A 57,671-nucleotide genomic window follows, 5' to 3' on the forward strand; every position below is an offset into this window, starting at 1 on the left:
TAGTATCATAAAGATATTTATTTCTACCATTGAGCCTCCTTAAAGCCTTTAAAAGACAATAAAAACTGCTTAAAACACATTAGAATTTTATCATTTAACTTTTAAGATTACTTTAAAAATAAAATATGATTTATTTTTTATATTTTTTGTCAATGTAAAAAGCTAAGTTGCCAAATAGTCTAAGAATTTATTCTTATCGCAAGATTTTTTGTGTTTTTTTAAGGTAGAATTGACATATTATGAGAAATTTATTAGAATAATAACTGCAAGACATAAAATAAAAATAATAAAAATAAAACTTTAATGGGGGAGATTTATGGAGGGTTGCTATGGAATTAAAAAACTTTTTAAATCGTGGTGTGTTAGAGCTTGAAAATTTTTTAAACCATACAGAAAAAGAGGGCGATGCTATTAAGTATGAAGTTATCTTAATGCAAGAAGATTTAAAAAAAGAAAATGTGGAAATACAAGCAAAAAGAGTTTATGTGTGTTATTTTGCGTTTTCTTATCTATAGAAGAGATAATGAAAAGATAGCCTTTAACTTTTCAGATATTTTAGCCCTTATGAGTATGAATGCACTTGTAAAAACTGCTATTAAATACAAATTCCAAGTAGAAAAAGATGGAGCAATAGAACAATATGTAAGATATATTGCAAAAATCCTTAATGTAAATTATGAAGAGTTTGTTAAGGCAGATATTAGAAATATAGAATGGTTAAATGAGATTTTAAAGAAAAGTGAAACCCATACACAAAATGTCAATGAAGTTTTAATGTGTATTAAAGCGTGGAAAAACACTCTATCTAATATGCCAAGCTTAGCAGAGCATAGAAGAGAACAAAGAATGGCAAAGAGCGTTTAAAATGCTAAATGAAATGAAATTTAAATATGTGCCTCCCACTGAATTTCAATCCAAAGAGAGCTTAAAGGAATTTGTAGCACATCTTTTTAATTTAGATAAGCATTTTAATAAAGATACAGAGCATAACCAATACTATTCTTTTAATCAAAAAAGCTATTGCAATTTAAAGTCTAGCTATTTGGGTGAGAATTTATGCTTTAATGATGAGAATTTTAGAAAGATTGAAGCTAAATTCACTTTAGAGTTTTTAAACCACTATACACATAAACAAGTTAAAAGTGATACGCTTTATTTTGCATTTCCTCACGATTTTTATGATGAAAATTGCTTTATTAAAATTGTGCAATATTTAGAACAAAAAAAGACTTTCAAAGACAAGATTTTTTCTTATGTTGTGGTACATTTGAATGCAGGTGCTTTTCATTTGCATAGATTGTTTGTGGAAAGAAAATATGGCTAGTTTTTTCAATTTGTCATTTAAAGAAAATGGGCTATGTGTTTGGTAATGTTTAAAAATGTAAATGCTGTTTTTATGGATTTAAGAAAGCATAAGTGATGTTAAAAATTTTTAGTAAGATAAGGATAATTTTATCTTTAAGGTAAAGTAGTGAAAAAAGAAGATAAAATCTAGCATTAGAATTTATAAAAAGGTGTGTTTAGAGTGATAAAGTGGAGCAATACTTTTAGTGTGCATAATGAGAAGGTGGATGCACAGCATAAAATGCTATTTGCAATTGCAAATCGTGTTTTTCTACTAGCAAATCGTCAAGCAACAGCCAATGAAATCAAGGAGGTTTTAAAAAGGTTTTTTGATTATATGGCTGTGCATTTTAAAGAAGAAGAAAAATATATGGAAAAAATTGGCTACCCCAAGCTAGAAGAGCATAAATCCATTCATAATGCTATTACTAAGCAAATGTTTTCTATTGTCAAAGAAGCCACAAGTCTTAATGAGGTTAAAGAAAAACTTAATGTGGTTGCTAGAAAATGGCTTTTAGAGCATATTTTAAAAGAAGATATGAAAGTAGAAAAATATAGAAGAGATGCTATTGTAGCAAATTCTGAAGTTTGCGATTTGGTGCCAGAGCTTTTAAACAATATTGATAATCTTGATGAATATGATATTGTAGAAGAGGGGGAAGAAATAGATGGGTTTTATTATACATGTGCATGTCCTAATAAGATACATGATGTTCCAGATGATATCCACTATAGAATTGCAAAGGGGGCTTCTTTTAGATGTAAGGCATGTCAAAAGGCATTAGTGTATAAGACAAATTGAAAATGTATTTATGAATGATTTAAGAAAAATAAGTAGAATTTTAAAACTTTATATTATTTAAGGGAGATAAATGAAGACTTTAGCAGTTATTGGACTTGGATATGTTGGATTGCCTCTAGCAGTAGAGTTTGGAAAAAAGTATGAAGTAATAGGATTTGATATTTATGAGGCAAGAATTAAAGAATTAAAAGAGGGCTATGATAGAACATTAGAGGTAGAAAAAGAGGAGCTATTAAGTGCAAAAAAGCTAAGCTATACGACAAATTTAGAGGATTTAAAAAAAGCACAAATTTTTATAGTAACTGTGCCAACTCCTATTGATAATTTCAATAAACCAGATTTAACACCATTAAAAAAGGCTTCCCAAAGCGTAGGTAAAGTGCTTAAAAAAGGAGATATAGTAATTTATGAAAGCACTGTTTATCCAGGTTGCACAGAGGAAGATTGTGTTCCTATTTTAGAGGAGATGAGTGGATTAAAGTTTAATATAGATTTCTTTTGTGGATATTCTCCAGAGAGAATCAATCCAGGAGATAAAGAGCATAGATTGCCAAGTATTAAAAAAGTAACAAGCGGTTCTACACCAGAAATTGCAGAGGAAGTCAATAACCTTTATGCAAGTATCATCACTGCAGGAACACACAAAGCCTCAAGTATAAAAGTAGCAGAAGCTGCAAAAGTTATAGAAAACTCACAAAGGGACATTAATATCGCTTTTGTAAATGAGCTATCGCTTATCTTTGATAAAATGGGAATAGATACGCTAGATGTGCTAGAAGCAGCAGGGACAAAGTGGAATTTCTTACCATTCCGTCCGGGGCTTGTTGGGGGACATTGTATAAGTGTTGATCCATATTACCTAACTCACAAGGCCGAATCTTTAGGCTACCACTCACAAGTAATCCTAGCAGGGCGACATATTAATGATAACATGGGGATTGTTGTTGCTAATAAAGTTATTAAGTTAATGATTAAAAAATCACACCAAATTGTAGGATCTAAGGTGGCGATTTTGGGTATTACATTTAAAGAAAATTGCCCTGATATTAGAAATTCAAGAGTGGTAGATATTATTAAAGAATTGCAAGAGTTTGATTGTTGTGTGGATATTTTTGACCCATGGGCAGATAGCAAAGAAGTAGAGCATGAGTATAAGCTTAGCTTGCAAGATATGGATAAATTTAAACTCCAAGACTATAAAGCGGTTATTGTTGCTGTATCACATAATGAATTTAAAAAATATGACTTTAGCAATAAGGGGAATACTATAGTTTATGATTTAAAGGGAATCTTGCCAAAAGAGCAAGTAGATGGGAGACTATAGCCAGAAACAAAGTGAATGTAAAGTATCTTTATAGATACACATTAAATACATTAAGACCTATAGAAGCAATGGAATATTTTCCATTGCTTAATGGTGTAGAAGTTTCTATTTTTAAACAAGTAAAATTTTCTAGCACTGCTATTTCTTGCTTCCTCCCATTATGATTTTGCCATCCTTATATATACTTCTAAAAAAATATCAAGCTAAGCAAAAATATCTGCAAAAAGAATTGAAAACGGGAATTTGCAAAATTTGAGCCTACCTTTTTAATTCAATGATTTTATACATAAGATAGGGCAATCTGCTAGTAAATTATAAATCAAAAGCATAAAATATTTATTGCAATATTTTTAAGATAAAAGCTAAAATGTGTGGTTATATAGATATTTTGGCTGGGTGTGTATTTATTGAAGTTAATTTAAAAGGAAGAGGGTATATTCTAAATCCAATGTGATTGATATTATTGCAAATCCTTATTGTGAGAGAAAGGTGGTTTATTTTGTTTTAGCAAGTTGTATGTAGATAAAATAAATACATTTTTATAAAAAGTGTAACAGATTGTAATTATCACACAACTTTCAAATATGATAGAGAATATTTTGTGTTTATAGGGTTTTATCCCTAATTGCAAATGCTTATGCTACGCCTATTTTACATAAGTGATAAAAATGAGTTTGCTTGATAATAAACAATAAAATACAAGATATGCTTTGGTTGCAAATATAGCGGAATTCTAAGCTCTACTGCTACTTTTTGAAACTTATGAGGATTTATAAGGGTTTATTTTTTATTTATTTGAGTATTTTTTACACATTTTATTCTTTTATATTTATGGGTTATTTTTACACAAAGAAAAAGAATTTTTTACTAAATGCCTTTGCAAAGTAGTTTTTAAGCACCTCTTTTTTAGAATTTAAGTGTAAAAATTAATCATTTAGGAGGCGTCATGCTTGAAATTAGATGGCATAGCCGTGCAGGACAAGGTGCAGTAACAGGTGCTAAAGGCTTAGCAGATGTAATTGCAGGAACTGGTAAAGAGGTGCAAGCATTTGCTTTTTATGGTTCTGCAAAAAGAGGTGCTGCGATGACGGCTTATAATAGAATTGATGAAAATCCGATATTAAATCACGAAAAATTTATGAATCCAGATTATATTTTGGTGATTGATCCAGGTTTGACTTATATTGCTGATATTTGTGCGAATGAAAAACCTACTACAAAATATATCATTACAACACATCTAAGTAAAGAAGAGTTTTTAGAAAGTAAGCCAGAGCTTAAAAATAAAGAAGTTTATATATTAGATTGCATTAAATTATCTATGGAAGCATTTGGAAAGTCAATCCCTAATGCACCTATGCTTGGAGCTTTTTTGAAAGTTTCGCAAAGCTTAGATTTAGAGTTTTTCTTGGAGTCTTTTAAGAAAGTTTTAGGTAAAAAACTGCCTCAAAAAATTATTGATGCAAATATGGAAGTTATTAGAAAAGCTTATAATGAAGTAAAATAGGAGCGTAAGTATGGAATATAAAGGCTGGAATGAATTTGAAGCGGGTTCAGTATTGTTTCCTTTTGAAAAAGAAGGTGGGGAAATGGTTCAAAAACACGCAGATGTAAGAGAATATCGCGAAGATAGTTCTTATAAGGCAAGTGTGGCACATTGGAGAGTGGAAAAACCAGTTTTTAACCACGATCATTGCATTAATTGTTATTTTTGTTGGGTTTATTGCCCTGATTCTTCAATTTTGGTAAGAGATGAGAAGATGAGTGGTGTAGATTATGTGCATTGCAAGGGCTGTGGTGTATGTGTAGAGGTATGTCCTACAAATCCAAAATCACTTTTAATGTTTAATGATTATGAAAGCAACCAAGAGGCTCTAAGTAAATGGCCTGCAAAAGAAGCAAAGAAAAAGGATAACTAATGGCAGATGTATATGAATTACAAGAAATTGAAGTTTGGGATGGGAATATGGCAGCAAGCCATGCGTTGCGTCAAGCTCAAATTGATGTAGTTTCTGCTTATCCTATTACTCCATCGACCCCTATTGTGCAAAATTATGCAACTTTTTTGGCAAATGGTTATATTGATGGCGAATTTGTAATGGTAGAATCAGAACATGCAGCAATGAGTGGCTGTGTAGGTGCTGCAGCTGCAGGTGGGCGTGTGGCAACTGCTACAAGTTCTCAAGGTTTTGCACTTATGGTTGAAGTGCTTTATCAAGCATCAGGTATGCGATTACCTATTGTTTTAAATGTGGTTAATCGTGCTCTTGCAAGCCCTTTAAATGTAAATGGAGATCATTCAGATATGTATCTTGGACGCGATGCAGGGTGGGTGAATCTATGCACCTATAATCCACAAGAGGCTTATGATTTTAACCTTATGGCATTTAAAATTGCAGAAGACTATGATGTAAGACTTCCTGTGATGGTGCATCAAGATGGTTTTATCTGTTCACATACTGCACAAAGTGTGCGTCCTTTAAAAGATGATGTTGCATATAAATTTATCGGTGATTATAAGCCTAAAAATGCAATGCTAGATTTTAGCAAACCTGCTACTTATGGTTCTCAAACAGAGGAAGATTGGCATTTTGAACATAAAGCACAGCTTCATCATGCAATTATGAATTCTATGCCTGTGATTGAACGCACTTTTAAAGAGTTTGAAGCACTAAGTGGTAGAAAATATAATGTAGTGGAGCAATATGATACGCAAGATGCAGAAGTGATTATTGTAGCACTTGGAACTACTGTAGAATCTGCACGCATTGCTGCTAAAAAAGCTAGAGAAAATGGTATTAAAGCAGGTGTTGTAAGTATTAGAGTATTGCGTCCTTTCCCTTATGAGAGATTAGGAGAGGCTTTAAAAAATGCTAAAGCAGTGGCATTTTTAGATAGAAGCTTACCAGCAGGAGCTATGGGAATGCTTTATAATGAAGGAGTTGCGGCTCTTTATGCACAGGGTTCTAAAGCAGTAGTGAGTAATTATATTTATGGGCTTGGTGGAAGAGATTTAACACAAAATCACCTAGAAGAGATTTATAAGGAGTTAGATGCAAATGCAAAAGCAGGAAAACTAACCCATAAAACACAACAATTTATTGGACTTAGAGGTCCAAAACTTGGCTTTAATTAAGGAGTATCAAGTGAGTGAAATTAAAAATTTAAAACAATATTCTAAAGCAAGTGAGAGATTTGAAGGTGCGAATTTATTGTGTCCAGGATGTGCTCATGGGATTATCGTAAGAGAGGTTTTGAATGCAACAGATCATCCACTGCTTGTAGCAGCCTCTACAGGTTGTTTGGAGGTTTCTACTGCTGTGTATCCTTATACATCTTGGGATGTGCCTTGGATTCATATCGGATTTGAAAATAGTTCTACTGCTATTGCAGGTGCAGAAGCAATGTATAAGGCTCTTAAAAGAAAAGGCAAATTATATAGTGATAAAGAGCCAAAATTTGTGGCATTTGGCGGAGATGGTTCTACTTATGATATTGGTTTCCAATTTATTAGTGGCTGTTTTGAAAGAGGACATGATTTTACTTATGTGTGCTTGGATAATGAAGTGTATGCAAACACAGGAGGACAAAGAAGCGGATCTACTCCAATAGGGGCTTCTACGACTACAACTCCAGCAGGACGCGTAAGTTATGGTAAGAAAGATAAAAAGAAAGATTTGCTTTTTATTATGGCAGCTCATGGATCGCCTTATGTAGCTCAAGTAGCTCCTAATAAATGGAAAGATATGAGTAAAAAAATTAAAACTGCTATTGAAACAGAAGGGCCAACCTTTATTAATGCAATGAGCGCTTGCACAACTGAATGGAGATTCCCTGCTAACCATACTATTGAAATGAGTGATTTAGCAACAGATTCTCTTGTATTCCCACTTTTTGAAATCATTAATGGCAGGGAGTTAAGAATTACTTACCGTCCTAAAAATATAATTCCAGTAAGAGATTATCTAGGAGCTCAAGCAAGATTTAAACATTTATTTAAACCAGAAAATGAATATTTAATCAAAGAATGGCAAAAAAATGTTGATGAATATTGGGAGTATCTCCAAAGAAGAGAAGAAGCTAAAGTGTAACTTTGGCTTCTATAATCCATTTAATTTTTTATGTAAATATTCTATAAATTCTCCAAATTAAGTCTATTGAAATTTCTCCAAACTTGCTTTATGTTTTTAAAGTCTAGATAATCCAATTAACAATCTAATAAGAAATTATTATAGTTTGAGCCACACTAAATGATAGCTTTAACAAAGAAGTAAAAGCTGAAAGTTATGCACAGAAAGGGCAAAAAGTTTTTGTAAGATTTAAAAATTTTAGAGAGTAGAAATTACTTTGATATTGCTATTTTTTCTTTAATTTGGGTTATTTCTATAAATATCCCTTGTTTGTTTAAATGGCGGAATGTCTTTTAATAAATCATTGAGATAAGAAAGTCTAAAAAGGGCAATAATATTGTAAGATTTTTATATAGCATTAGTGGTTAATACTATTTAACAAAATTCATATAGCTTTGGATATTTATTTATAATAAAATATGAATTTAAGAGTTTTGTAAAAAATAATCTTAAGATAGTTTATCTGTTAAAATGCCTCTTATAAATTCTATTTTTAAGGTTTAAGGCTTTAAAGGGTTTGTTATAAAAGAGTTGGTTTAATAAAAACTATTTTTAGAGAGTGTTATCAAAGGTAACTTTTAACAATTAAACTCCGTTACAATATGTTCTATGGTAAAAAATATCTAATATCGCAAATCTATAAAAACTTAAAAATATTTAATATTTATAGTATAATAGGGTTGGTTAATGCAAAAGTTTCTCCCAATGTGGTTTAAAATTCTTTGTAAAAATAAGGAAATTGTATTTAAACTGCATGGCTAAAATAAAAACTTTAAAATATTATTTTAGAGTTTTTATTGTTTAAGCTTTTTTAGCATTAAGAAATAGTTGCTTTAATTTGTGCTATAATTAGTCATATTTTTTATTTAGGCTTAGAAAAGTTTTATATTTCAATTAAGGAGTCCGTGTTGAAAATGGTTGTTGTAGATGATAGTTCAACGATGAGGAGAATTATAAAAAATACACTAGCAAGATTAGGGTATAATGATATTTTAGAAGGTGAAAATGGTGTAGAGGGATGGGATAGAATGAATGCCAACCCTGATGTAAAGGTTTTAATTACAGATTGGAATATGCCAGAAATGAATGGACTTGATTTGGTAAAAAAAGTTAGAGCCGATGAGAGATTTAAAGATATTCCTATTATTATGGTAACTACTGAAGGTGGAAAAGCAGAAGTAATTACAGCATTAAAAGCAGGTGTGAATAATTACATAGTAAAACCTTTTACACCTCAAGTTTTAAAAGAGAAATTAGAAGTAGTTTTAGGTGTGAATGACTAAAAAGATGGATACTTATTATAATTGTCTTATTGTGCATTCTAGCGATTTTATTGAAATGCTAGAGGATAAAGCAATGGAATTATCTAATGAGGCTATCGAGCAAATAGATAAGGGCTTTATTTTAAGAACACAAAATGATACAGCTAAAATTAAAGAAAATTTGATTTTTTATGCAAATAATTTAAAAGAACTTGTGGGTAAAGATTTTGAATATAGCCTAGAAGAAAAAAGAGAAAAAAATCAAGATTGGATTAATGAGTATTGCAAGTCCATTACTCCTATTGAATGTGGAAAGCTCTACATACATCCATCATGGTATGAAGCCAAGCAAGATAGGATTAATATCGTGATTGATCCTGCACTTGCTTTTGGAAGTGGTCATCATGAAAGCACATATAATTGTCTGCAGATTTTGCAAGAGCTTAATTTACAAGATAAAAAGTTATTAGATGTTGGTTGTGGCAGTGGAATATTATCCATTGCAGCTTGTAAATGCGGTGCAAAGGTGTGGGGTTGTGATACAGATGAAATGGCAGTAGTATCTACCAAAGAGAATGCAAGTAAAAACCAAGTAAAGCTTGAAGAGATTTGGGAAGGTTCTTTAGAAAAGATTTCTGCTTTGCAAGGTAGCTTTGATATAGTGGTAGCAAATCTTTTAGCAGATATTATTGTGGCATTACCTTTGCAATTATATGTTAAACAAGAAGGTATTTTGGTATTATCAGGAATTTTAAATGTGTATGCAAAAAAAGTTCTTGATAAATTTAAGGATTTTGCCATTTTAAAGCAGATTGAAAATGGCGATTGGACAACTTTTGCTCTAAAAAAACAATAAGGAAAATCAATGCAAAAAAGACAAAATAACGAACCTAATCAGCAAGATAAAAAACCTAATAACTTTTTTAATCAAAATCCCATTTTAGTTTTTATCGTGTTTGCAATTCTTGCCATTGTTGCGTTTAGATTTATTTCTCCTAGTGGGGATGTTGGCAATAGATTGGGTGGTGCTAGCACGAATAAGAGCGTGAATTATTATGAATTAAAAAAGATGATTGAAAATAAAGAAGTAGATTTTGTTGCTATTGGGCAGACAATGATTAAAGCTACTTCTAATATGGGTGGGAATAAAGTGGTTTATACCGCTCAAAGAGTAAGCCCTGATAATTCTTTAATTCCGCTTTTAGAAGAAAAGCAAGTAGAATATTCTGGTTATAATGAGAGCAATTGGCTTAGCGATATGCTTTTTGGTTGGGTATTGCCTGTGTTTATTTTCTTTGCAATTTGGATGTTTTTAGCTTCAAGAATGCAAAAAAATATGGGGAATGGAATTTTAGGAATTGGAAGTTCTAAAAAACTTGTGAATGCAGAGAAGCCTAATGTAAAGTTTGATGATATGGCAGGCAATGTAGAAGCTAAAGATGAAGTAGTGGAAATTGTAGATTTCTTGAAAAATCCAGATAGATATGCAGCACTTGGTGCTAAGATACCAAAAGGTGTATTGCTTGTAGGACCTCCTGGAACAGGTAAAACACTTTTGGCAAAAGCCGTTGCAGGCGAAGCTAATGTTCCTTTTTTCTCTGTAAGTGGAAGTAGTTTCATTGAAATGTTTGTGGGTGTAGGTGCAAGTAGGGTAAGAGATTTATTTGAGAATGCCAAAAAAGAAGCGCCAAGTATTATTTTTATTGATGAGATTGATGCGATTGGTAAAAGTAGAGCAGCAGGTGGAATGATTAGTGGTAATGATGAAAGAGAGCAAACTCTAAACCAGCTTTTAGCAGAAATGGATGGATTTAGCTCTGATTCTTCTCCTGTAATTGTTTTGGCTGCTACTAATCGTCCAGAAGTTCTTGATCCTGCATTGCTTAGACCGGGTAGATTTGATAGGCAAGTTTTAGTGGATAAGCCAGATTTTGAAGGAAGAGTTGAGATTTTAAAAGTGCATATTAAAAATATCAAACTTTCTAAAAATGTAGATTTATTTGAAGTGGCAAAGCTTACTGCAGGACTTGCAGGAGCAGATTTGGCAAATATTGTCAATGAAGCTGCATTATTGGCAGGTAGAAATAATAAAAGAGAAGTGGAGCAAAGCGACTTTTTAGAAGCAGTAGAAAGAGGGATTGCAGGATTAGAGAAAAAATCGCGTAGAATTTCTCCAAAAGAAAAAAAGATTGTTGCCTACCATGAAAGCGGACATGCTTTAATTGCAGAGATTACAAAAGGCGCTAAGAAGGTTACTAAGGTTTCTATTATTCCTAGAGGTTTAGCAGCACTTGGTTATACTCTAAATGCACCTGAAGAAAATAAATATCTTATGCAAAAACATGAGCTTTTAGCAGAAGTAGATGTTCTTTTGGGCGGTAGAGCAGCAGAAGCTGTATTTTTAGGAGAGATTTCAACGGGTGCTAGCAACGATTTAGAAAGAGCAACAGATATTATAAAAGCAATGGTGAGCTATTATGGAATGACAGATGTAGCAGGGCTTATGGTATTGGAGAAACAACGCAATGCCTTTTTAAATGGTGGTTTAAGCAGTTCTAGGGAATACAGTGAAGAGATGGCACAAAAAATGGATGCTTATATTAAAGAGATTTTAAATGAGAGATTTGAAGCAGTTAAAGATTCTCTAACTACCTATAAAGAAGCTATTGAAAATATCGTAAAAGAACTTTTTGAAAAAGAAAATATAGATGGAGAGAAAGTAAGAGAGATTATCTCTACTTTTGAAGAAGAAAATAATATGCCTACGCGTCTTGTAAAAGAAGAAGAGGAAGCATAAAATTTAAATATAAGGAAACAAAGTGAGAACAACAACGCAGATTATCGCAAAAGAGGGTTGGAAGATATTAAGCATAGTAGGCGTTATTTTTCTCCTTTGTTGGCTATTTTCTTGGAATATACTCGCATTTATTAGTTTTTTGGCTTTTATTTGTTTAGTGTATTTTTACTACAATCCAGAAAGAATTCCAGAAGAGTATTCAGAAGATGCTATTTTAGCTCCACTTGATGCTAAGATTAAAAAAATAGAAACCAAGCAAGATGGTATTTATATAGAGCTTGCTAAACCTATTTGTTTTAGAGGGCTTTTGAGAATGCCTTTTAGTGGGTATGCTAGAAAAGATAAAGAGGTTTTTGGTCTTTTAAATGCTAAAGAAAATACAGGAGAATATACTAAAATTAAATTTTGCAAAAATGAGGAGTTTGGTTCTAGTGATTTAGAATTAAAGCTTTTCCCTACAATTTATTCCTATAAATTGAGTTTATATCCTAAGCAATTAGAAAAATTAGGGCAGAGAATTGGATTTTTTCTAAGTGGTAAAGCATTTATAAAGCTATCTTTAAAAACAGAATTAAAGGTGTATGAGGGAGATAGAATTTATGCAGGAAAAACATTGATAGGATATGTAAGAGCATGAAAATAGATCCTTTGTATATTTTACCTAATTTTTTTACTGGTGCTAGTATTTATCTTGGTGTTTTATCTATGGCTTATGCATACTCTGGGCGTTTTGAACTTGCTTGTTGGTTGGTATTGCTTAGTCTTATTTTTGATGGTTTGGATGGACGCATTGCAAGACTTACAGGCACTACGAGTAAATTTGGTGTAGAGTTTGATTCTTTGGCAGATGTTGTAGCTTTTGGTGTAGCACCTGCTATGATTTTATTTTTTTATGTAGGACATTATTATGGTAAGTTTGGTGCTGTAGTTTCAGGGCTTTATGTAGTGTTTGGAGCCATTAGACTTGCAAGATTTAATGTAACCACTACGCAAAATGAACCTAATGTTTTTATTGGACTTCCTATACCTTCTGCTGCTGTGTTTATTGTAAGTTGGCTGCTTTTTGAAATGAGTATTGCACAAGATTATTCTAAATATTCTTCTATGCTTTTAATGGTATTGTTGATTAGTAGTTTGGTTGTAGGTTTATTAATGGTTAGTAATATCCGCTATCCAAGTTTTAAAAAAATGAGTTTTGAGCGAGTAAGCTTTGGAAAAGTGATTGTTTTATTAATGCTTGTGCTTGCTGTTTTGTTTATGTATCCTACTTATACAATTGTGGTTTTAATGAGTGCCTATGTTCTTTTTGGGCCTATTCGGGCTTTTTATTATCTTATTTGTAAAAAAAGGTGCTAAGATGAGAATACGCTTTTTAAAATACATTAGCACATTTTTGAAAAATTTTCTTACATTTTCTTTTCTTCTGCCTCTGCTCCCTTAGGGGATGCAAATGTTTTTACTTTTTAATCATATTTTAATATTACGCAATAAAAATTAATTTACCAAAGGAAATAATTATGGAAATGATAAAAATTTTTGACACAACTTTAAGAGATGGCGAACAAAGCCCTGGTGCTTCTATGAATACAGAAGAAAAAGTTAGACTTGCTTTGCAATTAGAAAAGCTTGGCGTAGATGTAATTGAAGCAGGATTTGCAGCGGCAAGTCCAGGTGATTTTGAAGCAATTAGCAGAATAGGAGAGGTGGTGAAAAATAGCACCATTTGTTCTTTGTCGCGCGCACTTACTAAAGATATTGAGATTGCAGCAAATGCATTGCGCAATGCCAAACATAAAAGAATTCACACTTTTATTGCGACAAGTAAAATTCATATGGAATATAAGCTTAAAATGAAAGAAGATGAGGTATTAAAAAGGGCGTGTGAGGCAGTAAAACTTGCAAGAAGCTTGTGTGAAGATGTAGAGTTTAGTTGTGAGGATGCTTGTAGAAGTGATGTGGGATTTCTAAAAGAAATTGCACTAGCTGTGATTGAAGCGGGTGCTAGCACGCTAAATTTGCCAGATACTGTGGGATATAGAATCCCAAGTGAGCTTGGAAGCTTGATTAAAGAAATGAAGGAATGCGTTGGGGATAGAGCAATTTTGTCAGTGCATTGCCATAATGATTTAGGTTTAGCAGTAGCAAATTCGCTAGAGGGGATTAAAAATGGAGCTAGACAGCTTGAATGCACAATTAATGGGCTAGGAGAGAGGGCAGGAAATACTGCTTTAGAAGAGATTGTAATGATTTTAAAAACAAGGCAAGATATTTTTAAAGGCCTAGATACGAGAATTAACACAAAAGAAATCTATGCAAGCTCTAAGCTAGTTTCAGATATCACAGGTATCCGCCCACAGCCTAATAAAGCGATTGTTGGGAAAAATGCCTTTTCGCATGAGAGTGGAATCCATCAAGATGGTATGCTAAAAAATCGCGAAACTTATGAGATTATGAAGGCTAGTGATATAGGAATTATAGAGAGTGATGGATTAGTTTTAGGCAAACATAGTGGTAGGGCTGCTTTTAGAGATAAACTTGCAAGTTTGGGTTTTGTGGATATTTCACAAGAAGCTTTGGATAAGGCATTTGCAGAATTTAAGATTTTGTGTGATAAGAAAAAAGAAGTATATGATGAAGATTTGCGATCTATTATGAGTGCGGAGAGTATAAGCATTCCGCAAGTATTTGAGCTTGTATCATTGCAAATTGGAAATTGCTCTAATGGTGTGCCTCATGCTGCAATTTGTATCCAAAAAGATGGCGATAAATGTGTGGATGCAGCTATCGGGAATGGGAGTGTGGATGCGATTTTAAAAACTATTGATAGAATTAGTGGATATAATGGAGTATTAAAAGATTATAAGGTAGAGGCGGTAAGTGAGGGCAAAGACGCACTTGCTAGAGTGGTAGTAAAAGTGGAATTTGATCCAAATAAACCTGCACTTATTGGACATGGATTACATCTTGATACGATGTTTGCCACTGCTAAGGCATATCTTGGAGCACTAAATAGTTATTTGGCTATGAAAGAGCTTATTAAGCATAAAAATATGGGGGTGTAGATGGAGGATATTAAAAACAAAATACAATTATTTGAAGATTTCCAAGAGAAATGGAATTTAGAGAGAATTTCTAATATGAAGATTGAAGAATATACAAGTATTCAAAAAAGACAATCCAAATAGAGATGATTTTACTTATTGATTGGAAAGTAAAATGGATGTTTTAGGGAGTATTTGGGGAGGTTCTGCTTTTAAATTTGGTATATACAAAAGATGTGATACAAGCAAAAAGGAATCTCAAAATGGTAGAACATATAATGAAAACTATGCTTGGCTAACTAGATATGGAAAAAATGAAACTGAAGCATTTTATAATGTAAAAGATAAAATTATACAAATCATAAAAGCAAGTCAAAATAATAGACTAGAGGATATAGAAAAGATAGATTTTGGTGATGCAGTTAAATGGAAAATAGCTTTTCATTATCAAAATATTAACAATATTAAAATTGTTAATATTTTTTCAAAAAATGTTTTAAATTTGATTGCTTCTGGTGAAATTAAAGATAAAGTTAAAGATATATCAGATTTATGAAAAATTATTAAAAGATAAAAATTTATCACTAGGAGAAATGATTGAGCAAATATCCACTCCTTTGTGGGTTAAATATGGTGAGGGCAGTCAAATATATCTGGAAAAAATGAAAGAATTGTTTTGTGAATATCTAAAAAGTAATAGAAAATTAAATCAAGACGATATAGATAAATACAATCAAACCATAAACGAGATTTCATCTTTGTATTTTAAAAAGAGTTTATACCAATGCACTAAATTTGAGTTTAGTAAAAATTTGGAAGAATTAAAGAGGAATCAATATTTTTTATAGTAAAATACAATGATAAAAATGGAATATATTTGAAGGCATTAGAGCGTTATGAAGAGTTTTTAAGAAATCACTTTGAGGAAGAGATAATGGAAATAAAAATGCAAAATGTGAATTTACCTTTAAACCAAATTCTTTATGGGCCTCCTGGGACAGGAAAGACTTATCATGCTATAAATAAGGCTTTGGAGATTTTGGACTACAAGAAAGATGTAAATACTTTAGATTATGATAAAATTAAAAAAGATTTAGAAAGTTTTAAGATTGATTATAAAAAAGATGATGAAAATCAACAAGAAAGAAATCAAGTAAAGGCATTATTTGATTATTATGTAAAAGAAAAGCAAATAGTCTTTACCACTTTTCATCAAAGCTATGGATACGAAGAATTTGTTGAAGGCATAAAGCTTATAATGAATGATGGTGCCAACTCTCAAGAGATGAAATATAAAATAAATGATGGAATTTTTAAAAGGCTTTGCGAAGAGGCTTTAAGGGGTGAAGAATGTAGTAGCTTTGATAACTTGATAGAAGAATTAAAAGAAAAAGCAAGTGTAAATTTAGAAAATCCAGAAAAATATTTTCAATTACCCAATACAAAATATTTCATTCAATATAAAGGTGGTAGAACTTTTGGTGTTAAATTTGAAAATATGAGTGAAAATTATACAAATTATCCAGTAAGCATAGAAAATATAAAAAAGTTATATCAAACTTCCAGTAAAGCTGAGATATATAACCCAGCTTATGTTGAAGCTGTGTTAAATTATTTAAAATCACAAGGCTTAAAAGAATATCAAAAAACACAAAATAATGAAAAATTAAAGCCTTATATAATCATCATAGATGAAATCAATCGCGGTAATGTGAGTAAGATTTTCGGTGAGCTTATAACCTTGATAGAACCTAGTAAAAGGATAGGTAATGAAGAAGAGTTAAGAGTAGTTTTGCCTTATAGTGGTGAAAAATTTGGAGTGCCTAAAAATGTATATATCATAGGCACTATGAATACAGCCGATAGAAGCATCACTTCACTTGATACGGCATTGAGGAGGCGTTTTGAATTTGTTGAAATGATGCCTAAACCTGAAGAGTTAAAAAACATAGAAATAAAAGGTGAAATTGTCAATAAAACAGAAAATGTGACTATTAATTTACAAGAATTATTAAAAGCTATAAATACTCGCATAGAATATTTACTTGATAGAGAAAAAACCATAGGACATGCATTTTTTATAGGCGTTAAAAATTTAGAGGATTTAAAATCTGTTTTTCAAAATAAAATCATCCCACTTTTACAAGAGTATTTTTACAATGATTATGCTTTAATTGACGCGGTTTTAAACAAAAATGGTATGCTAAAAGCGAAACAAATTAAATCTAAAGAGATATTTCCTAAAAGCCATTTAGAATTTGAAGAAAAAGTGGTTTATGAAATTTTAGATTTTTATGATGAAGAATGGACTAAACCTAAAATTTATCTAGATATCTATTCTAATGCAACTAAAAGTGAAAATGAATAACACTTTTTCCATCATCGAATACCAAGCTTTTAATGCTGATAATTTAATAGAAGCATTTTTAAAAGATAAAGATGAAAATCAAGAGAATTTAAAAGAAAATTTAGAGCAAAAAGCTATAAAATTTTATAAAGAGCTAGAAGACTTTGCAAAAAATAATGAAAGCCTTCTAGGCTTTAAAAACAAAAATACTCTAAAAGCTAAAAATTATGTCGGTATTATACAAACCAAAAGTGGGGTTTTGGAGATCTTACCAAAATGCACGGACTTAGAAAGTTATATAGAAGAAAAAGAAACAGCAAATTTTTCTTTAGAAGAATTGAAGAAAGCTTACAGAATAGATGATAAAAAAGAATTATTTTATGATTTTAAATATGAAGAAAATTTTAAATTTAATCCTAAAAATCTTTTAATTAATATGCTAAAAACTCTAAAAGATTCTCCTTTTAAAAAATCTCAAATTTCATCGTTACAAATTTCTAAAATGCCTTTGTTTGAAGTGTTTATTGTGATGTTTTTAGATGAGTTTGATAGTGTTTATAGCAAGGGTTTAAAAAGGGATTATATAAACATTGAAGAAAACAGAACTTTTTTAAAAGGAAAATTGCAATTTAGCCAACATTTAAAGCAAAATTTAATACATAAAGAAAGATTTTTTACAAGTAGTGATGAGTTTGTGCTGGATATAGCTCCAAATCGCCTTATTAAATCCACTCTAAATTTTTTAAAATCCAAAACACTTAGTAATAAATTTAGAATTATTAAAGCCTTGCAAATGCTAGATGAGGTGAAGTTTTCTACAAATTATACAAAAGATTTTAGCTTTAAAATTTCAAGGCATTTTAGCTATTATGAGAATTTGCTTTTATGGTGTAAAGTCTTCTTACAAAACCAAACTTTTACATCTTTTCAAGGCAAAAATGAAGCTTTTGCACTACTTTTTCCTATGGAAAAACTTTTTGAAAGTTATGTAGCTGATATGCTAAAAAAAGTAAATTTTAATGAAAATATTAAGGCGCAAAGTAGAGAAAAATACTTATTGCAAAAGAATAATCAAGATTGTTTTATGTTAAAACCTGATTTAATAATTAATAAAGAAAATTTTATAATCATTGCAGATACAAAGTGGAAGATTTTACATAAAAGTGAAGATATAAGTCAAAGTGATTTGTATCAAATGTTTGCTTATGCAAGTAAATATAAGGCTAAAGAAGTATGGCTTATATATCCATTATTTAAATTAGACAATAGCCTTAAAGTTGAAGAATATCAATTTAAAGCAGAAATTTTAAAGGATTGTAATAGGGTGCAATTAAAAATTCTTTTTGCGCCTTTACCTTTTTAAAAAGTTAAATTTTTAGCATTTATCCATAAGAAGCAGATTGAGCTTGGTGGAAATACAGTATTTGTAGCGTTAGTCTATAGCAATTTTTTATAAATTTAACATCTAATGCAATGAAAAGAACTAGAAATCAAATTCTAATAAGGTAAAAGCTATCTGCTTATGGAGAGTTTCCATGAAAGTTCCATATAACATGGCACTTTTACTTACTGAATATTTTTGTAGCTTGTCATATTTTTTAAAAAGTTCTATTTTTGTAGTTTTTGTTTGGATAATCTCTTTTTTAAATATCCTAAGTTTTACCCTTTAGCTTTTTGGATTCTGATATGACACAAGAAACAAGCCCAACAAAAATAAAGCATAACACTAATGTAAAAATACCTTTTTATCATAATTATTCTTTAAATTTAGATTTAAAATGTGATTGCAAATAGACTAAAATCTTCCTTTTTGCTTATAAAAAATGCTAATTCTACCCACCCCCCGCCCCCTTTTTTTTGCTGTTATTTGCTTAAATAAGTTGGCAATAAAATGCTGAAATTATTTTAATAAATATAGGTTTTATAGGTGTTTTTTTAATGTATTTATATCAATGAAATTTATAATTAATTATTTTGTATTTATTTTAATTTTATTCTTTTTTGTGTGGCATTTGTTTTAACTATTTGCTTTGAGTGTGTGGGTAGATTTGTTTTTAGGGGAGTTTATAATGAGGCTTTTTAATATTTTTATTGTGCTAATTGCAGTGTTAATCACACCTTTTAGGGAAGAAATTAGAAGAATCTTTTTAAATCTAATCTATTTAAATATGTAAAAATAATGTTTTTTGCCTTTTGTTTTTTATAAATTTATCTTTTATTTAATTAAAACTATTATCATTATAATAAAAATGGCTGGTTTTATGGTAAAAAAAATATTTTTCTTGTTTGTGCTGTTTTTTACTGTGTTAAACGCAGAGGAAAATATCACTAAATTTTTAAAAAAAGACATTAAAAGAATTAATCCATTTGACCAATATAGGGGGTATGAAAGTTTTTTAGGAGTGCCTTTGCCAAGCGCTAAAACGCCTAAAATTCCTTATAAAAGTCCTTTTAATTCTCCTTTTGAAAGACATCAAAATAGAGCAAAAACTACAACCCCATCTTTTGATTTTAATACTTATGGTATTAGCACAAGTGTTTTAAATATGGGTTTAAACAAGCTTTCTCCTTTGATTGGATCTAAGAGTGGAGATATTGTGGGTAAATACATTTCAGGAATTAAATTTGATGTGAATTTGAGTTCTAGTATTGATGAGAAGCAAAAAAACTTAGGGGGAGATATTAAGATTAGTGCACCTCTTTATAAAAAGAAGCTAAGTGAGTTGTATTTGCTTGGCACTGTTAAAAAGAGCTTAAAAGAAGATGAATGGAGTGGTAGCTATGGATTTAGCCATAAGCTAAAAGCTCCTAAAATCCAAAATCTTTATTTTATGCAAAGTTTTACTCAAGACCAAGATAAAATCGGTGAAAAAACCTTTAATTATGGTGTAGAATATTCCCCAATTAAAAATTTTTCTACTTTTATCCAAAAGGAAATTAAAACCATTGGCGATACAGACACTACAAAAGCGGGTGTGCAATATAGAATTAATTTTTAAATAGGCTTTACATAATCGCTTAAAATTTCTTTGACAAGTCCGCCAAAATTAATTTTGAGGCGTGTTTCATTGCCACTTTGTGTAATATCTACAATCCTTCCCATTCCTAGAATTTTATGACTTACACAATCTCCTTTGCGAAAGCTAGAGTTTATTGGAGAGTCATTTTTGGCAAGAGTAATTGGTTTGCCATAAACGCCACATTCTCTTAAAAAGCGAGAAGGGGGTAAGTTTGCCTCTTTGCCTCTAAAAAATCTAGAATCACTAAAACTTAAATAAAGTTCTTTTTTAGCACGCGTAAAAGCTACATAGCCTAATCTTCTTTCTTCTTCTAGACTGCTATCTTCTTTTATCATAGGGAAAAAGCCTTCTTCTAATCCAATGATAAATACATAATCAAACTCTAATCCCTTGCTTGAATGCACGCTCATACAAGAGATTCCCTCTATTCCTTTGTTTTTATTGCGATCTTCTGTATCTTCTTGATCGCTTTTTAGGGCAAGTTCGTTTAAAAAATCTTCTAATTCCATAAAGGGATTTTGCTTTAAATACTCATTATATAGTCCGTAAAATTCTTCAATATTACCTATTCTATCCACTTCATCATTATTATTAGAAAAAGATTGGCAAAGTCCTATTTGTTTTTCAAATTCCTCTAGAAAGTTTTTTTCTTTAAAAGAATATTCTTGCAATGCTTGGAGTTTATTGAAAAGTTCCAAAAGTGTATTGTAGGCTTTTTTACCGATAATTTCTTGTAATTTTGTATCGTGTTGGAAGAGTGCAAAGATACTACTTTTTTTCTCAATAGATCTTTTTTGCAATTTTTCTATGGTAGTTTTTCCAATTCCGCGTTTTGGTTTATTGATGATTCTGAGTAAAGAAAAATCATCTTCTAAATTAATTAAAACCCTAAAATAACTAAGCACATCTTTGATTTCGCTGCGTTCATAAAAGCGGATTGTGCCAACAAGAGTATAAGGAATGTTCTCACGGTTAAAGCCTTCTTCAAGAGATCTAGAGAGTGCATTTAGACGGAACAAAATTGCAATATCTTTGGGATTTACTCCTTTGGCAAAAAGAGATTTGATGATTTTAGAGAGTGTTGTAACTTCTTCCTTGGCATTAAAAGATTGTAGAATTTTTATAGGGGTTCCATCATCTTTTGTGCTTTTTAGATTTTTACCTAGGCGTTCTTTGTTATGGCTTATTAGTTTATTTGCGGCCTCTAAGATAGATTTTGTAGAGCGGTAGTTTTCTTCTAGCTTAATGCTTTTTGCATTTTTAAAATGTTTAGTAAAGTTTAGAATGTTATCAATAGTGGCTCCTCTCCAGCTATAAATACTTTGATCATCATCGCCTACGACGCAAATGTTATCATGTGTTGTGCATAGAAATTTAAGAAGAAGATATTGCACATAATTAGTATCTTGATATTCATCTACCATAATATATTGGTATTTTTGACTAATTTCTGTGGCAATATTGGGAAATTTCTCTAAAATTTCCAAAGGAAGAAGTAATAAATCATCAAAATCTACCATATTATTTTGTAATAAAAATTCTTGATATTTTGCATAAATTTTGGCAATGTGTGTATAAGTAGCATTATTGGCAAAATTTATTGCATCTTTTGGAGAAATTTTAGAATTTTTCATTCTTGAGATTTCACTCGTTAAAAGTGGCATTGGAGCGATGTTTTGGTTAAAATCTTTTAAAATTTTTTTAGTATCATCACTATCTAGGAGAATAAAATTTGCCTTTCTTTCTAAAAGATGTATATAAAATTTTAAAAAAAGCAAACCAAACTTATGAAAAGTGCATAATAATGGAGGATGTGAGCTTTTTCTTTCAATTAAATTTAATGCTCTTTGTTGCATTTCTTGGGCTGCTTTATTTGTAAAAGTGAGCGTTAAAGTGCTTGAGGCAGGGATTCCTACTTCATCAATTAAATAAGCAAGGCGTGAAGTAATAGTCTTTGTCTTACCACTGCCCGCTCCTGCCAATATTAGTAAGGGTCCATCAATAGTTTTTATGGCTTCTTGTTGGCTAGCATTGAGTTCTTTTATATAATTTATATCCATAAAGAGCCTTATAAAATAATTTTTATAAATTATATCCAAAAGCAGTAAAAATTCCTTGATAAGTTTTAAAAATTGTGTTAGTATTAAGTGTATCTTATAAAAATATTATAAAGATGGAGCAAAATTATGGAAGCATAACTAAGGAGATAAAATGCTAAGTGATTTTACAAAACTACAAACCTTTATGGTAGTTGTTAAAGAAAAAAGTTTTTCTAAAGCCTCTTCAAAGCTTGGAATTTCACAACCCGCTGTAACCCAACAAATTAAATTTATCGAGCAATATTTTAATACTAAAGTAATAAATCGTAAAAGAAATGGTATTCAGCTAACAAGGGATGGAGAAAATTTGTTGATAGTGGCTCAAAAAATTGAGAAATTTATCGCCTTACAACAAAAAGAAATGATGAAGACTATTAAAAGAGATGATAGAATTAAAATTATGAGTTCTTATACGGTTGGAAATTTTTTATTGCCAAAATGTATTGATGAAATCAAAGAAGAAGTATATTCAAATATCGATTATAGTGTTAATACATCCAAAGAAGCCATTGAGGGACTATTGAAAGGAACTTGCGATTTGGCTTTGGTGGAATCTATGATAAATAATGATAATATTGTATATCGTGAATGGGTAGAAGATGAGTTAGTTTTAGCTTCATCTAGTCAGCTTCCACGACTTATTCGCAGAGAAGATTTGTATTCACATAAGTGGTTAATTTTAACTCCAAGCACTCAAACTTCTCTAGTTATTCAAGATTATTTGGAAAAATTAGAATTAGATAAAGATAAACTTAATATTATAGGTGAATTTGATAGCTTTTTAGAAATTAAAAAGAATATGCTTAAGATGAAGGAGAAAAATGGAGGAGATTTGATGACTTTCTTGCCTTATTTGCATATTAAAGATGAATTGCAAGCAAGAGAGCTTTTTACCACTAAAATAAGAGGCTTAAAGTGTAAAAGAAAGCTTTATGTGGCTAGTTTGAAAGAGCGACGCAATGATGCACTTATAGAAAATATTAGTGATTATATTGTGTTTAATACTAAAGTGGCTTTACATTAGGGCTTAAAAACCGCTAAATACAGCATAAGACAAAAGGGATTATGATTAAGATAATCGTGAATCTCTTTTGGATTGTTGTCAAACTTTTTTACAAAATCCCAAAATTCTTTTTTATGGTGTGGAAATTTTAGATGTGTTAGCTCGTGGATAATAATTTTATCAATAATATGTTTGGGTAAAAATGCCAAACGGTAACTAAAACGCAAAGATTTTGTAGCTTTGGTGCAACTTCCTAGAGTTTTGATTGCACTTGTATAAGAAACTTTAGCAGGAAAAAGTTCTAATTTTTGCGATAAGGTTTCTAATTTTTTTGCAATATAGAGTTTAAGCTCTGTAGCATAGAATTTTTTAAGTATTTTGGTTTCTTTATGGAGGATAAAATTTTCCCAAATTTCTTGTAGGTTGTTTTCTTGAAAGTTTTCAAATTCTACCCATTCCCCAAATAAGTAAAATTTGTCTTTTAAAAGTTGATTGCTAAAATTTTCTTGCTTTTTTAAAAGTAGATTGGATTGGGCTTTAATCCATTCTTGATTTTGCAAGATGAAATTTAAGCATTCTTTTTTACTAGCGTATTTTGGGGCACTAAGATAGAGTAAAGTGGGGGATTTTAGATGGAGACGCAAAGATTTGTAGCTTTTACTTTTTGTAATTTTTAAAGTAAAATTTTCTAAAATCATAGAGGCTCAAAGCGGTTTTGTTTAGGGGCTAAGAGCATAATTTCGTATTGCACTTGATTATTTTTTATTTTTTCTTTGAAATATCTTTTGGCATTTGGAATTTCTTTAGTGTAAAAATGCTCTAATCCGAGTGCTGTGCTATAACTAATCCAATCATAAGAAAGATTGCTATTTAAAAGATGCATTTCTTCAATAAATTTTGGATTAAGAGGCATGATGGAGTTTGCAATTATCATCTTTCTTATGTCGCGGTTTTGTGTCAAAGAAAGAAAAGAAGGGTGGTAGTTGATTTGTGTGGAGTAGATACCAAAGGCGTTAATATCGTTATAAGTAATTTGAGAAAGTAAAATACTAGAATTTGTAACAGGAGTGTTTAAAAAAATTCTAGAACCATTGAGTGTAGATTTTATGCTTTTAATTTGCTTATTTAAGTTTTGACTATCTTTAGAGTTAAAAGGGCTAGAGAAGAGTAGATTTCGATTGTAAGATTGGGTGTATTCTTGTATTTTTACTCCCACATAACTTGTATCATAGAAACTAGTAGCATTGACTTCAGGATTCAAAGAAGAGAGTGTTTTGATTTGTTCTTCATAGCTAATACCTCCAAAAATTAAGTGAGGAGAGGGGGAATCTATTTGTGTGATATGAATGCTTGGAATATAGATTGTAAGATCTGTTAGGATTTGATTTAGGATTTGTATGCCATTTTGAGTAAAGATTGCAATGACTTTTGTGAAACCTTTGGCTTTAATTTCTTCTAAAGATTGACTAATTTGGGTAAAATCCTCTCCTTTGCTATCAAATACTTCAAAGCTAAAAGGGTTTTTTTGGTTTAAAAGATAAGCTAAAACAGTATTAGTAGCAGAAAGAGAATAGCGTCCTATAGTTTGTCGTGGTATTAAAAGAGCTATTTTGAAAGTAGGTTTTTCGGTAAAGTAGGGAAGATTAGTGATATTTAGCTCTACTAAAAGTCCTTGAAGAATTTCTAATAGAGAGTTTGTTTTGTTTTTGTCGTTAATGTTTGCAATAAAAGAAAAAATAAGCCCATCTTCATAATAGTTTTTAAGACAACTGCTTGAACAATATTTTGTATCAAGATTGATAACTTCACTTTCAGGCAAAGGAAGTGGAGAGAGGTATTGACTTTTTGCAAGAACAAAAAGAGGCAACAAACAAAGAATAAAAATTAACTTTTTCATAAATATCCTTTAATATTTAAAAATTCTTTATGGGCTTGAATTTTTAGTGAAGGCTTTTTAATAAGCTCTGCTAAGGAAAAAGTCGGAAAGAGTAAAAAATCTTTCCATTTGAGAGCTTTGCCTTGCACTCTTTTGTAATCCTCCCCATCTTCGCTAATGGCAAAATATGCCTCTTGTCCTAAGATTACAATAATTTTAGCATTGCAAAATTCAAGCTGTTTATGCACAAAACCCATACATAAATTAAGAGAATTTTCTTTATTTTGAATAGCTATATCGCATTTTAACAAAGAAAGTATAGAAACTTCTTTAAGAGAAAGCAAAAAAACTTTTGTGATGATATTGTGTAGCATCATCGCCATATTAGATGAAAAGCGTAGATTAGAATCCAAAAGAGGTTCTAGGCTTAAAAAGGCGATTTTTGAATGTGGGTTGCAAATTCCTCTGCTAGGTTTGGAATGGCGTTGAGGACATAATTCACATTTTTCTATAAGAAAATCTAATTCTTTTTGAGAGTGGATAGAGTTTGCAAAACCAGATTTTTGCGTCAAAAAGATAGGATCTGTAAATTCATAATCCAATGATTGCAGTAAATAAAGTTTTTTTAATTCTAAAGCCAAGCGAAGTTTTTGCAAAAATATACATCCTTAATTCTTGTTGGTTATTGTATTTGTAATTATACAAAAAAACTCCCAAGAAATATTTAAGAGATTATAAAACAAAATTTAAATATTGGAATAATTTTTGCTTGTTGTATCTTAAATAAAAGGAATTAAAAAGTTTATGCAAAGGAACGCTTAAAAAAGGACTAAAGATGTATTATGTAAATGCAAAAGGGGGCTATAGCTCTTATATAAACGGTGTAGAGTTTTCTAAAGAAACACAACAGGCATTAGCATCAAGAAATGATGAAAATAAGCGTTTAAGCACAACTTCAAGTCAAGATGAAACTTTTGAAAAGCAAAGATTGATAGAAGAAGCAATCGCACAACTTAAGCAAACAGGAAGTGTGAGTGCAGAAATTGCCTCTAAAGTAGATGTAGATAGCATTAAAAAAAGCTTAGAAGGGCAAGATAGCGGTGAATCAAGTGCGCTTTCTATGATAGGTGAGGGTAAGAGTGAGGAGGCGACAAAAGCAAATGTAAAAGATGCTAAAGGTTCTACTCCTATGGGATTAAATCCTAGTTTGGATTCTAAGGGTAATGCAGCACTTTCGCAATTTATTATAGGGAGGCTAGAAGATCAAAAAAATGACGAATCTCAAAAGATAAAAGAAGATATAAAACGCAGTGTGCAAAATGATGAGCAAGTCTCAAAAAGTGATACAAACAAAGAAAGCACAAGATGGTTAGATAAAAATCTTGTCAATACTACACCCAATAAGCCAGAATCTATTAGTGATACAATTAAAGAAGCTTTTAATCCATTAGAGGAGAAAGGGCAAAGTGAGCAAACGCAAAATAACATTAGTTTTATTGATGAGGTAAGCGGGAAAAAAGTTAGTATTCCTCTTACAGAAGAAAATGCTAAAAAACTAAAAGAGAAATTTGGTTCTTTAGAAGAGGCAAGTGATTATATTAAGGGTTGGTATTATGAAGCGGCGTATTCTTCAGGATATTTAGAAGCGGATAAAGATGGAGATGGTAAAATTAGCACAGAAGAGGGGATACATTTAAAAACTCTTGTTTCTTTGAAAAATGGAGAAACCCATTCAGTAGCAGAGAGAATCCCAGGGGGCGAGGAAGCACAAAAGAAATTTTTAGAGCAAGTGGGTTTTATTGATAATATTGCAGATTATATTAATCATAACATTGAACGCGATAATGATTTAGATGGAAGTTTGAATTTAAAAGAACTTATGGGAGAAGATGGGGAAATCACCCTTTTTAGAACAGGCGGAGAAGATTCCAATACCATAGATGTGTTTGTGTTAAAAATGTATAGCTTTGATCTTGGAGGCTCTTTAGATGATATTTTTATCAATATGGGGAAAGATACACCAAAAACGCAAGAAGAAAACAAAAATGAAAATAATCAAGATGATAATGGAGTAAAAAGCGAAGAAGAAATCGCAGCCATTAAAAATGCAGAATTACAAAAATGGTTAGAGCTAGCAAAGCAAAAAGATGATGAAAATTATTTAAATTTATTAGACGATGCACAAAAGGCAGAATTGCTAAAAAGTGATACAATTTTACAAAATTTGCTAAAAAGTGCTTAGAAAAATATTAAAATGTAATGTTTGATTTATAATGGGCAGTTTAGAGTTTTTTATAAAATAAAACTAGGCAAAATTGCTTAAATATAAATTGAGTGAAGTGTTTTGTGTTTTTTGGCATTTTCAATCCTTTTTAAAGGAAAAATAATATAATTTCAACTTTAATTAATTTTGAAATTCAAGGTGCAAAATTGAGCGGTAAAGTCATAACAATTACTTCAGGAAAGGGTGGTGTAGGTAAATCCACAACTACAGCAAATCTCGCTGTAGGCTTAGCAAATGAGGGCAAAAAAGTAGTAGCAGTGGATTTTGATATTGGACTTAGAAATTTGGATATGATTTTGGGATTGGAAAATCGTATTGTTTATGATGTTGTGAATGTTATGGAGGGGGAATGTAACCTCTCACAAGCTTTAATTAATGACAAAAAAAGTAAAAATCTTTATTTTTTGCCAGCTTCACAAAGTAAAGATAAAAATATCTTAGATACAAAAAAAGTGGAAGATTTGATACATAGATTAAAAGAAGAATTTGATTATATTTTATTGGATTCTCCAGCAGGTATTGAAGGAGGATTTGAACATTCTATTTTTTTAGCAGATGAGGCATTAATCGTTTCTACTCCAGAAGTTTCAAGTGTTAGAGATGCAGATAGAGTGATTGGGATTATTGATGCAAAAAGTAGAAAAGCAAAAGAAGGCGGAGAGGTTAAAAAGCATATTATTATCAATCGTTTAAAGCCAGAAATGGTAGAGAAAGGCGAGATGTTAAGCACAGAAGATGTGTTAAAAATTTTAGCATTACCTTTAATAGGTATTGTTCCAGAAGATGAGAAGATTATTTCCTCAACAAATACAGGAGAACCCGTTATTTATGGAAACTCTCAAGCCTCTCAAGCTTATAAAAATATTTCTAAGAGAATTTTAGGAGAGGAAGTTCCTTTTATGGAGCTAAAAAGCAAGAAGGGTATATTTAGGAGGTTGTTTTCATGAGTTTTTTGGAAAGAATTTTAGGAGGCAAGAAAAATTCAGCACAAGAAGCAAAAGATCGTTTAACTTTGATTTTAGCACATGAAAGGGCAGTAAATGTGCCTTATATGGAAGAGATGAAGCAAGAGATTTTAGCAGTGATTAAAAAATACACAAAAGCACAAAAAGTAGAAATGAAAACAGATTCTAACCGCGAATTTAATACTTTAGAGGTAGAAATTCTACTTGAAAAATAAGATAAATTTTACACCTTTTAGTATTGGGATTTTATCTTTTATTGCTATTTGCTTTATTTTGGTGGCTGTTTTTGTAATAGCCCCCTTTTTTAACACCACTTCTAATCAAAAACAAACCACTTTAGAAACTTTATCACAAAATAATCAAGTCTCCCAAGAGCCAACCAAAGAGGGTAATCTTACTAATGAAGAGATGATACAAAAAAATATTGATTTTATTAAAAATAATTTGGAAACTCTTGCAAAAGAAAATAATATCACTAAAAAAACCGATAATTTTCAAGAGCAAAATGCAAATGTAACTAAAGAGTTACCAACTTTAGACAAATCACAAATGCAGACATTATGCCAAAGAAGCAAACCTCAACTTGCAATTATTATAGATGATGTGGCAAATAAGGGACAGTTAGATAGGGTTTTGGGTTTGCCTTTTAAAGTTACTCCATCTTTATTTCCCAGAAGTGAAGCTTCCAAAAATACTCCATATATTGCAAAAAATGCTCCTTTTTATATGGTGCATTTGCCACTAGAAGCTAAGAGCTTTTATCAAAAAGAACATAAATGGCTTTTTGTTGGGGATAGTAGAGAAAAAATTAAAGAGAGAATTCAAGAGATTAAAAGAGATTTTCCAAATCTTACTTATTTAAACAATCACACAGGGAGTAAATTTACAGAGGATTGGAATTCTATGCAATATTTACTAGAAGCATTGCAAGAAGAGCAGATCATTTTTGTAGATTCTAAAACCACAGGAAAAAGTGTAACTTCACAATATTATAAGGATAAACCAGAAACCAATCCTTGTTTGCAAAGACCTTTTTTGCAAAGAGATGTGTTTTTGGATAATGAACTAGAAGAAGAGAAAATAGCCATAGCACTTAAAAATGCCATAAAAATTGCAAAACAAAAAGGTTATGCTATTGCTATTGGTCATCCGCATTCAATTACTATTAAAACTTTGAAGAATATGCAAGGAGTTTTGGAAAAAAGTGGAGTAGAGATGGTTTATGTTAATGAGCTTATAACAAAATATGATACAATAAGCAAAAAGTAAAAACTATGATAAAAGCAAAAGCAACTCTTAGAATGGAAGGCAGCATTCTTTGTATCAAAGAAGTGGAAAATGAAATTTTATGTATTGATAGTGCATTTAATATTGCAACTATTCAGGATAATAAGATTAAAAAGAGTATCCAAGTTGCAAAATCTGCAGTTACTCCCCATAGATATTCGCATATTTTTAGCATTTCTCCTAAGAAATTTTTATGTGTCCCTATTTTGCAAGAGCATAAGGTAATTATTTTAGGTTATGAAGCTACTAAGATTTCTCATAAAGCTACTTTAGAAGATCATGATGGAGATATTGAAGTAAGTGCTTTTTCTCATGATGGTAAGATTTTTATGAGCGGGGGGCAAGATGGAAGGGTGTTTTTTTATGATACAGAGGATTTTACGCCTCTTTCTTCATTGATGCCACGCGGGGATTATATTTCTAGGATTGTATTTTCTAAAAATGATGAGTTTGTGGTGATTTGTGGATTTGATAAATTTAGTATGGTTTTTGATCTTATGCGTCATAAGATTGCCTTTAATTTTGTTACTAATGATGTGATAGAAGATGCTTGCTTTTTTGATAATAATGAAAAATTATTGCTAGTTTGTCGCAATAATTCAAGCATTATTTTTAGTTTAAAAGAGGGGAAAATTATCTCTCAAGAATATCTTTTTGCTTTTTGGCCTACAAGCATAGTGATTGATGAGGAAGAAAACTATGCTATTATTGGGACAAGATCAGAAAATATCTATGTGATTTCTTTAAAAGATAATGCTAAAGTTATGGAAATACAGAGTGAATATTTTGGGATTGCTTCTATTGCATTTTGTGATGGACAGCTTGTTTTTGGTAGTGTAGATGGTGGGGTGATGGTAGTAGATTATAATGAGGGTAGAGAGGAGCTACAAAATGCCCTTGCAATTAAAGATTATAAGAGTGCAAGAGAAATCATTAATCAAAATGTTTTTTTGAGTATCCATCCTTTAACAAAAGTTTTTGATGAAGATTGGCCTTTTGTTTTAGAGCAAGCCATTGCACTTTTGAATTTAGATGAAATAGATGAAGCAGTAGAACTTACCGCACCTTTTATGGTAAGTGAGTCTAAAAAAAATGAATTTGAATTTTACTTAGCTCAAAAAGAGGGTGTAAAAAGCTTTTTAGAATGCTTGGAGAAAAAAGATTATCAAAAAGCCTATGAAATGCTAAAAACTACAAAATTTTTATTAAAAACTAAAGCTTATGAAAAACTAGAAAATACTTGGAATAAGGCTTTTATTCATGCAAAAAAACTTTTGATTGAAAATGCAAGTGTTAATCAAAGATTGGCAGAACAGCTTCTAGCACCTTTTGAAAATACTCCTAAAAAGGAGCTAATTATTCACTTATTAAAAAATTGTGATGTATTTGAAAAGGCAGATATGCTAATTAAAAAGCAAAATTTTAAGGAATATTTTTCTTTGACTTTCCAGTTTTCTTTTTTGCGGGATACAGAACTTTATAAAAAGGTTTTGCTAGTAGGCGAGAAAATGCTTGTAAATCTTATAGAGCTAGAAAAAAACTTTGCTTATGAAGAAGCAAAGAGAATTGCACAAACTCTTTTAGTTTTTCCAAACTTAAAGCGTGCTGTAAATGAAAGGCTTGTAAATATCCAACAAAAAGAAGCATTGCTTGAAGCTATTAAAGAAAAAGAAATAAAGAAGGTTTATACTCTAGTAGATAATAATGAGAATCTAAAATCTCTCCAGCAATTTAAAGATTTTACGCAAGATTTCTTGAAGCGTTATGAGGAGGCTAAGCCTTATGCGTATTTAGGGAATGCACAACATATAATGGTGATTTTTGGAGAATATATGGAGGTGGGCTATTGGGTAGATAAAATAGCCTCTTTAATGAAAATTGCTTATTTGAAGCAACTTTCGCGTGCATTAGGGGAGATTGAAGTAAATTGGATTATGAGTATTAAGCGGTATTATGAACGCTTTGGTAAAAGCATAGAGCTTGTGAAGCTTTTATCTAGCCATAGTGCAAGAGAGATATTAGAAAGCTTTGAAGGAGATGGGGAGTATGATGGATATAGACATTATGGATTTGTAGAAAATGTCGTGATTTATTATGTGCAAAAGGCTTAAATTTGCAAAAATGTGAAAAGATTCCACAAGAGCTAGAAGAACTAGCATTAAAAAATCTTTATTATAAAGGTAATTTAGAGCTTTTAAAAAAAAGAAAAATTACAATTTTAGGCACGAGAAAACCTAGTGTTTATGCACAGAGTTTTACTCAAGAGATAGCCTCTAAGCTTTCTAGTTTGGGAGTGGTAGTGGTGAGCGGAGGGGCTTTGGGGATTGATATTATCGCACATAATAGTGCCTATCCAAATACCATCATGGTTTCTCCATCCTCTTTAGATATTATTTACCCAAAATACAATCAAAAAAGTATTCAAAAAATTTATGAAAATGCCCTAGCTTTTAGTCAATTTGATCCACCTTATAAACCTAGAGAATATTCCTTTTTAGAACGCAATAAATTGGTGGTTAGCTTTGGGGAATGTGTGATTATTCCAGAGGCAGATTTGAAAAGTGGATCTAGTAGTAGTGCAGCTTATGCGTTAAAATTGGGTAAGAAGATTTTTGTTCCTCCTCATAGGATTGGAGAAAGTAAGGAAACTAATAGGCTTTTGCAAAATGGGGAAGCGGAAGCTATTTATGATATTGATTTGTTTTTGGCAAAATATTTTGGAGAAGAAAAGAAAGCTTTAGATACTTTAAAAGAAGAAGATGAGATTTTAGAGTTTTGCAAGATAAATCCACTTTTTGAAGAGGCCTTGAAGCAATATGGAGAGATTTTATATGAATATGAGCTAGAGGGGAAAATAGAGCGTAAAAATGGTAGGATTTATGTGATATGGAAATAAATAAACAAAATATTGTTGCTATTGATGTTGGGTTAAAAAGAATTGGACTTGCTAAGAGTGCTTTGGGGATTGTTTTGCCTTTAAAGCCCATTATTAGACATAATCGTAATCAAGCAGCCTGTGAGGTTAGAGAATGTATTTTAAAAGAGGGTGCGAGAATTCTTGTATGTGGGGTTCCAAAAGACAATGAAGAGATGTGTAGAAGAATTTATCATTTTGTAAAGCTTTTAGAGCTTGATGAGGATATAAAAGTGGTTTATGTAGATGAGTCTTTTAGTTCTCATGAAGCACTTTCTAAAATGGCTGGTAGTAAAAAAGAGAGAAAGAAAGATGGGAGTTTAGATAGCCTAGCAGCAAGTGTAATTTTAGAGAGATTTTTAATGAGCCAAAAATAAAATTAAAGGTTTATTGTTTAAAAGAAGATTGATTTGCACCCCTTGCTTACCTTCTAGCATTTTTACAATCATATCTTCATTTTTACAAGCTTTAGGCAAGGAAATAGAAATAGAAATATGATGCTCGGCTAGTATGGCTTTAGAGCGTCCTGCGATGATATTGGTAAATTCAGAAATTACATCTAGCAATTCTTCATCGCTTTGGCATTCTTCCCCAAGTAGCATCATAGAAGCTTCTTTGACAAGTGATTTTGCAAAGGAGAGGGCGACAACACCTGTAATATCTCCTTCAAAGCTAATCATAGCACCCATAATATCTTGTTCGTTGGTTTTTACATAAGGGGTTACCTTATAATCTGTTTTTTTGGCTTCACCTCCTGTTAAAGAAGAGAGGGTTTCAATAGAAGCATTAATAAAAATAGGTAGTTGTGCTACAAGATGTTTAGTAAGTCCTTTGCGATTTTTTTCTTTTTGTTGGTAGCTTTTTGCAAGTTCTAAGAATTTAGTATCTTTAATACATTCTTCAATGCTATCAAAAAATACGATATGGCTACGGTAGCATAAGCAAAGTTTATCTTTGTCAATATTGCTCTTAAGTCCGCAAATTGCAATATAAGCGTCAAATCTAGCATTATTAAGTGCTAAGGACATGATGAAATCTAAAACAGCAAGGTTAAATTCCTTTGTATCACTTGCATTAAAAATAAAAGCTCTATAGCCTTCGCGTAATCTTGAATTGTGGGCTTGAGTGTTAAAAGAAAATGAAATGCTTTTATCTACTTTTTTCCCAAGTGTATAAACAACAACACCATTTGAAATATTAACGGGAATAAAATTTCCTGTTACATCAAAATAAATATCATAAAGATAAAGTGCTTTTTCTAAATATTCTCTTTTTTTCTCCATAAAGTCTTGTGGAGTATGTGTGCAGATAACATTAGCACCCTTAGCATCTAGCTCTTGAGAAATAAGAGTTTGCATAATTTGATCTGTATCATAATAAATGATGGTTTGATTAAAAGCAGGGAGTTTAACTCCTAGCAAGATATTTGCCATAGTTTCTGTCCTAAAAAGTGGCAAACTTTTATTTGGAAAAAGCACTTTTAGCTTTTGGAATTGTTTATCATCATAACCGATAAACGCAACCATAACGCCTACTTTGTTTTGCATAGCAAGGAGGGCTTTGGCTATTAAAATAACAGCCCCTTCATCAAATTTTTCAATATTTTCAAAAGAAAAATACACAGCTTTTAAAGATAGGCTTCTAATGGTTGCACTATTAGAGATTAAAATTTCACAAACATCCTTTGCTTGTTTCATTTCTAAATCAACTTGTGGTGCATAAATTGCCACATCTTGTTTGATGATTGGACGCATTGTCCCTCCTCCTAAAATTAATTAGCGTTATAAACTTCTGCTTCTACTCTTCTATTTTTTGCTCTTCCTTCTTTGGTAGCGTTTGTAGCGACAGGCTTGCTATCTCCATAACCTTTAGCATCAAGTCTTTTTGCATCTATGCCATGCTCAATAATTCTATTTTTAACCGCAGTTGCTCTTCTTTCAGAAAGTTTTTGATTGTAGCCTTTTGCACCTGTGCTATCGGTGTGTCCGCTAATAGTTGCAGTTTGGTTTGGATTATTTTTTAAATATTCTGCAAAATCTTTGATTTCTGCATCATATTGTGGATTGATTGCAGTGGAATCAAAAGGGAATTGCACAGAAAAAGTATGGATATGTGAAAGTGTAGGAGCAGGTGCTACTTCAGGTTTGCTAGGTGCTATGCTAACTTGCGGTTCTTCTTTTTGGAATTTTCCAAATGGAATACTAAAGCCTAGCATTGCAACTACATCACTTCTTCCATCAAAGCTTATTAAATGTCTTAATTCTGTTTTTAAATGAAGATTTTCAAATGCTTCCCATCTAAGACCTACACCATATTGACCAAAAATAGCACTATCTACGCTATATAAACTATCACTAATATGCTCATAACCAAAACCACCCAAGATGTATGGAGATACTTTATTCCATACTTCAAATTCTTTAACTACATTCATATAAAAACGATTCACATCTGTATCATAATGAGCGTGGCTATAATCTACATTATCTAATCTTTCATAACCTACTTCTACTAAAACTCCTGGGGTTACACGATTAGCAAACTTTAGTCCATAAGTCAAATCTGCATTATTTTTAAATTTATCATTGCTAATATGAAAATTTCCACCAACTTGGGGTGTAACTTCAAATAAATTATCTGCTGCAAATAGGGAACCACATAAAACTAATGATAGAGAAAGCGCCTTCTTTAACATCTTCTACTCCTTAACTATTTTTTGAATTTAAAAAGGTTTATTAAGTTGCTAGAATTTCTTATAGAAGATAAAGCTACTTTTCCTTTTTATAATAGAATTATACCTTAATATTTTGAAATTGTTTTTTTATGGCAAAAATTTTATAGATAATTTTGTTTTAATTTAATATAATTAATGTTTTATTTCAAACTAAAGGAGAAAAGGAATGGAGTTTTTAGAGCTTTTATTAGTATTAATTGCATTAATATTAATTATTAAAAAACCCGAAAAAGAGAAATTGGCTTTTGGCTTAGTAATGGTAGCTTGGTTTATTATGGTGTTTTATTATATTGGGCATAAATCTAGTGCATTTTTAACAATGATTAATCTATAATGAGGAGAGTTTATAGCTATGAATGAGATTAATAAGACGAAAAATTTTTACACATTGATGTGTTTAGCAGGTTTTTTAATTATTTTATTGCCTGTTGGAATTGCAAACTTTGTATTTGGTTATATGCTAGGAGATAGCCCTTGCACACTTTGTTGGGGACAAAGAGAGGCAATGATTTTTATTGGTGTTATGGCACTTTTTATCGTTCGCTATGGGATGAAAGGTAAATATCTTGCAGCATTGCTTATTATGACAGCAATCGGTCTTTATCAGTCTTTTGCACATTTTGGAAATCACGCACATAGGGACTTAGATCAAGGATTTGGTTTAGCAGTATTTGGTATCCATACTTATTTTTGGGCGGAAGTTGTTTTTTGGGCTGTTGTTTTGATTTTGGGTGTGATTTTTGCTTTTGCTCCTAGATTTAAAGCATTTGATGAAGAAATAGGTGAAGAAAAATATAGAAAATTCACAAAATTTAGCTTTGCTGCAGTATTAATTAGCACTATTGTGGTGGCTTCAAATGTGTTCCAAGCTTTTGTAAGCACAGGTGTTCCTCCATTTGTAGGGCAAAGCGATCCAGTTAGATTTAGTTTAAATCCAAAATATATCATTTGGAGCACAGATAATTGGAAAGGAACTTGGCAAAGTTTTTCATTCTTAGGTAAGCGTGATGTAAAAGCTCCTGATTATGCTTTTGCTCCTAATGCTGAAAAATTAGGCATTACTTTTGATAATGATAGCAATAATGCTCCTTTTGCAAAAATTGATGAAAGCTTAGAGATTGACACACAAAGCAAAGTAGATTTTGCTAAACCTATCAATACAATGGACTATATTAGAGGAGAATATGTAGTAAGCTCTAAATGGGATGTGGCATTTTTAGATGATAATTTCGCACAAAAAGAAAGCTTTGTATTAGATCCTTATTTTTCAGCGACTATTGATCCTATTGTAGGTATTACTCCTTATCAAGAAGATAAATTTATTCTTATGGGTTCTAATAAATCTTTCTTAAGATTTAAGAAAAATCCTAACGCAGATGAAGTGCTACAATATGCAGATTTTATAAGCGGAGCAGATAAGTTTGAAGGACAAGGCGAGGGCTTAGGTCGTGGAAGAATTGATACTGTAAGAGCAAAATTTAACCATGTAGCTAGCAGTGCTAGTGATGGCAAATACCTCTATCTAGCAACCGTTCCAAACAATAAAGATAAGAAAACTTTTGTAATTTCTAAAATTTCTTTAAAAGATAGAGTGCTTTCAGGTGAATTTATCCCAAGTGCAAATTTAAAAGAGGGCAAAACTTTAGGAGATTTATATATTACTTCTATGGCTTATAGAGATGGGAAGCTTTATGCACTAAGCAAAAACCATAATGTAATTGTGGTAATGGATCCTATAAAAGAAGAAGTGATTAAAAGCGTTGCATATCCAAGTGAAATTACAAATGCAAGAAGCCTTTTCTTTAAAGATGGAAAAATCAACATTCTTTCTTATCAAGATGGAGAAAATAAACTCTTTATCTTAAAATAATGCCACCTTTTTTGGTGGTGTTTCACTTTAATATTTTAAAAAACTTAATATACAAGAATCCACAAAAATAAAAAATTAAAAATCCTAAAAAGATTCCAAAAAATAAAGGTATCCCACTGCTTACATAAAAGCTTGCTATTGCACCGCTTAAAAGAGATAAAAAGCTAATGATGGTTAGTAAAATTGCTACTATTTTTCCGCCTTTGCAAAATAATATAAGATTTAAAATAGATGAGATAAATACCATTCCTAAAAAGAGCAAACCACAAAAAATTGCTAAAAATAGTGTATAGGATAAAAAGATTTCAAATGCTTCTAGTAAATTTGTCTGTATAGAAGTAAAAATTGCATAACCTGCATTTAAAAAAGCTCCTAAAATAAATAAAGAAATAAAAGCTTTTTTGGAGAAAATTAAAATTTTTTGTGAGATAGGGTGTGTTTGGTGTGTGCTTTTATTTGTGCTTAAACGATTATAAATTTTATAACCTCCATAAATGAGTGCTAGCCAAATAATAATATTTAAAAAGATAATGATGCTTAATGCCAACTCTCCCATTTATACTCCTTTTAAACAAGCCTATGCAATTATATAGACAAAAATATAAAAATTTATTATAATGAAAATTTTTGGGAGTTAGTAGGGACAAATGCAATTTACAGAAGCAGATACAAGAGCAAAATTTATTGATACAAAGCTAAAAAATTCTAATTGGAGTGGGGATTGTATAAAGAGAGAGCATTGTTTTACAGATGGTAGAAAGCTGCTTGGTGGCAAAAGAGGGGTGAAAAAAATTGCAGATTATCTGCTTAGCTTTCAAAATAATAATTTAGCTATTATTGAAGCTAAAAGTCTTTATAAAGATTCTCTCTCTGGGCTATCTCAAGCCATAGAATATGCCAAAATCTTAAATATCCGCTTTGTCTATGCGACAAATGGTGATAAGATTTTTGAATATGATATGCTACATTCAAGGGGTGAATATGTAGAAGAATTCCCAAGCCCACAGATTTTATTTGCTAGGACTTTTGGAAATCTTTTAGAGTGGCAACATAAGCTCCTAACCCAAAAAGAGCTCTATATCCCACAAAAAGTTACGCTACTATCAAAAAATCGCAGTAGATAAGGTGATACAAGCCCTAATTAATAATAAAAACAGAATCTTGCTTACTCTAGCTACTGGCACAGGTAAGACTACCATAGCCTTTGCACTCTGCTATCGCCTCCTTGAAGCTAGGTGGAATTTAGAGAATGTTAATAGAAAACCAAAGATTTTATTTCTTTGCGATCGTATCACTTTGTGTAATCAAGCTCTAAGTGAGTTTAACCCAATAGAGGATGATTGCAAGGAGATTAGTGCAGAGGAGCTAAAGAAAAATGGAGGCAGAGTGCCTACAAGTGGTGATGTGTTTTTTGGAATCTATCAGAGCCTAAGTAGTGCATTTAGTAACAAAATTGAAGCAGATACAAAAGAGCAGGAAGAAAGTAAGTTTTATTTGCAATATCCTAAGGATTTTTTTGATTTGATTATTATTGATGAGTGCCACAGAGGCGGGGCAAATGATGAGGGTAGCTGGAGGGCTGTGCTAGAGTATTTTAAGGGTGCGGTGCATTTGGGGCTTACTGCCACGCCAAAGAGAAGTGATAATGTAGATACTTACAAATATTTTGGCAATGCAGTGTATGAATATAGTCTAAAAAGTGGCATAGAAGATGGCTTTTTAACTCCTTATAAAGTCAAGCGTATCACCACAACTTTGCATGATGGCTATACTTATAATCCTGATGATTTAGTGCAAGGAGAGCTAGAAAAGGGTCATTATGAGCTAGGTGAGTTTGAGCGCACTATCACACTTCCAAAATACAATGAATTTATCGCTAAAAAGATTCTAGAGCTTATTAATCCTATGGATAAAACAATTATCTTTTGTGCTAATCAAGCCCATGCAAGTGCGATAAAAGTGGCTATTGATAAGTTTAAGAAGACAAATAGAGATGATTATTGTGTGAGGGTTACAAGTGATGAGGGGGTTATAGGACTAAATTATCTAAAAGCCTTTCAAGATAATGATAAAAGCTATCCTGTAATTCTTACAAGCTCCAAAATGCTAACAACTGGCGTAGATGCTAGAAATGTGCGAAATATCGTGCTTTTAGCAAATATAGGCTCGATGATAGAGTTTAAGCAGATTATAGGACGGGGCACAAGGATTTATGAAGGTAAGGACTTTTTTACAATCTTAGATTTCTTTGGGGTTACAAAGCTCTTTTATGATCCAAAATGGGATGGGGAAAGCAATATTATAAGCGGAGATGATGAGGGAGATTCTAAACCTACAACAGAGAGCAAGAAAGGCGGTGGAAAAAGTGGCGACACTCCTCCAAAAGAAAAGGTAACAATCCACCTAAAAGGCACAAAGCTAAAAGTGCTAGATATACAGACGCGCTACATAGGAGGAGATGGCAAACCACTAGGCACAAAAGAGTTTTTAGAATTTCTAATCGGTAAGCTTGGTAGCTTCTATGATGATGAAAAGAAACTAAAAGAGATGTGGAGTAATGCAGAGAATAGAGATGCTTTCTTACAAAGCCTTGCACATGAAGGTATAGATAGTGAAGTGCTAGAGAATCTAAAAGAGATTTTTGAAAGACAAGATTGTGATATTTATGATATTTTGGCTCATATTAGCTTTAATAGCGAGATAGTCTCACGCAGTGAGCGGGTGCTAAGTGTGAAAAATAGTGGCTTTTTGGCAAAATTCCACAAAGAAAGGGCGATAAAGCTTATAGAATTTTTGCTTGGATATTATGAAGAGCATGGGATTAATGATTTTAACAATCTTAGCATATTGCTAGAACTTAGCTCACTTGGCAAGGCACATGAGATAGCAGAGGACTTTGGTGGAATCCCTATGTTAAGAAGTAGTATAGAGGAATTGCAGAGGGAGATATATGGGGTGTGAAGTATTTTTAAGTATAAATTTGAGATTTTTTGTTAGAATATCCATTTAAAATATATCAATAACACACTTTTAGAGGTAAAAATATGTTAGTAGAATTTAGAGTGGAAAATTTTTTATCCATTCAAGATGAGCAAGTTTTAAGCATGGTTGCAAGTAACGATAAGACCTTTTTAGATTCTCATACAAATAATGATAAAAAACTAACCTTACTAAAAAGCAGTGTGATTTATGGTGCAAACGCCTCTGGAAAGTCAAACATTATCAAGGCTCTAGCAATCATGAGACAAATTGTTGTATTAAGTGCTGGGTGGCAAAGAGGAAGAAAATTACCTGTGACACCTTTTTTATTAGGAAATGAAGATAATAAACCTACAAAATTTGAAATTATTTTTATACAGAATGGTATAAAGTATCAATATGGCTTTACTCTAAATACAGAAAAAATCTTAGAAGAATGGCTTTTCACTTTTGATGAGAATGATACTGAGCAAAATTGGTTTGAAAGAATTTATAATAAAAAAGAAGAAAAATATAATTATTCTTTTGGGGAACGATTTTTAGCTGATGAAATTTATAAAAACTTATGGAAAGATAGTACTAGAGATAATGCTTTATTTTTATCTGTGGCTATTCAGTTGAATAGTGAGCATTTGAAGCCTGTGTTTGATTTTTTTCTAAATAATCTTAGGGTAACTTGTGGTGATATAAATGGGGTGATGGAAAAGGAGTGACAATCGATATTTTAAAACAGGATAAGCAAAAAATCATAGATTATATAAAAATTGCTGATTTAGATATTGAAGATATTAATCTTGAAGAACAAGAATTAGATGCGGATAAACTCAGACTTCCAATGTTGCCAAAAGAAATCAGACAGGCAATACAAGCCGACCTAGACAAAGGTGTGAAGCTGACACAAACAAACATATACACTATTCATACAAATCAGCAGGGCAAGCTAGTAACTTTTGATATGGAAACTTCAGAATCGCAAGGAACAAAAAAGTTTTTCAACCTAATTGGACCTTGGATAGACGCTTTAAAAAATGGATATACTGTCGTAGTTGATGAGTTGCATACACATATGCACCCTCTAATGACAAAATTTTTAGTAAATCTTTTTCATAACAAAGATTTAAACAACAATAATGCACAACTCATTTTTGCTACTCATGAAACTTCAATACTTAATCAAAACATTTTCAGAAGAGATCAAATTTGGTTTTGTGAGAAGCAAAATAAAGCTACTAAGCTTTATCCTTTGAGTGATTTTGAAGAGAAAGAAGATAAAACAAATTTAGAAAATGATTATCTTTTAGGGCGTTTTGGTGCTTTGCCTTATTTTAAAGAAATATTATCATCTATGGGACATGATAATGGGCACTGATGATTTACATAAAAAAAGAAATACAAGCTTAAGAAATAGACAACCAACACGGCAAACAAATGAAGTTATACTCATCGTGTGTGAGGGTGAAAAAACAGAAAAAAAATATTTAAATCAATTAAAGGATTTCTTTAGATTAAGCAATGTAAGTATAAATATCGTCTCAAGTAAAAATTCAGACCCTTCGCAAATAGTAGAGTTTGCCGAAGAAAAAAATAAAGATTGTTCTTATGATAAAGTTTATTGTGTATTTGACAAAGATACACATTCAAATTTTAATGAAGCAAGGGAAAAATGTGAACAATGTAATTTTGAAGTAATTATCTCAAATCCTTGTTTTGAATTTTGGATACTTTTGCATTTTACATACACCACAAAAATATTTGGCACAAATAGTCCTTGCAATGAATTAATCAATGTATGTTTAAAAAAATATATGAAAAATTATACCAAAAATTATAATTTTACAGACACTATAAGGAAAAATCTTGACACAGCTATCGAGAATGCCCAAAAAGCAAATAAAGAAGCTGAAAACAATAATTACACAAGCTCATATACTTTTATGGATAAGCTTGCAAATAAATTCTTAGAGTTAAAAAACGCAAAATAACATAATGACAAATTTGCCGCAGGGGTGGAAAATTACAAATTTCAATAATATTAACTCCCTGTTAGAGTTTAGCTCACTTGGCAAGGCACATGAGATAGCAGAGGACTTTGGTGGAATCCCTATGTTAAGAAGTAGTATAGAGGAATTACAGAGATATATGAGAGGTAAATAAAAAATTAATAATTAGTTTGCTAAGATTCAAGCTATTACAGAGAATAACATAATGTGAGACAAGGGAAATATTATGAAAGCGATAGATGTAGCAAAATATCTCATTGCTATAAATGAACAAAAAAATAGTGATGATGAAAGCAATAGCTTATCAAAATTAAAACTACAAAAGTTGTTGTATTATTCACAAGGATACTATTCGGCTCTTTACAATAAACCACTATTTGATGAAGAAATTAGGGCTTGGGAACATGGACCAGTAGTGAAAGAAGTTTATGATCATTTTAAAAACCTTAATGGCAATACTATACCTGCCAGTAAAGAAAATATTCTTAATAAACAGGAATTAAAGAATATATCTCCAGAGCAAAAAGAAACTATTAATGAGGTTTATGAGCTAATGGGTCAATATTCTGCTTGGAAACTCAGAGAAAAAACACATAATGAGTCGCCTTGGCTTGAAACCTATGATGAAAAAAATAAAATGAATGATGAAAAAAATATTATATCCAAAGAGAAAATAAAAAAATATTTCAAAAACTATATAAAAGATGATGATGAAGAAGAAAATTAAAAATACCGATTCAAGTCTTACTAATCCCAAAAAAATTGTAGAAACAGATAGTGATTTTATATTAGTTTCTTTTCAAAAGAATGTCGATTGCAATACATATGGATTATGCTTAACTTGTAAACATGATAAATATAGTGAATTAAATCAAAAGCATTATAATACTGAATTGCTAAAGCTTTTTGATTATCTATGTAAAAAAACTTGGCAAGAAGTTAATAATTTAAGACGCGATATGAATTATGGACTTGAGATTCTCAAAGTTGAAAACATACGCAATCTAAAACAACACATATCTACAACCTTTAATGTATTAAATCAAAAAACAATGTATATTTTTCGTTTTAAAGAATATAGAGCTTGTGGGTATAGAAAAAATAGCACCTTTTATCTTGTATGTGTTGATTATGACTATAGTCTATATGATCATGAAAAATAAAATGACAAATTTACCGCAGGGTTGGGAAGTTAAAAAGCTTGGCGATATTGTTCAATTAAGAAATGGTTTTGCATTTAAAAGTAATTTATTTTGTGATATGGGAATTCCCATTATAAGAATTAAAAACATACAAAATGAAAGTATTGTTTTAAATGATTTGGTTTTTTGTAATCCAAGTAATTATAAAAATAATTTAGATGATTATTTGATACAAAAAAACGATATATTAATAGCTATGAGTGGAGCTACTACTGGTAAAATAGGATTATATAGCTTAAATGAGAAAGCTTATTTAAATCAAAGAGTTGGTTTATTAAGAATCAATAATGATATTTTAAGAAAGTATATTTTTTGGTTTTTATATTGTAATAGTGAGCAAAATCTTGCAAGGGCTTTTGGTGCTGCACAGCCAAACTTAAGCACAGAGCAAATACATAATATGCAAATCCCACTGCCGCCACTAAAAGAGCAGAGAAGAATTGTAAAGATTCTAGATTCTGCATTTGCTAGTATTGATAAAAGCATAGAGCTAGTAAAAGCAAATCTTTTATACTTAGAGGAGCTTTCACAAAGTGTGCTAGATAAGGCATTTAATCCTTTGAAATATACCGCTCCTTATTCTAAAGATTCTATTTCTCATTGTCATTCTGAGGCGATAGCCAAAGTATCTAAAATTAATCAATCACACGATGCGCAACCGCTTAAATCTCGCCCGCTTCGTGGTGCGAAAAAAGAGAAAAAAGGTGGCAGTAGTGCCACCGCTCTTTTGAAGCTAGAAGCGGATACAGCGAGGCTCTCCCCCCAAAATGCAAAAAAGCAAAGTGCTTTTCTGCAATCGGGGGTTCTAAGGGGGAGTATCCCCCTTACTCTAGAGCGGGGTGAGGAAAAGATTTTTTGCGATAAAAAAGACAATAATATACAAGAGAATAAAATACCCTTTGAAATCCCACAAAATTGGGAATGGAAAAGCTTAGGTGAGATTGCAAGTGTAATTCAAAGCGGTTTTGCTATTAATAAAAGCAATGAAATGCCAAACGGATATATACATTTAAGAACACACAATATAGCAACGGATGGCAGTTTGAATTTTGATACTTTAGTGAAGGTTAAAAAAGAACTTATCAAAGAGCAACAATCATTTATTGAAGAAGGTGATATTTTATTTAATAATACTAACAGCACAGAATTAGTTGGTAAAACAGCACTGGTTACACAAAATTACAATTATGCTTTTAGCAATCATATAACAAAAATTAAGTTATTTAATCAATATAACTCAAAGCTAGTTGTGTTTTATTTTGTTTTATTGTTGAAAAATAAATATTTTGAAAGAATATGCCATAAATGGATTGGACAGAGCGGGATAAATACAGATAAATTAAAACAAATTCAAATCCCACTCCCAAAGGATATAAAAGAACAAGAGCAAATCGCAAATTATTTAGATTCTATCTTTGCTAAGATAAAAAAGCTAAAAGAGCTTTATAGCACTCAACTAAAAGACTATGAAGAGCTTAAAAAATCCTTGCTAGAAGAGGCTTTTAGTGGAAAGTTATAATGTTAAAAAATCTACCAAAATTCAACATAAAAGCTGGATATGTTAAAAATTTTTGATTTTTTTAACATATTCTTTTATAATGTTAAAAAATTTTAGAAATTTTAACATATGGAAAAATTATGAAAGAATTTATACCGCCAAAACTCCCGCTAAATATAGAGTTAAATACGCATATTTATAATCTCATCATTAAAGCTACAAGAAAATTAGCAGAGCTAAATGGACTAAGCAAAATTATCCCAAATCCAAATATTTTAATCAATGCTTTAATCTTGCAAGAAGCAAAAGATTCAAGTGAGATAGAAAACATCATCACAACACATGATGAACTCTTTTTATCCCAAATTGATGAAAGCAAACTCACAAGAGCAGCAAAAGAAGTAAAAGATTATAGCAATGCTTTAAAAAAGGGTTATGAGCTTTTAAAAAGGGAAAAATTATTGCGTAATTCTCATATTTTAGAAATCCAAAAAACACTAGAGGGGAATAATGCAGGTTTTAGAAAGCAAAGTGGGACAATGCTTAAAAACCCTATCACAGGAGAAATCAAGCATATACCCCCACAAAATCCAAGGGATATACAAGAGCTTATGAGTAATCTAGAGCAATATATTAATGATGATAGTTTAGATGAGCTTGATGTTTTGGTGAAAATGGCAATTATCCATTATCAATTTGAAAGCATTCATCCATTTTATGATGGAAATGGCAGAACAGGCAGGATTATCAACATACTTTATTTAGTATATAAAGAACTTTTGGACGCACCTATTTTGTATTTAAGTGCTTATATTGTAAAAAACAAAGAAGAATATTATAGGCTTTTGCAAAAAGTGCGTGATGAGGGAGCGATTATAGAATGGATAGAATACATATTAAAGGGTATAGAGCAGACAGCTATAAAAACGATTGAAACTATTACTATAATAGAAAAAATGATGTTTGATGTGGGTGAAATATTGCAAAATAAAACGAATTTTTATAGCAAAGATTTTGTGGAAATTTTATTTACTCACCCTTATACTAAGATAGATTTTTTAACACAAATATTGGGTGTTTCTAGGCAAAGTGCTTCAAAATACCTCAAAACTTGCGAAAATTTAAAGATATTAGAATGTATTAAAATAGGCAGAAATCATTATTATGTAAATAGAGAACTTTTAAGACTTTTTAGGAAAGGAATTTTTTAAATGCAAAGCAAAATTGATAAAATCACAGACATACTAAGACGCGATGATGGTATAAGCGGTGCTATGCACTATAGTGAGCAGATTAGCTGGATATTGTTTTTAAAATTTTTAAGTGATTATGAAAGCGAGCTTGAGGCTATCTCTATGCTTGAGGCTAAGCCTTATAAAAGTATTTTGGATTCTAAGTTTAGCTGGAAAGTATGGGCAGCACCTAAGAGAGATGGCAAACTAGATGTGAAAAATGCACTAAGTGGCAGTGATCTGCTTAGCTTTGTGAACAACGAGCTTTTTCCCTATCTAAAAAGCTTTAAGAATAATGAGGACTTTAAAAGCATAGAGTATAAAATTGGCGGGATTTTTGAGTTTATTGATAATAGAGTGGCAAACGGACACACGCTAAGGGAAGTAATAAACCTCGTAGATGAGCTAAGCTTTAATAAAGAAAGTGATGTGTTTGCGCTAGGTGATGTGTATGAAAAGTTGCTTAAAGATATGGGGAGCGATGGGGGAAATAGTGGGGAGTTTTACACGCCAAGAGCATTGATTAAAGCTATGGTAGAAGTGATAGATCCTAAAGTAAAAGAGAGAATCTATGATCCTGCATGTGGGAGTTGTGGCTTTTTGGTGGAGAGCTTTTTGCATATTTTATACGAAGATAGGGATACAAAGAAAAAAGCAAATTTAAGTGCAAGCGAGCTAGAGTTTTTGCAAAAAGATGCACTCTTTGGAAAAGAAAAGACGCCACTAAGCTATGCTATGGGCGTTATGAATATGATTTTGCATGAGATAAAATCCCCAAATATCATAAAGACAAATACGCTAAGTAAGAAAATCACAGATATAACAGAAAGTGAAAAATATGAAGTAATCCTTGCAAATCCGCCCTTTGGAGGTAAGGAAAAAGAGCAGATTCAAAATAATTTTTTAGTGGCTTCAAATGCCACGGAGCTTCTATTTTTACAACATATTTTAAAATCACTAAAGAATAATGGTAGATGTGCGATTATTGTGCCTGAAGGCGTGCTGTTTCAAAATTCCAATGCTTTTGTGAGTGTGAAGCAAGATTTAGTAGAGAATTATAATTTAGAATGCGTGCTAAGTCTGCCTAGTGGAGTGTTTTTGCCCTATAGTGCGGTAAAGACTAATGTGCTATTTTTCTCCAAAGGGCTTAGGTGTATTTGTGATGGGGAGGATTCTAGCGTGTATTATTATGAACTTATCCCACCTTATAAACTCACCAAAAATAAGCCTTTAGAATATACGCATTTTAAGGAATTTTTAGAATGCTATAAGGAGAGAAAAATCACTCCTTGCTCTTATCTAGTGAGCCTTGAAAGCTTAAGAGCTAGAAACTATGATCTAAGTGCTAAAAATCCCAATGTAAAGGAAGAGAAAACTTTGCGTGAAGTGGGCGAGATTCTAAAATCACTAAGAGATAATCAAAAAGAAGCCGATAAGATTTTAAGCGCATTAGAAAAAGAAATTTTATAAATGGAGAGAATATGGAAATTGCTATTGTTGTATGTATAGGTGCATTTTTTGTGTATAAAATGGTGCGTTTTGCAAAAAAGATGAAAGAGGAAAAAGAAAGGCATAAAGCACAAAAACACTTAGCAGAGCAAGAAGCACAAGCACAAGCTAAAAGGCAAATGCAAGAAAAAATTTTGCGTGAGCGACTAGAGCATACAAAAAAGATGATGCAAGAAAAGAAAAAGCTATAAAAGTTTCAAAGGCTTAAAAATGGAAAAAGAAATTGTGGGAATCGTTATTTTATGTGTGTGTTGTTTTGTGGTTTATAAGGTGGCACGCCTTTTAGAAAGACACTCATATGAACAAAAAAGGCAAAGGAGCAGGGAATATTGGGAGCAAAAAGAACAAAAAGAGCAACAGCAACGAGCAAAGCCAGAATATAAGTTTAGTGAGCGATTAGAGTATATAAGTAGTGACACAATAAAACCAAAAAAATTAATGAATAAAGATGAGTATATTATTTATTATGAGCTATGCAATGTATTTAAAGAGGAATATATGGTTAGTCCTCAAGTTTCTTATAAGGCATTTTTAAGTGCAAAAAGTGAGGCTTGGAAAGGTTTTGGGGATTTTTATTGTGATTTTCTCATTACACACAAAAAAGGTTTGGCAAGGGGAAAGCCTGTATGTGTGATAGAATATCATGGAGGTGGGCATTATGGATTTAGTAATGAGACAAAGCAAAGAGTGCAGTATAATGATGATTTAAAGCAAATTTTATTTGGCAAGATTACTTCTATGGTATTGTTTGTCATTAAGGAAGAAGATATAAAAAGCAAGAATTTTGAGAGGATTGATGAGGGCAAACTAAAAGCTTGCATTGCAAATATCCAAAAAATGTTAATATAAAATTTTGTTTAGCTTCTCATTAAAGCTAGAGATTTCTAGCATTTCTTTAATGCTTGCATGGTGGTTTGGTTTGCTAAGCATTAGATTATTATCAGCAAAATTACATGCATTCCAAGAATGTCCGATGAGTGCCATAATATTTTGCCTACAAAGATAATGGGTTTTGTTTGTAATGTAGATATTTTCCCATAGTTTTATGGAATTTGGTCTAAGATTTGGGGTTTTATAGCCAACAGGATCAAGTGTAATAAGAAGTTCTAAAGCGTTGTTATTTAAAGCTTGTTTATCATTTAGAGCTTTTAGGGCGTGGTAGAAATTGTTAGCTCCCCATGAATGAGAAATTACAAATATAGGTAGATTTAAAGTAGTTAGTTGTGGTAGCCATGAGGTAAAAAGCTCTAAAGAATTAAAACTTGCATAGAGTTTAATGCAGTCTGGATTATTGAATTCTAAAAAGCTATCAAAAACGGCTCGCATAATCGTATCGCAAAATCCTCCTACAAAAATTACAATGGCTTTTGGGGTAACATTTGTTTGTAAATCAAGCTTGGGAATGCGTATGCCATAAGGTTTAAAGCTACAAGGAGGTTTTGGCAAAAGGGGGCTTGGATAGATGAGTGTAGGCGGGTAAATCATAATAATTTCCAAAGGTAAAATTAAAATCTAATTATAGAGTGTTATGGATTAAAAATAAAATAAAAATTTATATAAGAAGAATTTTTAAATATAGAATATTGCAATATTGTTTTAGCGGTGCAGAACTTGATGATTTTAAAGAGTATCAAATAAGATAGTAGTAAAAAGAATTTATAGGATTTTGTGGGTATAAAAAGATTTTTTAAAGATTGGCTTTAGAGTTTTTAAAGTATTGATGTTTTCTTGCAAAGATTTTATAAATTTTGCTATATGATAGCCATTGCAAATAGCATGATTAATATTAATGTCTAACAAAAATTTATCTTGTATTTTAAATAGAGTAAAGATTGGCACACAAACCACTTCTATTGATTTGTAAAATAAAATCCTTAAAACCAATAGATGATACAAAATACATTTAGCATATTTATTGCTTTTGGGCGATAGTTTAGATTCTCTTCAAACTCCATCTTATCTTTTTGTATATTTTCATTAAATTTATAAAATTTTATGATACTCACTCCAAAGAGAACTAAAAATTTTGCTACTTTTATGAAAAAACGTATAACTTGTGTAATACTAGCCTTTATAATCTAATCTAAATTTTAGCTTACTATTTACACTCTTAGGAATGGTATAAAGAATAAGATTTAAAAGCTATATCCCTTTTGATTTTAAATTGATAGATTTTGCATTTCAAGTTCTATACTTAGATAAAATATGCAAGGATTTTTATTGAAAGATCTAAAATGTTCTTTTCTTTTATAAGTTTTAAATCAATAGGGATAAAATTGCAATTTTTCATTAATTGAGCTTTTATAGTATGATAAATTACAATACAACAAGATAGCAAAAAATCAAGATAAATTTGGCAATAATTTATACAATATAAGGCTGATATATCTTACACAAAAGCCTATAATCTAAATCTTTCATAAGTGTAAATTAAAGTATCTATTTTCTAAAAGTGTTAAAAATATTCTTAATTTTGTTAGGGTGATAGCTAAAGAATCTCTCTTAGTCATTGCAAATCCCTTTAGCTTGGAGCAGTCCATAATTAACACAAACCACTTTTATATAATAAAATTTACTTCAAGGAGAGTGGGAATCCTAGCCTTGATAAACAAGGCTGTCCCAATCTTCCCAATAAATTTTATTGTATGAAGTTTAACATTAAAGCCTTTTAATGTAAATTATTTGATATTGTGGGTAATTTAACGCACCATTGTAATGGCAAACGCAATCCAGCCCAACGCGTCAGAACCGAGCGTAGCGGAGTGTGGCAATCCAAAAGAGTAACCAAATACCATAAAAAGTAAAACTGCATATGTATAAAGTGGGATTTATTTCTAAATATTAAAGCAGATAAAATGGTAGCAAATCTAGAAATTTTGCAAAATATTTTAATAAAGAATTTGCAAAATTAATGCCTAATATGACTTAAAAAGTATTTTAATCTCTCACTTTTTGGATTTTCAAAAAAAGCTTTAGGTTCTTCATCTTCTAGGATATTTCCACCCTCCATAAAAAGCACTCTAGTAGCTACTTCTTTAGCAAATCCCATTTCATGCGTTACGCAAATCATACTCATTCCCTCCATTGCTAAGCTTTTCATTAGCTCTAAAACTCCCCCCACCATTTCAGGATCTAATGCACTTGTGGGCTCATCATATAGCATAACTTCAGGCTTCATTGCTAAAGCCCTTGCAATGGCAATTCTTTGTTTTTGTCCGCCACTTAGGCGTGAGGGGTATTCGTTTTTTTTATCATAAAGTCCTATTTTATCTAAAAGTGCTTCAGCGATTTCTAGGGCTTCTTTGGGAGTAGCTTTTTTAAGTTTGATAGGAGCTAGGGTGATGTTTTCTAAAACATTTAGATTGTTAAAAAGATTGAAATGTTGGAATACCATTCCCATTCTACTTCTAGCTTCATTAATATCTATAAGATCTCTTTTATCTAGTTTTTGGATTTCTTTTTTTAAGGCACTACCATTTAAGCCTTGAAGGCTTGGGTAGAGTTCTAAGCTTAGATTTGAAATGCGTTTGCCATCTAGCCAAATTTCTCCACCATCAGGCTTTTCTAGGAGGTTAAGACATCTTAGAAATGTGCTTTTTCCACTGCCACTAGGTCCTATGATGACAACTTTTTCTCCCTTTTTAAATTCCGCATTAATAGAGTTTAAAACGACTTTTCCATTAAATTTTTTAACTAGATTTTTAATGTTTATCACTTTTACGCAGTTTCCCTTCTAAAATTTTTACAAAATAACTAGCTATAAGCACAAGAATTAAATAGCAAAGTGCTAAGAAGAAATAGGGCACCATATATTCATAACTAGCACTTCCTATAGTTCTAAACGCATAGGTTAAATCATGCACGGTTACATAGTTTGCAACTGAAGTTTCTTTTAAAAGTGTGATAAATTCATTGCCTAAGTTTGGAAGCGCGTTTTTAAGTGCTTGTGGAAACACAACAAAACGCATACTTTGCTTAGAATTTAGCCCTAAAGCTCTTGCTGCTTCATTTTGTCCATTATCTACACTTAAGATCCCGCTTCTCATAATCTCGCTAACATACGCACCGCTATTAAGCCCAAAAATACAAACCGCTACAATTAAGGCACTTGAACCTGCAAGTCCTAAAAGTGGTAAAATCACAAAATATAAAAATAAAAGTTGCACCACAATGGGGGTGCCTCTAAAAAAGCCTACATAAAGTTTGCAGATAAAAACCAAGGCTTTTTCAAATGTATTTTTTTCTTCTTTAGCATTTAAAATTGCTACTAAAGTTCCAATCACAACTCCTATAAGCAATCCTAAAATTGCTAAAAGAAGTGTAACTAATATGCCCTCTAAGACTAGATTATAACCGCCTTTGGTAATGAGTTGGTTATAAAAAATCTCTAACTTTTCTCCCAAAATCTTTTCCTAAAAATACTTTTTAATAATTGTATCTAGTGTGCCATCTTGCTTCATAGAATCTAGAGCTTTATTGATATCTTCTAAAAGAGCAGTATTGTTTTTATTTACACCTATTCCATATTTTTCTTCAGTGAGAAAAGCTTCTAAAACTTGTGTTCCTGCATTTGCTTTGGATAAAATATTAGCAGGTGCTTCATCTAAGATTACAATTTCTACTTGATTATTCATTAAAGCACTTACAGCCAAAGATCCATTTACAAAGTTTTTGACTTCTGCATTTTTAAATCCTATAAAGCCCCAATCTTTATCGCCGTTTGCATAAAAAGAACCTGTTGTCCCAGTTGCAACGCCTATTTTAATGCCTTTTTGCGCATCAATTGCTTCAAAAAGTGCTTTAGCATCTTTTCCTACTGCTTTTAGTTTTTCATTATCTTCTTTAATAATTACTACTTGAGCAGCATTATAATAAGAGTTAGAAAAATTAATCACTTTAGATCTATTTTCATTAATGGTTAGTCCGCTTGCTCCAAAGTCTGCATTTCCACTGCTTATAGCACTAACTACAGAATCAAATTCCATATCTTTAATTTCAAGAGTTTTTCCAAGTCTTTTAGCGATTTCTTGAGCAATCTCAATATCTATCCCCTTAAAAGCCTCTCCTTCTTTGTATTCAAAAGGTGGAAACTCTGCTGCTGTTGCCATTGTAAGTTTGTTGTCATTATTACAAGCACTTAATCCAAATATAGCAAGAAATGCCAAAAAGCAAGATGCGATGATTTTATACATAGTTTTCCTTTTATTAATAAAAATTGTGAAAAAATTTTTTAATTATATGAAAATTCTACTTAAAGGATTGTGTAAAAAATGAATTATTTTCTTTTTGGCTAAGAATTTTGTAGAAAAAGCGATAAAGTTTTTGCAAAAATTTTATTTTAAAGCTTTGTTTTACTAACCTTTCTATATACTTAAGAGTTATTTCAAAATTTTAAGGAGAAACTATGTCTGTTAAAATTACTGATATTTGTATTGCATGTGGTGCTTGCATTGATGAATGTCCTGTAGAGGCGATTGTTGATGATGATGATAGCCCAAACAACGATGGTGCATATTTTGTATATAATGATAAATGTGTAGAATGTGTAGGACATAATGATGCTCCAGCCTGTGCGGATGCTTGTCCAACAGAGGGCTGTATTGTATGGGATGCTGTTGTAGATGGTCAAGCCTTTAGAGATGATATTGGTGAAGACAAAAGAAGCTCACATACTCCAGTAGTAGAATAGTTTTCTATTCTACTAATCTAGCTATAAAACTTCCCAAAAATACTGCAGATAATCCTAAAATATTTGTCAAAAGAACATAAAGAATTGCAAATGTAGCTTTTTGATTAAGAATTAAAATAAAAAATTCCATTCCAAAAGAAGAAAAAGTAGTAAAACCTCCTAAAACTCCTATAACTAAAAATAGCTTTAAATTTTCTCCATCTTTAAGATAAAAAAACAAAAAACCCATACATAAGCAACCTAAGATATTAATAAGCATTGTGGGTGTGAATAATATATGTAGAGGATTGAATTTAATAAGAAAAGAGTGTAATAAAAGGGCACTTATAAGGAAGCGCAAACTTGCACCGATTGCACCCCCTAATGCTACTAAAAGGATTTTATCCATTTTAGCAACTATAAGTTGTTAAAAACTCAAATGGATGTGGGCGTGCTTCCCAAGGCCAAATTTCTGTTTCAAATTTATAAGCTTTATATGTTTGGATAAATTCTTCTGAAAATACATTCCCTTCTTTTAAATAAGTTCTATCAAGAAGCATTTCTTCTACTGCGTGACGCAAAGTATGTGGAAGTTGTTTTATACCTTTTTCCCTTATTTCATCTAAGTGTAACTCAAAAAGATTCATTTCCATAGGCTCACCTGGATTTGTTTTGTTTTTAATCCCATCAAGTCCTGCCATAAGTAGTGCTGAGAATGCTAGATAAGGATTTGCTGAACTATCTGGAAATCTAAATTCCATTCTTTTTGCTTTTTCGCCACTGTTGTATGGGATTCTGATACTTGCACTTCTATTTTGTGCAGAATATGTAAGAATGCTTGGTGCTTCAAAACCTGGAATTAGTCTTTTATAAGAGTTTGTAGAAGCGTTTGTAAAAGCGGCTAATCCTCTAGCGTGTTTTAATACACCGCCTAAGAAATGTAAAGATAGCTCACTCATTCCTTCATAAGAATCACCTGCAAAAAGATTTTTGCCCTCTTTCCAAATGCTAATATGTGTATGCATTCCGCTTCCATTATCATTATAGAGGGGTTTTGGCATAAAGGTAGCAGTTTTGCCATTTAGGTGAGCTACCATTTTTACTACATATTTTAGTTTTTGGACATTATCAGCAGCTTCAAGCATATCGCCAAATTTAATACCAATTTCGCCTTGACCTTGTGCTACTTCATGATGGACTACAAAAGTTTCTAATCCAACTTGGTTTAGCACTTTTACCATTTCTGCTCTAATATCAACCATGCTATCAACGGGTGCTACTGGGAAATATCCACCCTTAAGCCCTGGTCTATGTCCAAGATTGACTCCCTCATACTCTTTTGTCCTATTCCATTCGCCTTCTTCTGTGTCAATCTCATAATATTGACAGTTTACAGAATCTTTCATTTTAATAGAATCAAAAACAAAAAACTCATTCTCAGGACCAAAATAAGCTACATCTCCAATCCCAGTGTCTTTTAGATGTTGCATAGCCTTTTTAACTATGCTTCTAGGGCATTTTTCATAAGGTTCATTTTTATAAATATCCCAAACATCACAGAATACTACCATTGTAGTATCTGCTGTGAAGGGATCTATGAAATATCTTACTGGATCTGGGATTAAAATCATATCAGATTTATTTACTGGTTGCCATGCGTGAATGGAACTTCCATCAAAAGGAATCCCTTCAAAACTACTTTCATCTATACTGCTTGCACTAAAGGAGAGATGATGCCAAACCCCTTTAATATCTGTAAATCTAAAGTCTATAAATTCTACTTCATTTGCCTTGCATTCTTCAAAAAACTTTGCTACTGCTTGTTTGTTAATTGCTGGTCGCTCCATTTGCATTCCTTAATTTTTGCATGAAAATTGATAATTTGCTGTATTCTAGCATTAATTTGTTTTATTCTAAATAAAATAATTTTTGCATTTTTGTTAAGCAAAAATAGAAGAAAATAAAGTTCTTTTTATGCTAGCTTCACAAATTTATATTATAATGGTATTAGTTAAATGGAATTAAGGATTGTCTTGGTTATAAGATGGATAGTTTTTATTTTATTTTTTTTGGTAGGTTGTGCGAAAATTCCACAAAATAAGGAATTGGTGCAAAATTTACCCATAGACTTTAATAATCAAAAGTTAATACCTATTGCAGATTTTAGCACTCTTGCTACACCTAAAGAACAGTTAGAAATTATTTTGCAAGATGAAAATTTAAGCAATCTTTATGCAATAGGAATTGCCAATAATTTAGATTTGGCAATTATGCAAAGTAGGATTTTACAGGCACAAAGCTCTTTAAAAATGGCTTTTAGTGAGCTTTTTCCAAAAGTAGATGGAACAATATCAGGTTCTAAAAATAATACAAATTATAATTTTACTTCGCAAGTGGGGGCAAATCTCTCATGGGAGCTAGATATTTTTGGTAAAAACAGGGCAGCAAGTAATTCTAAAGAATCTCTTTATCAAAAAAGCATAGAAGACTTTAAAGCTACACAAATTACTTTGCTTAGTGATATTACAAGCATGTATTTTAATCTACAAGAATATGCATTAAATATTAAACTTACACAAGAAAATATTATGCATTATATGCAAGTTTTAGAACTAACACGCCTTAAAGTAGAAAATGGTTTGTTAGATAGCACGGAAGTTTTTACTAAGCAGGATTTATTAACCAATGAGCAAAATACACTAGAAGCTTTAAAAATGCAGTTTGAAGAAACCAAAAATGCTCTTTTGGTGCTTTTAAATTTAAAAACTCTACCACTTAGCTTTGAAAAAGAATTTAACTTTAAGGAAGAATTTGCATTTTCTTATGAAAAAATACCTTCTAATGCAATATTGTCTCGCCCTGATATCCGTGCTAATATTTTTCTTTTGCATTCGCAAATTTATACCAAGCAATCTGCTTTTAGCTCCCTTTTTCCCATACTTTCTTTAAGTGGAAATGTGAGTGAAATTTTACAAGGAAGCCAAAATGTTGCTTGGAATCTTGCAAGTTCGCTTAGTGCACCTTTATTAAATAGAACACAGCTAACACAAAATTATTTTTTGCAAGATGCGATTTTAAAAGAAACTTATCTTAATTTACAAAAGACTTTAGATACAGCTTTTTTTGAAATTGAAAATGCACTTTTTAATTTAAAAAATATGCAACTTCAAATGCAAAATAATAAAATCCGTCTTAATAATGCAAAAGAATATTTTACCTTTTCGCTTAATCGTAGAAGTATTGGACTTATTGATGAGTTAGAATTCCAAGAAAATTATGCTTCTTATAATAATTCTAAAAAAAGCCTCAATACTTCACAGAATTCACAAATTCAAGCACTTATTGGCTTGTTTAAAGCAATGGGTGGAAATCTTTATATTGCTAAGGAGTAAAAATGATAAGCACACAAGAAATTCTAAAAAATCTTAACCCTAAGAAAAATTATAAAAAAATTTTTGCAATTTGGGGGATTGTTTTATTTATTTTTTTAGTAATTTTTGGTGTGATTTATTATTTTAAAACTAAAGAACCTCCCATTATCTATCAAACACAGTCAGTAACAAGGGGCAATATTACAAGCACTATTTCTGCTAATGGAACTCTTTCACCTACTAATGAAATTGCTATTGGTTCGGTAATTTCAGGGATAGTTTTAGAAGTTTTTGTAGATGTGAATGATAGGGTAAAAAAAGGGCAAGTTTTAGCACAAATTGATAGTGAGAGCATTGAGCAAAATTTATATAAATTCCAAGCACAGCTAGGGAGTGCAAAAGCCCAGTTAAAAAGCTCACAAGTAACTTTAAATGAAAAAAAATGGAAATATGAGCAATACAAAAATCTTTATGAAAAAACAGGAGGCAAAACTCCATCTATTTTAGAGCTTGAGAGCACAAAAAGTGAATATAATGCTGCTTTAAGCGATGTGGAGCTAAAAAAAGCCTCTATTAAAGAGATTGAAACTTCCATAGCTTCTACAGAAGTGGATTTGCGAAATTCTAAAATCACAACCCCTATTGATGGTGTGATTTTAAAGCGTTCTATTGATGTTGGGCAAAGTGTGGCTGCTTCTTTTCAAGCTCCAGAGTTTTTTATTGTTGCAGAGAGTTTAGAAGAAATGGAGCTTAATGCTAGCATTAGTGAAGCAGATATTGGAAAAGTAAAAGAAGGGCAAAAGGTAAGCTTTAGCGTAGATTCTTATCCTAATAAAACTTTTAGTGCAGTGGTGGATAGAGTTAATTTTGGATCAAATTCTTCTAGTAGCACCACTTCTAGCACAAGCACAAGTTCTAGCACAAGTTCTATTGTAAGTTATGAAACAAGAATATATGTAGATAATAAAGATCTTCTTTTGCGTCCAGGTATGAGTGCAACAGCAGATATTGAAGTAGCAAGTGCTAAAGATGTGCTTTTAGTGCCTACAAGCGCACTTTATTATACGCCAAAAACCACACAAACAGAAAAAAAAGGTGCAAGTTTTAGCTTTT

Annotated in this window: 58 protein-coding genes and 2 pseudogenes (1 of these 60 running past the window's edge); 46 read left to right on the plus strand and 14 right to left on the minus strand. The window is 31.3% G+C overall.

Features of this window, described 5'->3' with window-relative positions; genetic code table 11:
* The first annotated feature begins 329 nt into the window (after nucleotides 1-329).
* The 21 genes and pseudogenes from B6S12_RS04015 to B6S12_RS04110 all read left to right on the plus strand — a co-directional run bounded on the left by B6S12_RS04015 (nucleotide 330) and on the right by B6S12_RS04110 (nucleotide 20,046).
* Nucleotides 330-515, plus strand: a complete 186-nt coding sequence (locus tag B6S12_RS04015) for a hypothetical protein (RefSeq protein WP_111229526.1) — start codon at nucleotides 330-332, stop codon at nucleotides 513-515.
* Nucleotides 484-864, plus strand: a complete 381-nt coding sequence (locus tag B6S12_RS04020; protein ID WP_111229527.1) for a hypothetical protein — start codon at nucleotides 484-486, stop codon at nucleotides 862-864. Before B6S12_RS04015 ends, B6S12_RS04020 begins: the two co-directional genes overlap by 32 nt.
* A 13-nt stretch (nucleotides 865-877) precedes the next feature.
* Nucleotides 878-1,324 carry a hypothetical protein gene (locus tag B6S12_RS04025; protein WP_181450947.1) on the plus strand — a complete coding sequence of 149 codons (447 nt, stop codon included), beginning with the start codon at nucleotides 878-880 and terminating at the stop codon, nucleotides 1,322-1,324.
* A gap of 201 nt (nucleotides 1,325-1,525) precedes the next feature.
* Complete coding sequence (locus tag B6S12_RS04030) at nucleotides 1,526-2,146, plus strand: bacteriohemerythrin (RefSeq protein ID WP_111229529.1); 621 nt, start codon at nucleotides 1,526-1,528, stop codon at nucleotides 2,144-2,146.
* Between the two features lie 70 nt (nucleotides 2,147-2,216).
* A complete protein-coding gene (gene tviB / locus B6S12_RS04035) occupies nucleotides 2,217-3,470 on the plus strand; it encodes a Vi polysaccharide biosynthesis UDP-N-acetylglucosamine C-6 dehydrogenase TviB (RefSeq protein WP_111229530.1) in 1,254 nt (417 codons plus the stop codon).
* Between the two features lie 946 nt (nucleotides 3,471-4,416).
* On the plus strand, nucleotides 4,417-4,977 hold the full coding sequence (locus B6S12_RS04040; RefSeq protein WP_111229531.1) for a pyruvate flavodoxin oxidoreductase subunit gamma: 561 nt from the start codon (nucleotides 4,417-4,419) through the stop codon (nucleotides 4,975-4,977).
* 10 nt (nucleotides 4,978-4,987) lie between these two features.
* Complete coding sequence (locus tag B6S12_RS04045; RefSeq protein WP_111229532.1) at nucleotides 4,988-5,389, plus strand: 4Fe-4S dicluster-binding protein; 402 nt, start codon at nucleotides 4,988-4,990, stop codon at nucleotides 5,387-5,389.
* A complete protein-coding gene (locus B6S12_RS04050) occupies nucleotides 5,389-6,606 on the plus strand; it encodes a 2-oxoacid:ferredoxin oxidoreductase subunit alpha (protein ID WP_111229533.1) in 1,218 nt (405 codons plus the stop codon). The genes B6S12_RS04045 and B6S12_RS04050 overlap by 1 nt, the downstream gene beginning before the upstream one ends.
* A gap of 10 nt (nucleotides 6,607-6,616) precedes the next feature.
* A complete protein-coding gene (locus B6S12_RS04055) occupies nucleotides 6,617-7,561 on the plus strand; it encodes a thiamine pyrophosphate-dependent enzyme (protein ID WP_111229534.1) in 945 nt (314 codons plus the stop codon).
* Between the two features lie 947 nt (nucleotides 7,562-8,508).
* Complete coding sequence (locus B6S12_RS04060) at nucleotides 8,509-8,883, plus strand: chemotaxis response regulator CheY (RefSeq protein ID WP_111229535.1); 375 nt, start codon at nucleotides 8,509-8,511, stop codon at nucleotides 8,881-8,883.
* Nucleotides 8,876-9,718, plus strand: a complete 843-nt coding sequence (locus tag B6S12_RS04065; protein WP_245892518.1) for a 50S ribosomal protein L11 methyltransferase — start codon at nucleotides 8,876-8,878, stop codon at nucleotides 9,716-9,718. Before B6S12_RS04060 ends, B6S12_RS04065 begins: the two co-directional genes overlap by 8 nt.
* A 9-nt stretch (nucleotides 9,719-9,727) precedes the next feature.
* The gene (ftsH, locus tag B6S12_RS04070; protein ID WP_111229536.1) at nucleotides 9,728-11,659 is read left to right on the plus strand and encodes an ATP-dependent zinc metalloprotease FtsH; all 1,932 of its coding nucleotides are present in this window, start codon (nucleotides 9,728-9,730) and stop codon (nucleotides 11,657-11,659) included.
* 22 nt (nucleotides 11,660-11,681) lie between these two features.
* On the plus strand, nucleotides 11,682-12,296 hold the full coding sequence (locus B6S12_RS04075) for a phosphatidylserine decarboxylase (RefSeq protein ID WP_111229537.1): 615 nt from the start codon (nucleotides 11,682-11,684) through the stop codon (nucleotides 12,294-12,296).
* A complete protein-coding gene (gene pssA, locus B6S12_RS04080; RefSeq protein ID WP_111229538.1) occupies nucleotides 12,293-13,015 on the plus strand; it encodes a CDP-diacylglycerol--serine O-phosphatidyltransferase in 723 nt (240 codons plus the stop codon). The genes B6S12_RS04075 and pssA overlap by 4 nt, the downstream gene beginning before the upstream one ends.
* Nucleotides 13,016-13,176: 161 nt before the next feature.
* Nucleotides 13,177-14,721 carry a 2-isopropylmalate synthase gene (locus B6S12_RS04085; RefSeq protein ID WP_111229539.1) on the plus strand — a complete coding sequence of 515 codons (1,545 nt, stop codon included), beginning with the start codon at nucleotides 13,177-13,179 and terminating at the stop codon, nucleotides 14,719-14,721.
* Complete coding sequence (locus tag B6S12_RS11645) at nucleotides 14,722-14,844, plus strand: hypothetical protein (protein WP_281267878.1); 123 nt, start codon at nucleotides 14,722-14,724, stop codon at nucleotides 14,842-14,844.
* Between the two features lie 19 nt (nucleotides 14,845-14,863).
* The gene (locus B6S12_RS04090) at nucleotides 14,864-15,256 is read left to right on the plus strand and encodes a hypothetical protein (RefSeq protein ID WP_181450948.1); all 393 of its coding nucleotides are present in this window, start codon (nucleotides 14,864-14,866) and stop codon (nucleotides 15,254-15,256) included.
* Between the two features lie 37 nt (nucleotides 15,257-15,293).
* On the plus strand, nucleotides 15,294-15,548 hold the full coding sequence (locus B6S12_RS11045; protein WP_111229541.1) for a hypothetical protein: 255 nt from the start codon (nucleotides 15,294-15,296) through the stop codon (nucleotides 15,546-15,548).
* 62 nt (nucleotides 15,549-15,610) lie between these two features.
* Nucleotides 15,611-17,068, plus strand: a pseudogene (locus tag B6S12_RS04100) (McrB family protein); the annotation flags it as partial.
* Nucleotides 17,061-18,410 carry an McrC family protein gene (locus B6S12_RS04105; RefSeq protein WP_111229542.1) on the plus strand — a complete coding sequence of 450 codons (1,350 nt, stop codon included), beginning with the start codon at nucleotides 17,061-17,063 and terminating at the stop codon, nucleotides 18,408-18,410. The pseudogene B6S12_RS04100 and the gene B6S12_RS04105, both read left to right, overlap by 8 nt.
* Nucleotides 18,411-19,308: 898 nt before the next feature.
* Complete coding sequence (locus B6S12_RS04110) at nucleotides 19,309-20,046, plus strand: hypothetical protein (RefSeq protein WP_111229543.1); 738 nt, start codon at nucleotides 19,309-19,311, stop codon at nucleotides 20,044-20,046.
* Here B6S12_RS04110 and B6S12_RS04115 read toward each other — a convergent pair.
* Nucleotides 20,043-22,127, minus strand: coding sequence for an ATP-dependent helicase (locus B6S12_RS04115; RefSeq protein ID WP_111229544.1), 2,085 nt, complete (start codon nucleotides 22,125-22,127; stop codon nucleotides 20,043-20,045). The genes B6S12_RS04110 and B6S12_RS04115 overlap by 4 nt on opposite strands.
* Nucleotides 22,128-22,278: 151 nt before the next feature.
* On the opposite strand from B6S12_RS04115, the gene B6S12_RS04120 reads away from it, so the two are divergent.
* A complete protein-coding gene (locus B6S12_RS04120) occupies nucleotides 22,279-23,190 on the plus strand; it encodes a LysR family transcriptional regulator (RefSeq protein WP_111229545.1) in 912 nt (303 codons plus the stop codon).
* Here the strand turns inward: B6S12_RS04120 and B6S12_RS04125 are convergent.
* Genes B6S12_RS04125 through B6S12_RS04135 form a run of 3 tightly spaced genes read right to left on the minus strand, consistent with a single transcriptional unit; the run spans nucleotide 23,187 to nucleotide 25,701 of the window.
* A complete protein-coding gene (locus B6S12_RS04125) occupies nucleotides 23,187-23,867 on the minus strand; it encodes a YgjP-like metallopeptidase domain-containing protein (RefSeq protein ID WP_111229546.1) in 681 nt (226 codons plus the stop codon). The genes B6S12_RS04120 and B6S12_RS04125 overlap by 4 nt on opposite strands.
* Nucleotides 23,864-25,066: a hypothetical protein gene (locus B6S12_RS04130; protein WP_111229547.1), complete on the minus strand. Its 1,203-nt coding sequence runs from the start codon at nucleotides 25,064-25,066 to the stop codon at nucleotides 23,864-23,866. The genes B6S12_RS04125 and B6S12_RS04130 overlap by 4 nt, the downstream gene beginning before the upstream one ends.
* Nucleotides 25,063-25,701, minus strand: coding sequence for a uracil-DNA glycosylase family protein (locus tag B6S12_RS04135; RefSeq protein ID WP_111229548.1), 639 nt, complete (start codon nucleotides 25,699-25,701; stop codon nucleotides 25,063-25,065). The genes B6S12_RS04130 and B6S12_RS04135 overlap by 4 nt, the downstream gene beginning before the upstream one ends.
* A 179-nt stretch (nucleotides 25,702-25,880) precedes the next feature.
* Here B6S12_RS04135 and B6S12_RS04140 point away from each other — a divergent pair, with 179 nt between their 5' ends.
* The 7 genes from B6S12_RS04140 to ruvX all read left to right on the plus strand — a co-directional run bounded on the left by B6S12_RS04140 (nucleotide 25,881) and on the right by ruvX (nucleotide 32,872).
* Nucleotides 25,881-27,287, plus strand: coding sequence for a hypothetical protein (locus tag B6S12_RS04140; protein WP_111229549.1), 1,407 nt, complete (start codon nucleotides 25,881-25,883; stop codon nucleotides 27,285-27,287).
* A gap of 188 nt (nucleotides 27,288-27,475) precedes the next feature.
* Complete coding sequence (gene minD, locus B6S12_RS04145; protein WP_111229550.1) at nucleotides 27,476-28,276, plus strand: septum site-determining protein MinD; 801 nt, start codon at nucleotides 27,476-27,478, stop codon at nucleotides 28,274-28,276.
* Nucleotides 28,273-28,509, plus strand: a complete 237-nt coding sequence (gene minE / locus B6S12_RS04150) for a cell division topological specificity factor MinE (RefSeq protein ID WP_111229551.1) — start codon at nucleotides 28,273-28,275, stop codon at nucleotides 28,507-28,509. Before minD ends, minE begins: the two co-directional genes overlap by 4 nt.
* Nucleotides 28,499-29,563, plus strand: coding sequence for a divergent polysaccharide deacetylase family protein (locus B6S12_RS04155; protein ID WP_111229552.1), 1,065 nt, complete (start codon nucleotides 28,499-28,501; stop codon nucleotides 29,561-29,563). Before minE ends, B6S12_RS04155 begins: the two co-directional genes overlap by 11 nt.
* A gap of 5 nt (nucleotides 29,564-29,568) precedes the next feature.
* Complete coding sequence (locus tag B6S12_RS04160) at nucleotides 29,569-31,692, plus strand: WD40 repeat domain-containing protein (protein WP_111229553.1); 2,124 nt, start codon at nucleotides 29,569-29,571, stop codon at nucleotides 31,690-31,692.
* Nucleotides 31,693-31,694: 2 nt separating this feature from the next.
* Entirely contained in the window at nucleotides 31,695-32,477 is a 783-nt protein-coding gene (locus B6S12_RS04165; RefSeq protein WP_111229554.1) for a DNA-processing protein DprA, read from the plus strand.
* A complete protein-coding gene (gene ruvX, locus B6S12_RS04170) occupies nucleotides 32,468-32,872 on the plus strand; it encodes a Holliday junction resolvase RuvX (RefSeq protein WP_111229555.1) in 405 nt (134 codons plus the stop codon). Before B6S12_RS04165 ends, ruvX begins: the two co-directional genes overlap by 10 nt.
* Here ruvX and B6S12_RS04175 read toward each other — a convergent pair.
* Together B6S12_RS04175 and B6S12_RS04180 are read right to left on the minus strand one after the other, a co-directional pair.
* Nucleotides 32,855-34,249 (minus strand): chemotaxis protein CheX, encoded by a 1,395-nt coding sequence (locus tag B6S12_RS04175; RefSeq protein WP_111229556.1) that lies wholly within the window; start codon nucleotides 34,247-34,249, stop codon nucleotides 32,855-32,857. The genes ruvX and B6S12_RS04175 overlap by 18 nt on opposite strands.
* Before the next feature lie 17 nt (nucleotides 34,250-34,266).
* Nucleotides 34,267-35,190, minus strand: coding sequence for an OmpA family protein (locus B6S12_RS04180; RefSeq protein WP_111229557.1), 924 nt, complete (start codon nucleotides 35,188-35,190; stop codon nucleotides 34,267-34,269).
* A 205-nt stretch (nucleotides 35,191-35,395) separates the two neighbouring features.
* On the opposite strand from B6S12_RS04180, the gene dba reads away from it, so the two are divergent.
* Nucleotides 35,396-35,563 carry a disulfide bond formation protein Dba gene (gene dba, locus B6S12_RS04185; RefSeq protein ID WP_111229558.1) on the plus strand — a complete coding sequence of 56 codons (168 nt, stop codon included), beginning with the start codon at nucleotides 35,396-35,398 and terminating at the stop codon, nucleotides 35,561-35,563.
* A gap of 18 nt (nucleotides 35,564-35,581) precedes the next feature.
* A complete protein-coding gene (dsbI, locus tag B6S12_RS04190; protein WP_111229559.1) occupies nucleotides 35,582-37,099 on the plus strand; it encodes a disulfide bond formation protein DsbI in 1,518 nt (505 codons plus the stop codon).
* A gap of 22 nt (nucleotides 37,100-37,121) precedes the next feature.
* On the opposite strand, the gene B6S12_RS04195 is transcribed toward dsbI, so the two are convergent.
* Nucleotides 37,122-37,655, minus strand: coding sequence for a hypothetical protein (locus tag B6S12_RS04195; protein WP_111229560.1), 534 nt, complete (start codon nucleotides 37,653-37,655; stop codon nucleotides 37,122-37,124).
* A 91-nt stretch (nucleotides 37,656-37,746) separates the two neighbouring features.
* Between B6S12_RS04195 and B6S12_RS11795 the strand changes: the two genes are divergently transcribed.
* From B6S12_RS11795 to B6S12_RS04245, 12 genes and pseudogenes are all read left to right on the plus strand, one after another.
* Nucleotides 37,747-38,223, plus strand: a complete 477-nt coding sequence (locus B6S12_RS11795) for a hypothetical protein (protein ID WP_425454654.1) — start codon at nucleotides 37,747-37,749, stop codon at nucleotides 38,221-38,223.
* 1 nt (nucleotide 38,224) lies between these two features.
* On the plus strand, nucleotides 38,225-40,060 hold the full coding sequence (gene hsdR / locus B6S12_RS04200; protein ID WP_425454655.1) for an EcoAI/FtnUII family type I restriction enzme subunit R: 1,836 nt from the start codon (nucleotides 38,225-38,227) through the stop codon (nucleotides 40,058-40,060).
* Nucleotides 40,061-40,143: 83 nt separating this feature from the next.
* Nucleotides 40,144-41,447 (plus strand): annotated as a pseudogene (locus B6S12_RS11800) (AAA family ATPase).
* A complete protein-coding gene (locus tag B6S12_RS04210; protein WP_111229561.1) occupies nucleotides 41,437-42,060 on the plus strand; it encodes an RloB family protein in 624 nt (207 codons plus the stop codon). Before B6S12_RS11800 ends, B6S12_RS04210 begins: the two are co-directional and overlap by 11 nt.
* A 4-nt stretch (nucleotides 42,061-42,064) precedes the next feature.
* On the plus strand, nucleotides 42,065-42,232 hold the full coding sequence (locus tag B6S12_RS11050; RefSeq protein ID WP_181450949.1) for a hypothetical protein: 168 nt from the start codon (nucleotides 42,065-42,067) through the stop codon (nucleotides 42,230-42,232).
* Between the two features lie 72 nt (nucleotides 42,233-42,304).
* Complete coding sequence (locus tag B6S12_RS04215; protein ID WP_111229562.1) at nucleotides 42,305-42,805, plus strand: Panacea domain-containing protein; 501 nt, start codon at nucleotides 42,305-42,307, stop codon at nucleotides 42,803-42,805.
* The gene (locus B6S12_RS04220; protein WP_146239342.1) at nucleotides 42,786-43,241 is read left to right on the plus strand and encodes a hypothetical protein; all 456 of its coding nucleotides are present in this window, start codon (nucleotides 42,786-42,788) and stop codon (nucleotides 43,239-43,241) included. Before B6S12_RS04215 ends, B6S12_RS04220 begins: the two co-directional genes overlap by 20 nt.
* Before the next feature lies 1 nt (nucleotide 43,242).
* Nucleotides 43,243-44,799 carry a restriction endonuclease subunit S gene (locus B6S12_RS04225; protein WP_245892520.1) on the plus strand — a complete coding sequence of 519 codons (1,557 nt, stop codon included), beginning with the start codon at nucleotides 43,243-43,245 and terminating at the stop codon, nucleotides 44,797-44,799.
* A gap of 119 nt (nucleotides 44,800-44,918) precedes the next feature.
* A complete protein-coding gene (locus B6S12_RS04230; RefSeq protein WP_111229565.1) occupies nucleotides 44,919-45,989 on the plus strand; it encodes a Fic family protein in 1,071 nt (356 codons plus the stop codon).
* Nucleotides 45,990-47,480, plus strand: coding sequence for a type I restriction-modification system subunit M (locus B6S12_RS04235; protein WP_111229566.1), 1,491 nt, complete (start codon nucleotides 45,990-45,992; stop codon nucleotides 47,478-47,480). It begins immediately after the preceding gene.
* An 11-nt stretch (nucleotides 47,481-47,491) separates the two neighbouring features.
* Entirely contained in the window at nucleotides 47,492-47,710 is a 219-nt protein-coding gene (locus B6S12_RS04240; RefSeq protein ID WP_111229567.1) for a hypothetical protein, read from the plus strand.
* A 19-nt stretch (nucleotides 47,711-47,729) separates the two neighbouring features.
* Nucleotides 47,730-48,368 (plus strand): DUF2726 domain-containing protein, encoded by a 639-nt coding sequence (locus B6S12_RS04245; RefSeq protein ID WP_111229568.1) that lies wholly within the window; start codon nucleotides 47,730-47,732, stop codon nucleotides 48,366-48,368.
* Here the strand turns inward: B6S12_RS04245 and B6S12_RS04250 are convergent.
* The 5 genes from B6S12_RS04250 to B6S12_RS04270 all read right to left on the minus strand — a co-directional run bounded on the left by B6S12_RS04250 (nucleotide 48,360) and on the right by B6S12_RS04270 (nucleotide 52,711).
* Nucleotides 48,360-49,004, minus strand: coding sequence for a hypothetical protein (locus B6S12_RS04250; RefSeq protein WP_111229569.1), 645 nt, complete (start codon nucleotides 49,002-49,004; stop codon nucleotides 48,360-48,362). The genes B6S12_RS04245 and B6S12_RS04250 overlap by 9 nt on opposite strands.
* Before the next feature lie 171 nt (nucleotides 49,005-49,175).
* Entirely contained in the window at nucleotides 49,176-49,367 is a 192-nt protein-coding gene (locus B6S12_RS11805; RefSeq protein ID WP_425454656.1) for a CatA-like O-acetyltransferase, read from the minus strand.
* A 1,060-nt stretch (nucleotides 49,368-50,427) separates the two neighbouring features.
* The gene (locus B6S12_RS04260; protein WP_111229571.1) at nucleotides 50,428-51,234 is read right to left on the minus strand and encodes an amino acid ABC transporter ATP-binding protein; all 807 of its coding nucleotides are present in this window, start codon (nucleotides 51,232-51,234) and stop codon (nucleotides 50,428-50,430) included.
* Nucleotides 51,221-51,922 carry an amino acid ABC transporter permease gene (locus B6S12_RS04265; RefSeq protein ID WP_245892521.1) on the minus strand — a complete coding sequence of 234 codons (702 nt, stop codon included), beginning with the start codon at nucleotides 51,920-51,922 and terminating at the stop codon, nucleotides 51,221-51,223. Before B6S12_RS04265 ends, B6S12_RS04260 begins: the two co-directional genes overlap by 14 nt.
* Nucleotides 51,923-51,931: 9 nt before the next feature.
* Nucleotides 51,932-52,711: an ABC transporter substrate-binding protein gene (locus B6S12_RS04270; protein ID WP_111229573.1), complete on the minus strand. Its 780-nt coding sequence runs from the start codon at nucleotides 52,709-52,711 to the stop codon at nucleotides 51,932-51,934.
* A 212-nt stretch (nucleotides 52,712-52,923) separates the two neighbouring features.
* Here B6S12_RS04270 and B6S12_RS04275 point away from each other — a divergent pair, with 212 nt between their 5' ends.
* Nucleotides 52,924-53,208 (plus strand): DUF362 domain-containing protein, encoded by a 285-nt coding sequence (locus B6S12_RS04275; protein WP_111229574.1) that lies wholly within the window; start codon nucleotides 52,924-52,926, stop codon nucleotides 53,206-53,208.
* 4 nt (nucleotides 53,209-53,212) lie between these two features.
* On the opposite strand, the gene crcB is transcribed toward B6S12_RS04275, so the two are convergent.
* A complete protein-coding gene (gene crcB / locus B6S12_RS04280) occupies nucleotides 53,213-53,596 on the minus strand; it encodes a fluoride efflux transporter CrcB (protein WP_111229575.1) in 384 nt (127 codons plus the stop codon).
* A gap of 1 nt (nucleotide 53,597) precedes the next feature.
* Complete coding sequence (glnA, locus tag B6S12_RS04285; RefSeq protein WP_111229576.1) at nucleotides 53,598-55,034, minus strand: type I glutamate--ammonia ligase; 1,437 nt, start codon at nucleotides 55,032-55,034, stop codon at nucleotides 53,598-53,600.
* Nucleotides 55,035-55,220: 186 nt separating this feature from the next.
* Here glnA and B6S12_RS04290 point away from each other — a divergent pair, with 186 nt between their 5' ends.
* Together B6S12_RS04290 and B6S12_RS04295 are read left to right on the plus strand one after the other, a co-directional pair.
* Nucleotides 55,221-56,579: a TolC family protein gene (locus tag B6S12_RS04290; RefSeq protein ID WP_245892522.1), complete on the plus strand. Its 1,359-nt coding sequence runs from the start codon at nucleotides 55,221-55,223 to the stop codon at nucleotides 56,577-56,579.
* A gap of 2 nt (nucleotides 56,580-56,581) precedes the next feature.
* On the plus strand, nucleotides 56,582-57,671 hold the 5' portion of the coding sequence (locus B6S12_RS04295) for an efflux RND transporter periplasmic adaptor subunit (RefSeq protein WP_111229578.1). It continues 185 nt past the right edge of the window; 1,090 of the gene's 1,275 nt are visible here — the first part of the coding sequence; its start codon is at nucleotides 56,582-56,584; the stop codon falls past the right edge of the window.

Source organism: Helicobacter valdiviensis (genome assembly GCF_003245365.1).
Lineage (GTDB): Bacteria > Campylobacterota > Campylobacteria > Campylobacterales > Helicobacteraceae > Helicobacter_D > Helicobacter_D valdiviensis.

Excerpts from the sequence above, each read along its gene's own strand:
- B6S12_RS04015 (WP_111229526.1), top strand. The coding sequence starts at position 330 with ATGGAATTAAAAAACTTTTTAAATCGTGGTGTGTTAGAGCTTGAAAAT.
- B6S12_RS04020 (WP_111229527.1), top strand. The coding sequence starts at position 484 with ATGTGTGTTATTTTGCGTTTTCTTATCTATAGAAGAGATAATGAAAAG.
- B6S12_RS04025 (WP_181450947.1), top strand. The coding sequence starts at position 878 with ATGAAATTTAAATATGTGCCTCCCACTGAATTTCAATCCAAAGAGAGC.
- tviB (WP_111229530.1), top strand. The coding sequence starts at position 2,217 with ATGAAGACTTTAGCAGTTATTGGACTTGGATATGTTGGATTGCCTCTA.
- B6S12_RS04040 (WP_111229531.1), top strand. The coding sequence starts at position 4,417 with ATGCTTGAAATTAGATGGCATAGCCGTGCAGGACAAGGTGCAGTAACA.
- B6S12_RS04045 (WP_111229532.1), top strand. The coding sequence starts at position 4,988 with ATGGAATATAAAGGCTGGAATGAATTTGAAGCGGGTTCAGTATTGTTT.
- B6S12_RS04050 (WP_111229533.1), top strand. The coding sequence starts at position 5,389 with ATGGCAGATGTATATGAATTACAAGAAATTGAAGTTTGGGATGGGAAT.
- B6S12_RS04065 (WP_245892518.1), top strand. The coding sequence starts at position 8,876 with ATGACTAAAAAGATGGATACTTATTATAATTGTCTTATTGTGCATTCT.
- ftsH (WP_111229536.1), top strand. The coding sequence starts at position 9,728 with ATGCAAAAAAGACAAAATAACGAACCTAATCAGCAAGATAAAAAACCT.
- pssA (WP_111229538.1), top strand. The coding sequence starts at position 12,293 with ATGAAAATAGATCCTTTGTATATTTTACCTAATTTTTTTACTGGTGCT.
- B6S12_RS04085 (WP_111229539.1), top strand. The coding sequence starts at position 13,177 with ATGGAAATGATAAAAATTTTTGACACAACTTTAAGAGATGGCGAACAA.
- B6S12_RS11645 (WP_281267878.1), top strand. The coding sequence starts at position 14,722 with ATGGAGGATATTAAAAACAAAATACAATTATTTGAAGATTTCCAAGAG.
- B6S12_RS11045 (WP_111229541.1), top strand. The coding sequence starts at position 15,294 with ATGATTGAGCAAATATCCACTCCTTTGTGGGTTAAATATGGTGAGGGC.
- B6S12_RS04105 (WP_111229542.1), top strand. The coding sequence starts at position 17,061 with ATGAATAACACTTTTTCCATCATCGAATACCAAGCTTTTAATGCTGAT.
- B6S12_RS04110 (WP_111229543.1), top strand. The coding sequence starts at position 19,309 with ATGGTAAAAAAAATATTTTTCTTGTTTGTGCTGTTTTTTACTGTGTTA.
- B6S12_RS04115 (WP_111229544.1), bottom strand. The coding sequence starts at position 22,127 with ATGGATATAAATTATATAAAAGAACTCAATGCTAGCCAACAAGAAGCC.
- B6S12_RS04120 (WP_111229545.1), top strand. The coding sequence starts at position 22,279 with ATGCTAAGTGATTTTACAAAACTACAAACCTTTATGGTAGTTGTTAAA.
- B6S12_RS04125 (WP_111229546.1), bottom strand. The coding sequence starts at position 23,867 with ATGATTTTAGAAAATTTTACTTTAAAAATTACAAAAAGTAAAAGCTAC.
- B6S12_RS04130 (WP_111229547.1), bottom strand. The coding sequence starts at position 25,066 with ATGAAAAAGTTAATTTTTATTCTTTGTTTGTTGCCTCTTTTTGTTCTT.
- B6S12_RS04140 (WP_111229549.1), top strand. The coding sequence starts at position 25,881 with ATGTATTATGTAAATGCAAAAGGGGGCTATAGCTCTTATATAAACGGT.
- minE (WP_111229551.1), top strand. The coding sequence starts at position 28,273 with ATGAGTTTTTTGGAAAGAATTTTAGGAGGCAAGAAAAATTCAGCACAA.
- B6S12_RS04160 (WP_111229553.1), top strand. The coding sequence starts at position 29,569 with ATGATAAAAGCAAAAGCAACTCTTAGAATGGAAGGCAGCATTCTTTGT.
- ruvX (WP_111229555.1), top strand. The coding sequence starts at position 32,468 with ATGGAAATAAATAAACAAAATATTGTTGCTATTGATGTTGGGTTAAAA.
- B6S12_RS04175 (WP_111229556.1), bottom strand. The coding sequence starts at position 34,249 with ATGCGTCCAATCATCAAACAAGATGTGGCAATTTATGCACCACAAGTT.
- B6S12_RS04180 (WP_111229557.1), bottom strand. The coding sequence starts at position 35,190 with ATGTTAAAGAAGGCGCTTTCTCTATCATTAGTTTTATGTGGTTCCCTA.
- dba (WP_111229558.1), top strand. The coding sequence starts at position 35,396 with ATGGAGTTTTTAGAGCTTTTATTAGTATTAATTGCATTAATATTAATT.
- dsbI (WP_111229559.1), top strand. The coding sequence starts at position 35,582 with ATGAATGAGATTAATAAGACGAAAAATTTTTACACATTGATGTGTTTA.
- B6S12_RS04195 (WP_111229560.1), bottom strand. The coding sequence starts at position 37,655 with ATGGGAGAGTTGGCATTAAGCATCATTATCTTTTTAAATATTATTATT.
- B6S12_RS11795 (WP_425454654.1), top strand. The coding sequence starts at position 37,747 with ATGCAATTTACAGAAGCAGATACAAGAGCAAAATTTATTGATACAAAG.
- B6S12_RS04210 (WP_111229561.1), top strand. The coding sequence starts at position 41,437 with ATGGGCACTGATGATTTACATAAAAAAAGAAATACAAGCTTAAGAAAT.
- B6S12_RS11050 (WP_181450949.1), top strand. The coding sequence starts at position 42,065 with ATGACAAATTTGCCGCAGGGGTGGAAAATTACAAATTTCAATAATATT.
- B6S12_RS04215 (WP_111229562.1), top strand. The coding sequence starts at position 42,305 with ATGAAAGCGATAGATGTAGCAAAATATCTCATTGCTATAAATGAACAA.
- B6S12_RS04220 (WP_146239342.1), top strand. The coding sequence starts at position 42,786 with ATGATGAAGAAGAAAATTAAAAATACCGATTCAAGTCTTACTAATCCC.
- B6S12_RS04225 (WP_245892520.1), top strand. The coding sequence starts at position 43,243 with ATGACAAATTTACCGCAGGGTTGGGAAGTTAAAAAGCTTGGCGATATT.
- B6S12_RS04230 (WP_111229565.1), top strand. The coding sequence starts at position 44,919 with ATGAAAGAATTTATACCGCCAAAACTCCCGCTAAATATAGAGTTAAAT.
- B6S12_RS04235 (WP_111229566.1), top strand. The coding sequence starts at position 45,990 with ATGCAAAGCAAAATTGATAAAATCACAGACATACTAAGACGCGATGAT.
- B6S12_RS04240 (WP_111229567.1), top strand. The coding sequence starts at position 47,492 with ATGGAAATTGCTATTGTTGTATGTATAGGTGCATTTTTTGTGTATAAA.
- B6S12_RS04245 (WP_111229568.1), top strand. The coding sequence starts at position 47,730 with ATGGAAAAAGAAATTGTGGGAATCGTTATTTTATGTGTGTGTTGTTTT.
- B6S12_RS04250 (WP_111229569.1), bottom strand. The coding sequence starts at position 49,004 with ATGATTTACCCGCCTACACTCATCTATCCAAGCCCCCTTTTGCCAAAA.
- B6S12_RS04270 (WP_111229573.1), bottom strand. The coding sequence starts at position 52,711 with ATGTATAAAATCATCGCATCTTGCTTTTTGGCATTTCTTGCTATATTT.
- B6S12_RS04275 (WP_111229574.1), top strand. The coding sequence starts at position 52,924 with ATGTCTGTTAAAATTACTGATATTTGTATTGCATGTGGTGCTTGCATT.
- crcB (WP_111229575.1), bottom strand. The coding sequence starts at position 53,596 with ATGGATAAAATCCTTTTAGTAGCATTAGGGGGTGCAATCGGTGCAAGT.
- glnA (WP_111229576.1), bottom strand. The coding sequence starts at position 55,034 with ATGGAGCGACCAGCAATTAACAAACAAGCAGTAGCAAAGTTTTTTGAA.